Below are 57,671 nucleotides of genomic sequence, written 5' to 3' on the forward strand. Positions count from 1 at the left end.
AAATCCAAGCTCGTATCGCAGTTTCATCGCGCCCTGCCCCCAATGTCGAAAATTCGGCCGTATCAGCCCCGCAGGCCACGACGACCCTGCATTTGCGGCCGAATTAGACCGACGGCAAACGAAAAGCACAAATACATGGTTACAGAAAGCAGCATACGCTATTTCAAGGACAGCAAACATTCCTGGGGAGCAAGCTGGATGGCGTCACGCTACCACGAGGTCTATGATGGCTGGAAACGCGACCCGGAAAAATTCTGGGCCGATGCCGCCGGCGCAATCGACTGGTTCTCGCCCTTCGAGACCGTGTTCGATGCCAATGCCGGCGTCTATGGCCGGTGGTTCAATGGTGCCTCGTGCAACACCTGCTTCAATGCCGTCGATCGTCATGTGGCGGACGGCCGCGCCGACCAAATAGCGCTTATTCATGACAGCGCGATTTCGGGCACAATCAAGAAATTCACCTATGCCGAGTTGAAGCGCGAGGTGGTTGCACTGACCTCGGTACTCAAGAATCGCGGCATCCACAAAGGCGATCGCGTCATCATCTACATGCCGATGGTGCCGGAAGCAGCCTTCGCCATGCTTGCCTGCGCGCGGATCGGCGCCGTGCATTCAGTGGTCTTCGGCGGTTTTGCCTCACATGAGCTCGCCACGCGCATCGACGATGCCAAGCCGAAGCTGATCATCTCGGCGTCCTGCGGCCTGGAGCCCGCGCGTGTCGTTGCCTATAAGCCGCTGCTCGACAAGGCGATCGAGATGTCGCGGCACAAGCCCGAAGCCTGCCTCATCCTGCAGCGCGACCAATTGCGCTGCGAGCTCAGGGAAAACTACGACATCGACTATGCCGACGCTGTGGCGCGGGAGCGGGCCGCGGGTGCCAATGTCGACTGCGTTCCGGTGCTTGCCACCGATCCGCTCTACATCATCTACACGTCCGGCACGACCGGCCAGCCAAAGGGCATCGTGCGCGACAATGGCGGCCACATGGTCGCGTTGAAATGGTCGATGGAAAACGAGTTCGGTGTGAAACCCGGCGAAGTGTTCTGGGCGGCTTCGGACGTCGGCTGGGTGGTCGGCCATTCCTACATCGTCTACGGCCCGCTGCTGCATGGCTGCACGACGGTGCTGTTCGAAGGCAAGCCGGTCGGCACGCCCGATGCCGGCACCTATTGGCGTGTGATCGCCGAGCATGGCGTGGTCGCACTTTTCACCGCGCCAACCGCCTTCCGCGCCATCAAGGGACAGGACCCGAGGGGCGAGTTCGTCCCGAAACACGATCTGTCCCGGTTCCGCACGCTGTTCCTTGCCGGCGAGCGCGCCGATGCGGAAACCATCAAATGGGCCGAGCAGAAATTGAACGTGCCGGTGATCGACCACTGGTGGCAGACCGAGACCGGTTCGCCGATGACCATCAATCCCGCCGGACTGGGCCTGCTGCCTGTCAAATACGGCTCGCCCGGCATGCCGATGCCCGGCTACGACATTCGCGTGCTCGACGATGCCGGGCATGCGGTCAAGCGCGGCACACTGGGCAACGTTGTGGTCAAACTGCCATTACCGCCCGGCTGTCTGCCGACGCTGTGGAATGCCGACGAGCGGTTTCGCCAAGCCTATCTCGAGGAGTTCCCCGGCTTCTACAAAACGGCGGATGCCGGCATGATGGACGAGGACGGCTATCTCTATGTCATGGCCCGCACCGACGACATCATCAACGTCGCCGGCCACCGGCTGTCGACCGGCGCCATGGAGGAGGTGTTGGCCGCGCATCCCGACGTTGCCGAATGCGCCGTCGTCGGCATCGCCGATGCGATGAAAGGCCAGGTTCCGCTCGGCTTCGTCGTGCTGAATGCCGGCGTCGACCGCGACGCGGGCATCATCGAAAACGAGGTGGTCGCGCTGGTGCGCGAACGGATCGGCCCGGTCGCCGCCTTCAAGACGGTGGTGACGATCAAGCGCCTGCCGAAGACGCGCTCCGGCAAGATCCTGCGCGGCACCATGCAGAAGATCGCCGACAAGGAGAAATGGAGCATGCCGGCGACGATCGACGACCCCGCCATCCTCGACGAGATCACCGCCGCGCTGAACGGCCGTGGCATCGGCCTGTAGGACGCCGAAGCCGAGTTGCGTCCGAAGCTCCGGTATGGAACGACCGGTGCCAGACATGGTATCCACGCGCTGCGTCGCCATGTTGTTTCGAGATCGAGGCGCATTCATAGCCATACGAGACGCCATTCGTGACCTTGTTCCAGCGATCGAGAAAGCCCCGGACCGTGGCGCGCCAGCGGCTCGAGATGGATCTGCAGGACACGGTCGTCTATGCGATCGGCGACGTGCATGGCTGCTATAAGGAGCTTCGCTCCCTGGAGCAGAACATCCTGGTCGATTCTGCGTCTTTCGAAAGGCGCAAGCTCATCATCATGCTCGGCGACTACGTCGATCGTGGCCCCCAGTCGGCGCGCGTGCTCGATCATCTGCTGGCGCCGCCACTCCAAGGCTTCCAGCGCGTCTGCCTTGCCGGCAACCACGAAGTCGTGATGCTGAACTACCTCGACGGGATCATTTCGAGAGAATCGTGGCTGGCGATAGGTGGCCTGCAAACGCTGTTTTCCTACGGCGTTGATCCGTCGCGCATGGCCGATCTCTACGGTTCAAGCGAGGAGGTCGACCGGCGCATCCGGGAGATCATTCCAGCCGGCCATGTCAGCTTCATGCGTGCGCTGCCGGTCATGGTCTATTCGGCCAAATTCGTGTTCGTACACGCCGGCATCAGGCCCGGCATCGAGCTGGCCGCGCAAGACGAGGACGACCTGCTCAACATCCGCTCGGAGTTCTTCGAAGCCGCGCATCTTCTCGAACGTTATGTCGTGCACGGGCATACGCCGGTCGACATTCCGAAGCTTGAGGGACGCCGGCTTGGCATAGACACCGGCGCCTTCCAAACCGGCCAGCTGGCCGCCCTCAGGATCGTCGACAACCGCGCGAGGCTGATATTTTCCTAGAGCGGGAAGGTCTCAAGCCGCCTGCTCATGAGTGGGTGTAAAGCGCTGGGTTGTCTTGCTCGCTCGGACGCCAGCAGCGTCGCATATCCCAACCGTGATGGCTTAAAACACTGCGAGGTACTTCAGCAGCGAAATGATGCCAATAATGATCACGACAATCTGGGCAATCTGACGAGTGCGACCATCAAGCGGCAGCCGATTGACCAGATACAGCACCAGAATGATGACAAGGAAAGTGATCAGAATGCTGATCAACGGAGTGCCGGCCATTGTCCCTCACTGTATGAAACGTAGAAAAAAGCCAGCACACCGCGTCGAGTGAAGATTGCCCATGCTTGTTCGAGCCGTAGCACCTGACAAGTGATTCGAACAGCCTGGCTGGCGGTGTCGAAGGCTGTCTGGCACGCCACAGAACCTTAACCTCTTTAAATCGTTTTAAATCCGAGAAGGGATATCAACCATTCCTTCAAAGGAGATTTATGAACAAGATATGTGGCGACGGTCGACTACAAGCCGTGGATGAAGCGGAAATCCAACCGCAATCGCAATTTTTCGCGCAACGATGGCGTAAACTGGATCGGTCATCGCGGCTATCGTGAATACCATCGCGGTTATCGCCGTCATGGTGACTACTGGTTTCCTCTGGCGGCCTTCGCTGCCGGCGCGGTGATCAGCGGCGTGATCATTAACAACAACCAGAACCCGGTCGATCGCGGCGATTCGCATGTACAGTGGTGCTACGACCGAGACCGGAGCTATCGAGCTTCAGACGATACATTCCAGCCTAGCTATGGCCCTCGGCAGCAGTGTAATTCGCCGTACTGAAACGTAAGGTTTTTGACCGCATCAACAACCTCGCATCGCGCGGGGTTTTCGTAGCGGCGCCAAGGCGGCGATGGAAAAGCGAAAGTAGCGTGGATCTCGGCTTGAGTGTCTATTCCAGACGGAATTCGACAGCGTGCGCTTCAGCCTCGGCAATGAGGCCGCCGTCGACGGCGGCTTCGAACGCTTTGGCAAAATACTGATCATCGGAAGTCTGGTGATCCTGGCCCGAAAGATCGATCGGATACGCGCCGATCACCCGGCCCGTAATTTTCTCGATTACTGTCACCGTCCGCTGCATTGGTTTCTTCTTCAATTAAACGGAACCTATAGCACAGAGAATAGGAACATCAGCGGCAGCCGCTCGCGAGCGGCTTCGCAACGTTCGAGCTACACCACCTGAGGGGACACGACCTTCAAGGCGATATTCGGAACAGCCGCTTGAAACGCATGCCAAGCACCAAACTATGCTGCTTTCGGCATCCGCGACGTGAACGTCGCTCTGGTAATGGCAATCGTCGTGCCAGTATTGCCCGTGACCGTGTCAATGCGTGCTTCAAGCTGTTTAACAAGCGCCTCCACGATCGCTGTCCCCAGTCCCGCACCTGGAATGTCGCGAACGGGTTTGCCCCACCCGTTGTCCAATACGGTCAACTTCCAATCCTCAGCATCGGTCTCATAGGTCACCAAGATCAGCGCATCGACCTTTTCTGTCGAGAATGCATACTTGATGGCGTTGAGAACGAGCTCGGTCACGATCAGGCCAAGGCTGACCGCCTTCTGGGAGTCTATCCTTCCATTTTCCGCCATAACGTTTACAGCAATAGCCTGTGCTTCCCCGATCATCGAAGCGGCCAAACTACTGCAAAGCTTCGACAGATAAGAACCAACCTCGATTTCGTCGGCACCGGTTGAGGCATGGAGATGCCGCTGCACTTCTGCTACCGACAGCACGCGTTGATGGGCATCCTTCAGGTGCTGCCGCGTTTCATCTGAGGTGACGGACCGGGCCTTCAGCAGCAAAATGCTGGCGATGATCTGCAAGCTGTTGGCGACCCGGTGCTCCATTTCGCGCAGCAGCACATCTCTGCCGCAGCAGGTCTTCGGTGCGGCCGAGAAGTTCTTCCTTTTCCCTTTCTATGGCGCGGCGCGCCGTGATGTCATTGAAGGCGAGCAGGATGGTCGCGGCTGAACTGTGGTCGTAAAGGACCTTCCGCGCGTTGAGCAGCATCGTGCGCCGGCCGATATCGGGGAAATCATGCTCGACCTCGAAGCCGTCCATGGCGGTCTTCTCGGGAATGATCGTCTCCAAGAGCAGGTGAAGCGCTGGAATGTCCCACTGGCCGTCGCCCAGCGCGTAGAGCAGCGAGCCGTGCGTCTGCTCGGGGTCGACCCTGAAGGTCTGATAGAAGGAGTGGTTGGCCGCCAGCACGCGAAAGTTCTCATCGAGACGATGGCCTGTGCCAGCGTCTGCGCGTCTTCGATATTCGCAATGGGATGGAACATAGGCTTCGAGGCCAATCCAGGGGCTGTTTCCCCTTGATTTTCTTTCTACCGGGTCGCCAGGCACCTGTCGCGAATTGAATCGGCCTGACACGAGTGAGCGGCCGGTCCGTGCGCACAATTGTTTTAGGAATGGCCTTAGGACACCCGAGGCACTAACACCGGCTCGATGATTCCAGCACTCGACCTCCCGGAAAATACTCTCGAGCTCGACGATGATGCGCTGTTGGATGTCGTGCAGCGGCAGACGGTGCGCTATTTCTGGGAAGGCGCGCATCCCGTCAGCGGTCTTGCCCGCGACCGGCAAAAGACCACAGGTGATCCTGCCAACGATCTGGTGACGATCGGGGGGGCCGGTTTTGGCATTGCAGCCATCATCGTTGCGGTCGAGCGGGGATGGATCGACCGCACCGTGGCTTTGCTGCGATTGCACGGCATGCTCGATTTCTTGGAGAACTCCCCGCGCTACCACGGCGTTTTTCCGCATTTTATCAACGGGCGAACTGGTGCGACGATCCCGTTTCGTCGCAAGGACGACGGCGCTGATCTCGTCGAAACCACCTTCCTGTTTCAGGGTCTGATTTGCGCCCGTGAGTATTTCGCCGGGATGACAACTGGCGAAGTGCGCCTGCGCCAGCGCGTGGACGCGCTGTTGCTACAGGCCGAATGGAACTGGTTTACACGCGGCGCTCGGCAACTCATGTGGCATTGGAGCCCTAATTTTGGCTGGGCGATGGACAGCCCGATCAGGGGTTGGAACGAATGCCTGCTCACTTTCGTGCTGGCGGCGGGATCGGCGCGCCACCCTATTGATCCGGGAATCTATCACGAGGGTTTTGCTGTAGGACCTGGCTTTCGAAACGGGCGCGACCATGACGGGATCGTGCTGCCGTTGGGAATGAATTCTGGTGGCCCGCTCTTCTTTTCGCACTATTCTTTCTGCGGGCTCGATCCCCGGGGCCTAAGTGACCGCTACGCCGATTACTGGCAACAGAACGTCAGTCATACGCAGATCAATTATCGGCATTGCGTTCGCAATCCCCATAGCCATTTGGGATATGGACCGGACTGCTGGGGTCTGACCGCGAGCCATGGGCCGCGAGGATACGTCGCGCATGCACCCGACAGGGACTTTGGCGTGATCACTCCGTCTGCTGCCCTGTCGAGCTTTCCCTATGCCCCGGCGGAGGCGATGCGCGCACTGCGTGGCTTCCTGGGCAAGCCTCGAAAACGCATATGGGGCCGCTTCGGCTTTGTTGACGCGTTTTGCGAAAGCCGCAACTGGTACTCCCGAACCTATCTGGCGATCAATCAGGGGCCGATCATCGCGATGATCGAGAACCATCGTACAGGGCTGTTGTGGCGGCTTTTCATGAGGGCGCCGGAAGTGCGCAGAGGCTTGGAGAGGCTTAGCTTCATCAGCAAGCATCTCAGAATGTCAACACCCTAATAGATCTTTGCGACGCCGGGTGATTCCGCTTCGGTGCAAAAATGCTCGAAACGCGCGGACCGCACTCAGGCAGCCGCCTTTGTGCGCGCTTCCGATTTTTCCAGATAATAGCTCGAATATTTGTCGAAGAATTTTTCCGAGCCGCCGATCGCGCCATACTTGGCGAGTTTCTTCAGCTCGACCTTGTTCAGGACCGCGCCAATGATCTTCTTCGCGATATAGGGTTCCGAGCTGAGCATCGATTGCACCATCGCACGCGGCGTGCGTCCCCACTCGGTGACCAGCACGAAGCCGTCGACAAGCGGAGCGAAGGCCTTGGCGTCGACGACGGGCCCGAGCGGCGGCAGATCGACGATGATGTACTCGAAGGTTTCCTTCGCGTTGTCGATGAAGCGCCGCATGCCGGCCGAAGACAGAAGCTCGCTGGTATGCGAAAACTGGCCACGCAGGACGGCCGGGATGATCGCCAGTTTGGTCTGCCGGTCGATCTTGCCGACCGACTGCCAGGTCTGCCCGCTCACCACCGCTTCCATCAAGCCCTGCTCGGCCTCCATGCCGAGGCTGCGGCTGAGGCCGGGATTGCGCAAGTCGCCGTCGATCAGCAGCGTTTTCGATCCGTTGGCGGCAAGCAGCCCGGCAAGATTGGCCGCCACCGTCGACTTGCCTTCGCCCGGAAGCACCGAGACCACGCCGATGACCCGGCTGCCCTGGCCTTCTATCACGACGTCGAAGGCGATCTTTGCGTTGCGCAGCGTCTCGGAGAACATCGATGCCGGTGCATCGACGGTTACCCGCATGCGCGCACGTTTTTCGGCTGCCGACAATGTTTTGGAGGGCTGGGATTTGGAGGACTTGACGGTCTTGGATTCAACGACTTTGACGTCAGGCTGACCGCCATTGCGCTGGTCATCCTTGCCAGCCTTGCCGATGACCGGGAGATAGCCGAGGAATTTGAGGCCGACACGGTCGCGCACATCCTCGCCGGTCCTGAAGAAGCGTTCCCTGAATTCATTCAGACCACCAACCCCTGCCCCCATCATTATGCCAAGCGCCAGCGAAAGCCCCAGCACGATGGCCGTTCGCGGGGTTGCGGCCGACTGTGGCATCGTCGCGTCCGAGATGACCCGGATCTTGCCGACTGGGAAGGATTGCTGTTGGGCGGCCTCCTCATAGCGGTTCAGGAATGTCTGGTAGAGTGTCGAGAGCGCCGTCGCCTTCTGGTCCAGTTCACGCAGCTTGACCTGCGACTGGTTGTCGATGGAGCTCTTGCCTGCCGCCAGGGCGACATTTGCGCGGAGCGCGGTTTCGCGCGCCAGAGCGACCTCGTATTCGTTGCGGTAGCTTTCGGTCAGTTGCTTCAGCTCGCCGAAAATCTGCGCCGATATGTCGGCCTTCTCCTTGGCGAGCGCGACGGCCTGCGGATGTTGCGGGCCGAAATTGGCTTCGACGTCCTGCTGCCGCTTGGCGACTGTGAGATAGCGGTTCTTCAGCGTCGTGATGACGGAGCTGCTCGGCTGGTCGTTCGATATCGCGGCGTCCTTGAACGCATTGTCCGACCCGCTTTCGACGATCGACTTGTACTGCTGATAGCGGGCGCCGGCACGTGCGGTATCGGCCTGTGCGACGATCAGCTGAGTGTTGAGATCGGACAGTTGCTTGTCGCTGATCAGCTGGCCGTCATTGACGGCCAATCCATGTTCGGCCCTGAACTTTTCGACCGCCAGTGCGGCCGCCTGGGAGCTCTCACGAAGCTCGGTCAGCCGGCCCTGCAGCCAGACAGCCGCCCGCTCGGTCGCGTCGAAGCTGGCATCAAGCTGATCGGCGAGATAGGCGTCGGCATAGGCCTTGGTGATGGCGGTCGCAAGCGCCGGATCCGTCGCCTGAAAGGAGATGCTGATGACAAAGCTTCGGCCGATCCGCTCGGCATCGAGTTGGTTCTGCAGTTTGAAGATTGCGTAGTCGCGGGACGACGACGATGCGGTGATCGCGTCACGCGTCGCGGCATCAAGCTGAGTGACATCGGTTGTGCTCGCGGCGCGCTTGGGGCGGACAGACTGGATGATACCGCGTACAAAGCTTGCGACCTTAGACAGGGCCGATGTCGGAGGGTTCATGAAAGCGTCGTTCTGATCGAGCTTCAGCTTGTCGACGACCACCCCCGCCAGCCTGGCCGACTGTAGAATTTCGATCTGGCTCAGAACGGCGGAGTCGGTCTGCATGCTGACCGACGCCGCCGAAATATCGTCGACGACCTTGTTCAATCCTTCGTCGATCAGCACGCTGCTCGTCGCCACATAGGTAGGAGGCGTGGTCTGCAAATAGAGCACGCCGAGAAAGAGACCGATGATGGCGCAGGCGGCAACCACTTTCGCCTGCCGCGCGGCCATGCCAAGCAGACGCTCGATGTCGATGAAGTCTTCGGCGTTTGCCGCACTCGAAGTCGGCAATGGCGTCCTCTTGTCGACAGGAAAATTGGCATAGTTCATCTTCGGTCCAATTCTAGTTTGCAGGCGCTACCGCCTCGAAGATCGGCACATAGGGTGCAAACCTTGCGCCGGACAGTGCGCGTTACGCGCGGCGCAACGGCCTGTCCTGCGTCATCAGCCGCACCCACAATGCCTCGAAAAAATGGACATTATGCGGCTTCTTCCCGACGCTGATGCGACCGGACGAATTCCTGCAGCATCTCGAAGATCGGACCCTTCATGTCCTCACGCGCCAGCGCGAAAGCGACATTGGCCTGGATGAAGCCCTCCTTCGAACCGCAGTCGAACATGCGGCCGTTGAAAGGCTGGGCGAAGAAGGCCTGCGTCTGTGCGAGACGCACCATTGCGTCGGTCAGTTGGATCTCGTTGCCGGCGCCGCGTTGCTGGCTGCCCAGCAGCGAGAATATCTCGGGCTGCAGGATGTAGCGGCCGTTGATGTAGAAGTTCGACGGCGCGTTGGCCGGTGCCGGCTTTTCGACCATGGCCGTCACCTCGAAGCCGGTGCCGACATCCGCGCCGCGCCCGACAATGCCGTATTTGTTGGTCTCGGTCGGATCGCAACGCTCGACGGCGATAACGTTTGCGCCAGTCTGCGCATAAAGATCGGCGACTTCGGCAAGACACCCTCGCCCGCCAAAGGACACCATATCCGGCAACAGCAACGCGAAAGGTTCGTCGCCGATGACCTCTCGCGCGCACCAGACGGCGTGGCCGAGGCCTTGCGGCGACTGCTGACGGATGAAGCTCGTCGCGCCGGCGACGGGAAGCAGGCTCTCGAGTGATTCGAGCTGCGCCTTCTTGCCGCTCTGCTCCAGGGTTCCGATCAGTTCAGGATGCAGATCGAAATAGTCCTCGATCACCGCCTTGTTGCGGCCGGTGACGAAGACGATGTGCTCGATGCCGGCCTCGAATGCCTCGTCCACCGCATATTGCACCACAGGCTTGTCGACCACCGGCAGCATTTCCTTCGGCATGGATTTGGTCGCCGGCAGGAACCGCGTTCCAAGCCCCGCCACCGGTATGACTGCCTTCCTGACTTTTTTCATTGCATGTTCCTTCTGAGGAGATCGATTTCAACCCTGTCGCAGGCGGCGAAATTTGTCTTCATTCGCCTGCAGCCCTTTACCTCCCCGCCACCACGGCAAACTGTGCCGCTACCCTTCGCAGCCGGACGGCGATCGGCATGCTCATATGCCGAACCGCCGCCGGATCGCTGAGCGCCGTCCATATCGCCTTGAGCGGGGACCGCGCCTTGATGTGCTGAACCAGCGACAGGAATGATGCCGCCCGCCGCAGGCTGCGAGCGCGCCTGGCGAACGCCGCCGCGGCCGCAGCATCCATGGAATGGGTCGCGGCGAAGGTGGCATCGGCCCGGCGCATCGCCTCGACGTGATGAAGTTCGAGCACCCGGGAGATGGAACCGGTGCGAATGTGGTAAATATAGCCCGTCGTCGGCTCGACCACGCATTTGCCGCCTTTGGCCAGAGCACTGGCCAGGAGGATGTAGTCTTCGCCAATGATCAGGCTTTCATCGTAACGAAGCCCGTTCTCGTTCAGGAACCGGCGCTGGAAGATCGGCTTGAGATAGCCGAGATTGAACCTCGATTCGAAGAGGACATTGCCGCCGATGTAATCCGCCAGCGAGATTTCACTGAGCCCTTCCAGATAGTCGGCCGGGAACATCGTCTCTTCCGCAACGCCGTCCTCCCGAACGACCTGCAGATTATCGACCGCGATCTCGGCGCCGGCTTTTTCCGCGCGTTCGATCATGGTGCAGATTCGCCCGGGATAGACCGCGTCGTCGGAATCGAGAACCGCTACCCACCTGCCGCGGGCAAGCTCAAGGCCGGCATTCCTGGCGCCGCCAGGCCCACGGTTTTGCTCAAGCGCGACAACGCGTACGATGTCTTCGGGGTAGGATCTCGCCAGGTCGAGCGTCCGGTCGCGCGACTTGTCGTCGACGACGATGACCTCGAGGCTGACATTGCGCTGGGCGACGGCGCTGGCAATCGCCCGATCGATGGTCGCCTCGGCATTGTAGGCGGCAATCACGAAGCTCACGTCAGGCTGCACGCTTGCCCCCTTGCTGCGGCGAAGACAGGCCGTATTGGCGGATTTCACGAACCCCGACGAGGCCGCTGACGACGCCGACATGCATAATGCCGCGAAGGACGCTGCGGTTCCGTCGGACGGGGTCGATGGCGACCGGAATTGCCGACAGGAAACTATAGCCGGCCTTTGCCGCGGCAATGCCGACCTGCTTGAGCCGGGCAAGGCCGCGCGCGTTGCGCCCCAGGAGGTGGCCATGCGTCTGTCCGACGCGGAACCGGCGGCGGCCGAGCCAGTCGAATGCCGCCCTGGCAGGCGGCACGACTTCATCGACCCAAGCCTCTGGCGAAAAGGCGATACTGCCGCCGGCCTTGACCATCTGGTCGAAGAATTCCGTATCTTCGCCGCCGGTCTGGCCACGTGCCAGGCTGAAGCGCCGGCCGCGCAGGCTCTCAGCGCCAATTCTGAGCAGGACGTTGCAGGTGTAGCCGGTGCGGATCTCGCCGCGCACCCAGACCGGCGAGGTCGAGTGGAAATCGCCTTTGCGCATCCAGTCGGGCGCATCCGGCAGGTAACGGGCTTGCACCGGCCCGAGCACGGCCGCAGCACCAGTTGCTTCCACCGCCGCCACCAGTTCGGCAAGCCAGCCAGCGGTGGCCGTCTCGTCGTCGTCGATAAAGGCGACGAAATCCGCCGCACTGGCATCGAGGCAAGCGTTGCGCGCGATCGAAATGTTGCGGGCCGGGGCGTGCCGGTAGGTCACCGGCAGCTTCAACTCCCCCGCTAGCTTGGCGACCAGCGTTTCGGCCGTCGGCGTATCGTCGTTGTCCGCGATGATGACACCGACATCGAATCCCGCGGGCATATCCATGGCTGCTACGGAGCGGAGCGTGTCGACAAGCTCCGGCCGGCGAAATGTGCAGACGCAAATATCGATGCTTCGATTTTTCTTGACCGGGTCCATCACGCTACCCCGCGCTGCGGTCGCGGTGCTAGCAGCTGCAGCCAGAAGCCGACCGACCAGCCGAAATGCATGACCATTGCCGAGACCCCGGCAAGCGCAATGTCGGGTTTGCGCTGACTGACCGCGGTCCAGAAGCCGTAGCCAAGGCAGACCGAGACCCATAGCAAAAGCGGCACGGCCGCCAGCCAGTGGACGAAGGAAAAGGCGGCGAGAAGAACCACGGGAAACACCAGAAGCGGCACCATCTGCCGGATCTTCGGGATCATGCGGTGCTTGAGAACGTTCTTCGCCCGGCCGCGGCCATAGCCGAGATACTGAAAATAGAGGCCCTTCAGCGAGGAGCGCGGGTAGTAGACCATTTGTGTCTTACCGGTCATCCAGATCCGGTAACCGGCCTGACGGAGCCGATAGTCGAGTTCGGCATCCTCATTGTGGCTGAACGTCTCGTCATAGCCGCCGACCGCGGTGAAGGCCGATATCCGGATCAGCGCATGGTGGCCATGATCGACCCATTCCCCCGCCGAAAGGTGCCGATGCTTGGAGCCGCCGGTGCCGAGCCTGGAATTCTGGGCCGCGGCCGCCGCCTTCTGCACCATGCCGCTGCCACTGGTCAGCATCGAGACGACGACCGAATCCGCCCCGGTGGCCTGCGCTTCTTCGACCAGCCGGTCGCAATAGTCGGCGGGATAGCCGCCATGCGCGTCGATGCGAATGAGATAGTCGACGCCCTCCCCGAACCTGGCAACGGCGAGATTGATCGCCGCGCTCTGCAAACGCTTTTCATTGTGGAGCAGGACCACCCGCTGATCTTTTGCGGCGATATCCGCGACGATCGTCCTGGTGCCGTCCGTACTGCCGCCATCGGCAACGATGATCACGGCGCCCAGCCTCTTGGCCGCAGGGCGGAGCTCTCGAAGCAACGCGCCGATATGGGGCGCTTCGTTCAGGCACGGAACCACGATCATGCAGGATGGGAGCGTTTCGGTTTGCGTCATCGGCCGTCCTTCTATGCCAATGCTTCGGCAGCATATGGACCGGGCGCCGCGGCAAGGCCGCGGAGTTTTTCGACGAGCGCCCGGCAATCGGCGCGGTCGTAGCTCCAGGTGCGCGGATTGCGGGCGAGAACACGTGCCCTCAATGTCTCGAACCGATGCTGCTCCATGGTGCCGAGGGCAGCTTCGAGCGCCTCGGGCGTGGCTTCTGGCAAAAGAACGCCGATGCCTTGCCGATCGAGGAACCGGCCGGTCTCGGTGTTGCCCATCGAGATCGGCACGGCTCCGAAGCGGCAGCCCTCATAGAGACGGTTGGGCAGCAGCCATTCGGAATTCAGGCCCTGCTCAAAAAAGTCGATGGCCCAGGAAAAGTGAACCTCGCGGTAGATCGCCGCCATATCCTCCGGATTGCGATAGGGTCCGCCAAACGAGAGCCAGGGTTCCGATTCAACAAAACCGTGGAAATCGGGAAATTCGGACAACGCCGGGCGGCCTCTGAGGACGATTTCGAAGCGGCCGTCGAGGCGGCGCGAAAATTCGGCCAGAAGCTCCAGGGAGCGGCGGCAGCGGAGCGCCCCGAACCAGCCGATTCGCCAAGGCGGCGCAACAGGATTCTCCTCCGTCATGCGGTCATCCAGGGAAGCCGCGGCTGGCTCGAAATACTTGTTTTCGAGCAGTTCGACCGGCGCGGCAATCTGTCCGAACGGCTTGAAATAGTTGGCGATGAAGGCCGGAGAGCTGGTCACCAGAAGCTTCACATCCCTGGCCAGGAAGCGTTCCGCACCGCGCATCGCCCAGCCCAGCGGATCGTCGCGAAGCAGCAGACGATGGATGTCGAGGCACTCGTAGACGATCGGCACCGTTGCCTGGAAAGCCGACCTGGCGCGCCGGGCAAGCGCCAGCATTTCCAAATTGCGCGCGATAATGAGGTCGGGCCGTTGCATTGAACCCAGCTTGGAGCCGGTCGAGACCACCGCCTTCATGATCGCCGCCAGACGCTGGGCGAATCGGCCATCACGCGTCGGGCCGAGATCGATCGGCTGCAAGCCCTCGACATCAGCAACCGCGCTTGCCGTTCGACGAAAGCCCGCCAGCGTAACCTGGGCGCCGCCTGCCTTGAGCATTATGATCCGCCGGCGCACTGCCGGGTCGGAGACGTCGTGTACCAAGTACAAGACATGCAGCATGAAAACTCGACCGCTGTTGGCCCGCCCGCGACAATGCTAGTACAGCTCTTGCTGCATCGCAACATTTTTGGTTGCAGCGTAGCAAAGATCCACATTTTTTGTTGCACTGCAAAATCGATGGGTTAATCTCGCTCTGCTTGGGCCGCATGGACCGCGCGTTGGCCCTGCCATTGGGCTGCGCGCCAATAATCACGACGCGAGGACCATCCTTGGCGTGCAGCATTTTCGGCCAACCCGCACCTCGGCATCCGTCGACCGAACCGCGGGACTACTCACGAAATGAGGTCATTCAATGAAGATCGCGGTTGAAAACACCGTCTGCCTGAATACCGGAGACGCAGCGATTCTCCTGGCGATTCGCCATGTTTTCAAGACGATCGTGCAGGACGATATCCAGTTCTACGTCTTCGACAGCCAGCCGGAGGTGGCGGCGAGGCTCTACACGAAGAAGGAGTATCCAGATCTCGAATTCCACAAGCTGCTGTCGGAATCGCTGTTCCGCTACAAATACGGCAGTGGGCTGAAGAACCTGTTCAAGCCGATCTACAATCGGCTCGTACTCAATGCCCTGCGGCGGTTCGGCATCCGCGGCGTTCTCGGGCGTTTGTTCAGCTCAAGCAATCGCCGTGGTCTCAAGATCTACAAAGACGCCGACCTCGTGGTCACGACAGGCGGAACCTATCTCGTCGAGACCTACAATCTGGAACGGCGCCTCAATCAATTCCGGATCGACGCGATTCTGGGCAAGGACCCGGTCTTCTTCACGCAATCGCTCGGCCCGTTCAACAAAAGTTACAATCGCCAGGAGTTGAGCCCGATCTTCGACCGGAGCCCGCTCATCCTGCTGCGCGATGAACGTTCGAGAGGCCACATTGTGGACATGGTGAAAGACCCCGGCAAATGCCACGTCGTGGCCGACGCCGTCTTTGCGCTGGCCGATACCGACAGGATCGGAAGTTTTCTGGCCTCCGGCCAGTCGGCGACTGTCACCGGCCGCGTCGCCATTTCCGTCCGTCACTGGAACTATGTCAGCGACGGCGAGGGCGGCATGCGCCGCTACATCGACTCGATCCGCGAGATTGCGACCATCCTGGTCAGGGACCACGCCAAGCAGGTGACCTTCGTCTCTACCTGCCAGGGCGTGCCGGAATACGCCCATGACGATTCCAAGACGGCGCGGGCGATCGTTGCCGAACTCGATCCGGAGATCGCCAAGCATGTGAGCGTGGACGCTTCGTTCCACACGCCGGAGCAACTGATGGCCCTGGTGAAAGGCTTCGACTTCGTCGTCGCGACGCGCATGCACATGATGATCATGTCGCTCTGCGTCGGCACGCCGGTGCTGCCGATCGCCTATGAATTCAAGACCAAGGAACTCGCCAAGCGGATCGGCGTCGCCGACCTGCTGCTCGACATCGACACGGTAACGCCCGAGGAAGCGAGCGAGAAGCTCGGCAGACTTACCGCCAATCTCGACCTCTATCGCAGGACGAGCCTTCAGGCAGTGCTTGAGGAGCATGCGTCGGCGATGTCGGCAGGTGAGCTTTTGAGGCCGGTTATTGCCTGCCTAGCGGGCGTTGCGCATGGCGCTGGAAAGCGTGGTGAACAACGCACTGCGCGACTGGCGAAGGGCAAGCATGAGGATCAGGCCGATCGAATAATTGAGGGCAACCGCCAGGACCACCGCGAGCAGGTCTGACTGGCCGGTCAGCGATACGGGCAACTCCCGGTAGACGGACCAGGCAAGCAGCGACGACATGATGAAAAGCCCCTGCATGATCAGGAAGTCGGCTGCGGTCACCGGGCCGACCCGGTGGACAAGAACGGCAAGCACCGGGACGCGCAGCATATAGCCGCTGATCGCGTAGGCCGCGGCGACACCGACGGCGCCCCAGTGCAGGCCGATGATGAAGGCGGCGACCGTCGTCAGCGACGAGTAGATGCCCCAGTGGAACATGGTCTTGGTCTTGCCCTGGCAGATGAAGATCCATCCGGTGGTGCTTGAGACGGACTGGATCAGGCTGGCGATGCCCAGCCAGGCGAAGATCGGCGCCACCGCTGTCCAGCGCTCGCCGAAGAGAAGCCCGACGACCTGGTCGGACGTCAGCGTCAGCGCCGCGATGCCGGGCATGGTGATGGCCGCCAGCATCCAATTGGTCCGCACATAGATGTCGCGAAACCGCGCCTTGTCCTCATGGATGCGGCTCAGCAGCGGCACCATCACGCGTGTCAGCGGCTGGTTGATGTTCTGAAGCGGAAACAGCAGGAGCTTATAGGCGCGGTCATAGTAGCCGAGTTCGATCGCGCCCGAATATTTTCCGATCAGGATGTTGTCGAGATTGCGCGAGAAGAAGTTGGCCAGATTGAAGCCGGTCAGATTGGCGCCGAAGGACAATATGTCGGTATCGACCTTCAGGTCCGGCCGCGACGGCGTCCAGCGCGCCACCTGCCATGCCGCGGCCAGCGCGACAACAGCCGAAACCGCCGGGCCGATGACCAGCGACCAGTAGCCCAGTCCCGCATAGGCGGCGATTGCGGTAGTCGCAAGTCCGGCAGCGGCGGTTATCACATCGTTCAGCGCGAGCTGGCCAAAGCGCAAATGACGGTTCATCAGCGCCAGCGGCACCGCGGCGAGGCTGCCAAGAAGCAGCGGCAAGGCAGAGCCGATGGTGATCCCGACCATGCGTTGATCGCCGTAGAAGGCGGCGATGGCGGGCGCCAGGCATGCCACCACCACGGCACTGCCCAGCCCAACCAGCGCACTGATCCAGAATACCTGGTTGAGCTGTTCGGTGCTGATGTCCTTGCGCTGGACCACAGCCTGCTGCAGGCCTAGGTTTTGAAGCAATCCGACAAAGGCCACGATCGGCCCGACGGAAGCCACGAGACCAAAATCCTCGGGGACCAGCAGACGCGCAAGCACGATGACCGAGAGAAACTGGATCGCCATCTTGAAGCCTTGCGCGCCGATCGTCACCACGCCGCCGCGCAGAGCGACGCGACCGAACTGGGGGGGCGGGTTGGCGTTCATGCCGGGCGCCTGGCTTCGGCCAGTTGAGCAACGATCTGCGCAAAACGTTCGTTGAGCAGGTCCGCGTTGAAATCCTGCTCGATCTTGCGGCGCGCCGCACGTGCGATGCGCTCGCATTTGTCCGGGTTCTCGGCCACCCAGACAAGCTTGCGGGCCAACGCCGCAACGTCTCGCTCCGGTGCGAGGAAGCCTGTCTCCTGATCCTCGATCAACTCGGGGATGCCCGAGTGATAGGTGCTGACAACAATCAGCCCGGCGGCCATAGCTTCCATCAGCGCCACCGGAATACCCTCGAGATCGCCGTCCTGTGCAGCAACGCTGGGCAGCAGGAATACGTGGGCGTCGCGCAGGCGCTGCTTGACCTCGGCGTGCGGACGCGGCCCGAGGAAAGTCACCCGGTCGGCAATGCCGAGATTTACGGCGAGCTTCTTCAACTCTTCCAGCAATTCGCCGCCGCCAATCACCGCATAGACCCAGTCACGCTGCGGCAGGCTGGCGAGCGCCCGAAGGGCGAATTCGATGCCCTTCTTTTCGGTCAGCCGGCAGACCGAGATGAAGGACAGCGTGTCCCGGTCCCAGGAACGCCAATGGTAGCCGATCTCACCGGGCCGCACGCCCATATGGTGAACCATGACTTGCGCGGGGGGTGCGCCGACGCCGATCAGGGCGTCGCGGAAAAACGCGTTCACCGGGAGCTGGAGAACGCCCTTGTCGAAGACAACCTTGTAGCGCGTGAGCGTGTCGTCATGCAGCGGTTCGCCGACATCGCGGCCGTGGAATATGGTCACCAGCGGAGCGGAAATCCGGCCTCGTTTCATGGCGCGGGCAACGCGCATGCCGTTATTGCCGAAATGCGCGACGATCACATCGGCGTTCTGCAATTTGCGCGCAAAGGCGATGTCGATAGCGGTCGAGAGCTTATCCCAGAACCTGCCCGACCATCTCCTGAGCATCGGGCGAAAGCGCCCCAGTCCGCCCCACCAGCAGACGACCTTGCCAGGCAGCGCCTGCCAGCGGCGATCGTCGATGTTGCTGTCCTTGCCGAACGACGTCTCGTTGCAGACGACGCCGACTTGCATGCCGCGCTCGAGGCACCCTTCTATCTGGTCGAGGACGAAGGTCTCCGATAAAGAGGGGAACTTATCAACTACGAAGCAAATCTTCATCGAATGGACGATCTTTCGAGGCCGGTCGGCGATCTGCTCGCGCGGATGAGGGCTGAAGCCCGTCGCCGCCGTGCGAGGCGCCCCAAGCGTCTGGTGTTGTGCGTGCCGTTGTCCCAAAGCAGCTCCCACCCCGGTCAGGCGCGAGAGCCGGCTTTTGGGGAACGTGCATGGTTTTGGACGAAATGCATCAGGCGGCATGCTCCAGCGCGCCTTGCCTGGCGTTGTCGAGAACGCCGAGGAAGGTCGCGAACTGAATGTCTGGATTCATTTGCGGCCGCTCCGAAAACAGCTGCGCCGCCGCCGACAGCCGGTCGTACTCGGCCTTGTCGCTCCATAGCCGCCTGACTGCGGCGACCCAGTCGTCGAGCGGTGCGTCATAGTCAAGTACAACGCCGCCGGCGCCGATCGCTTCCGGCAGGCCGCCGCGGCGGGACCCGACGACCGGAATGCCGCTGCAATGGGCCTCGGATGCCACGCGCCCCCAGGCCTCTTCCCATTTGCTGGGCGCCAGCAGGATCTTGGTGCGGCCATAGACCGTCTTCATGTCGCTGGTACGGCTTTCCAGCCTGACGTTGCGCAGCGGCGCGATGGTCCGTTCGATCTGCGCCCGGTGGTCGTCGTCGAGCTTCCAGCTTTCGACGAACAGAAACGGGATTTCGGGGCATTGGCCGGCGATGCGCACGGCGAGTTCGAACCCTTTTTCATTGTAAGGGTTGATCAGCGTGACGAATTCGCCGGTCGTCGGGGTGCTGTAGAGCCCGGGATTGATGGTCGGCGGAATCACGGTCGAGTCGATGCCGAACCTTTCCTTATAGGTGCGCGCGGTGAATTCGGAGTTGGCGATATAAAGCGCCGAATGCAATTCGCGCAGGTCGCCGGCCAGCTCGTGGAATTCGACGTTCCGCAGATAGACCACCAGCGGCACGCCGAGCGCCTGCAGCGCCTTTCCGATCGGCACCGATTTGTGGCACTGCACGACGGCGACATCGGGATCGAGCCGTTCGACCGCGAAGCGCGCCGCCTCCCAGGGAAACCACGCCCGCACGACCGGATAGCCGGGATAGCTGTCGATGACCGCACGCTGGCGAAGCAGTTTCATCTTGGCGCGCGCCTTGAAGCCGAACATGCCATCACCGAACAGTGCCGCCAGGACCGAGGCGTCATGACCGTGCTCGCGCAGCTGCTCGACCAGATGGTGCGTGCTCGACTGAACGCCACCGCTGAACTGCGGCGTGTAGCCGTTGCCGCCTGCAAACAGAACTTTCATGGACCTGGCTCCTTGCTGGACCGCCCTATCGTCACGCCGCCATTCTGCCGATGCTGTGGTATTCGATGCCGTGGCGGGCGATGACCTTGGGGTCGTAGAGGTTGCGTCCGTCGAAGATGACGGGCGTGGTCAGCGCGTCCTTCAATGCATCGAAGGACGGCGCACTGAAGCTCTTCCACTCGGTCACGATCAAGAGCGCGTCGGCACCTCGCACAGCGGCCTCTTTGGTGCCGCACAGCTGCAGGTCGTCGCGCAACCCGTAGATCGCCTGGCATTCCTGCATCGCCTCGGGATCGTAGGCCTGCACATTGGCACCGGCGGCCCAGAGCGCCTCCATCAGCGTGCGGGCCGGGGCTTCGCGCATGTCGTCGGTATTGGGCTTGAAGGCCAGGCCCCACAGCGCAAAGGTCTTGCCCTTGAGATTGCCCTTGAAATAGCGGTCCACCTTCTCGAACAGGACCGACTTCTGCTGGTTGTTGCGCTCCTCGACGGCACGCAGCAGCTTGGCGTCGAACTTGATGGCTTCGGCGGTCTTGATCAGGGCGCGCACATCCTTCGGGAAGCACGAGCCGCCATAGCCGAGGCCCGGATAGATGAAGTGGTAGCCGATCCGCGGGTCGCTGCCGATGCCCTTGCGGACCTCCTCGATGTCGGCGCCCAGTTGCTCGGCCAAATTGGCCATTTCGTTCATGAAGCTGATCTTGGTCGCCAGCATGCAATTGGCCGCGTATTTGGTAAACTCGGCACTGCGCACGTCCATCACGATCATCTTTTCGTGGTTGCGGTTGAACGGCGCGTAGAGCTCGCGCATCACCGCCTCGGTGTCCTCGTTGCTGGTGCCGACGATGATGCGGTCGGGCTTCATGCAGTCGCTCACAGCGGACCCTTCCTTGAGGAATTCCGGATTGGAGGCGACGTCGAAAGCCAGATCCTCGCGCCCGCGCGCCCTCAGCGTCTCGGCAATCCTGGCCTTTATCCTTTCGCAGGTACCGACCGGCACGGTCGACTTGCCGACGACGATCTTGGGCGCGTCCATCTCACGACCGATGGCCTCGGCGACGGCCAGCACATATTTCAGGTCTGCCGAACCATCCTCGCCCGGAGGCGTGCCGACCGCGATCATCTGGATCTGGCCATGCTTGATCGCCGCGGCGGCGTCGGTGGTGAACTTGATGCGGCCGGCGGCATGGTTCTCCTTGACCATGTTTTCGAGCCCAGGCTCGAAGATCGGGACATGACCCTGGTTGAGCCGCTCGACCTTTTTTGCATCGATGTCGACGCAGACCACCTGATGGCCGACTTCGGCAAGCACCGCCGCCTGTACAAGACCGACATAGCCGATTCCAAAGACAGTCAAATTCATTCGGTTTCATTCCTGTTCAAGGCTTCGGGGCCTGTTCGAGCTTCGGGCTCGGACCACCTTCGGCCCGGCGGGTTCAGATGCGCTTCTAGTTCGTTTTGCATGCCAGCGATTCCGGGAATTGGCAGGGCTGGCCGAGTGCGGTGAATGCAACGCGGTCCACTTGCATGGCGAGCTTGCGGCCCGGATCCGAGAACGGCCCCATCCAGCCCTTCATCGTATCGCTGCCCCACAGGCTGAAATAGATTCTTTGCGAATGGGTGGGCAGCTTCGCCGGATCGGTGATCTCGTGGACAAGCTTGCCGTTGACGTACCAGCGCAGCCGGTCCTTTTCCCAGACGAAGGCGTAGTCGTTGAAGGCCTTGTCGGTGCCCCCGGCGACGTCGACCAGCTTCTCGTTCTTGCCCTTGCCGGCTATGTAGGCGTTGACCTGGACCTTGGACGTGTCCTTGGTCAGCACCTCGAAGTCGATTTCATCATGCGGCTGCTTGTCGGCATCGCCGACGAAGCTGAAGAATGCCGCGTTGACGCCGGAGCCCGTGTCGGTCTTCATCCGCGCCTCGTAGGTGCCGTAGCCGAAGCGCTGCTTGGTCTGGATCTCGGCGCAGGCGAATTCGCGATCCTTCAGCTTGCGCTTCTCGAAACCGAGCGTCAGCATGCCGTCGGAAAGGCCGATCAGGCTTTTGGACCAGGTGCAGTTCTGATGCTTGCCGTTCGTCCAGCCGTCGGAAATGTACCAGCGCGCGCGACTGAGGCTGGTGAAATCATCGACAAAGGACGGCGCGGTTGGGAGATCCTGGGCGCGGACGGGCACCAGGCCCGCAACCAGGCTGCCGAGAACGATCAGCAGAAACGCGCCGTCTGAACGGAGCCGCCGCAGCTTGCCTGGGATCGGGCGCGTGAACGGGGTGCCGCCGGTTGCCGGGGTGGACGTGCTTTTAGGATCTGCGTTCATATCAAACTCACCTTTGTGCTGTGCGCCCCCAAAGCGATCGTTCGAACCGTGACGAAACAAGCTAATCTTGACCTCTGTCGCTCCTAGGCTCCGTGTAGCGTGCCCAAAACCATTGCGCCGACTCCGGGATATTCGCTCAACCTGTGCCGGGACCGGCGGGTTTCACAAAATCGGTCCTTATGTCTGGGCCGTTCTGCCGATCCTCCTCGAAGATTTCATCCAGCGAATGACGGAGATCCTTCATCATCTGCTTCTGGCGCGAGAGCGCAGCGATGCGCCGCTCGCAATTCAGGATCGACCTGGTCAGTTCGCCAACTTCGGAAGACCTGCGGGAGGAGACCGCCCCGTTTTCCATGGCCTCGACCAGGAAGGCGGCATTGGTGGCCGTTGTCCTGTAGCGGTTCTCAAGTCCGTTCTTCTCCGCCTCGACCTCGGCCGCGATCTGGTCCAGCAGCTTCGCCAAGCGATCGAGTCGCGCGGTGTCGGTCTGCGTGTCGCGCGCCGGATCTCTCGATCGGAAGCGAAAGATCGAGGCCATGCAGTCAGCGCCCCATCATCGTCGAGATGATGACCGGCCTTGGCGCCCGTCCACGTTCAAAAGACATTTCTCGCATCGTCCAGCTCCTCTGACAGGGGATGTCTCGGGCCAGTTCGGTTGGCCGTCCAAAATTGCTGCACCGCAACATAGATTGCCATTCCCCGCGCGCATAGGCAACCACCTAGATCGTAAACTCATAAATCGCGTCGAAATGGTGCGAGCCGACCGAGGTAAGGCGATCGCCACGTTGACGAGCCTAGCTTTCGCCGGCTGTGCTGGTTCCGGCCATGAGGAAGCGCAGCGGCGGCACATGCTGACGCTTAGCGGCGAAGCCAGCGCGGCGAAACAGCGCATCCAGCTTGTCGGAGGCAACGCCGCGGACGACGGCCGTGAGGTTGGACGAGCCGGCCAAGGCATAGGCCACAGCCGGCGCCAGCCCGCGCTCAGTCTTCACGTCTAAGAACTTCCGCAACCGGTATTTGTCGCGAATGTGCCGCTCGTGCCTTCTCAGCGCAGCCTTCGATGCCTCCGGCAAACTGTCGATCGCAAGCAGTGCCAGGTCGGCATCGGCCAGATGCTTCAGATCCTGGGTGTTGTGCCGTCCGCTCAGCGAATCGGCGCGCACGATCGCGCCGTAGCCACAGGATTTGATGACCTTGAAGCGCGCGCCATGCGCAACCGCGCGCGCATAGAGTTCATAGTCTTCGCCAAGGCGCAGCTTCTCGTCGTAGCGCAGCTCATGCCGATCGAGGAAGGCGCGGCTGATCACGGGTTTGAGGAAGCCCAGTTCCCCTCGTTGCACACGGCGCCTGGAGATGTTGGCGTCGATGAAACCCTCGAAATCGAGGAATTCCGGCTCGGGCGAAAACGGTGGAGCGACGATTTTCGAGACGTCGGTTGCCGCGTCATCCCTGACAAGCATGATGTTGTCTGCCGCGAAATCCCAATCGGTGCTGGCGAACAGTCTGTGAAACCTGCCTTCGAAAAAGAAATCATCAGCGTCCAGGATGCTGATGAACGGCGACCTGGAACCGGCTATCGCGGCGTTGCGGGCAAAGGAGGGGCCGCGATTGACGTCGAAGCGGATGACGGAAAGGCGGCCCGTGCCGTCGTCGGCTGCATGGGCGACTTTCGCGGTATCGTCGGTGGACGCGTCGTCGACGACGACGACTTCCGCAACCTCCGGCTCGCGCAATGCCGATGCAATGGCAGCCGGGATTGTCCGCGCCGCGTTACGGGCAGCGATGATCACGCAGACTTGGGATGATGTCATGGACATGCCTCTCGATTGCAGAAATCGTTGCGGATTTCCTCGCCCTCCCCGCTCAATGCCTCACCGCCCGTCTGACATGCATCGGCCCAAATGCCTATGCTGCAAGTGCGAAGCAAGCATCGCCAAAATCATCGGCGCCGTCCAGTTTTTCATTTGGCTGGGTGTCATGACGCGGCTGGGCAGGCGGCGAGCCGCAATCGGGATAGCTCCCGAAAGGCGCCGCTTGGCAGAGCCGCTCCTGCACGGCCCGGATCAAGCCACTGGCGCGCTCAGTTGGCCAACCAGTCACTGCCGAGTAGGTCGTGGCGATGGAGAGCGGCCGCTTGGTGGAGGCCGGGAGCATCGAGGAATTGAAGAAACGGGATGCCGACTTGCGGCGTGTTGCTGGAGGCCAACGCCCGAAATCAGTGAAGGCCTCTCCTGGCGCTTAATTTCTCGCCTTCGGCCGCTTCGTTCGAACTCAGCTTTCGTTCTGCGTCGCGAATTTTGTCGGCCGAGGTCGGGGCATTTCTTGCGACCATGGCAAAGACCAGCAGAAAATAACCGAGTTGGATGACTATGGCGCAGCCGATGACGCGAAAAAGCGTCGTGCCGAGCGAGGCGCCGCCCAAATAGGACCAGACGACCACGATCGCCAGCGCAAAACACATTCCGATAATGAACTTTGGCAGTGACATACCCGATAGCCCATCAACCGGCTCGGGAAAAAATGTCGACAAGCCCACCCCGAGCACCTCCCTTAAACTCTGCGAGCTTGTTTAGGTTGCCCGCTTCTGGCCGGTTGCTTCCGGCCTTGCCCAATCTGTCCATACTCCGACAGAAACAATTTGCAACTCTATTGAGGCGAGCAATAGGCGGCAAGGGCAGCTACGGAATAATTTTAAGCGAATCCTCAGGATCGCCTCTGCCATGGTGCAATGCACACGTCGGCATCACCACTGATTGACGGATATCGACTCGCTCCAGTAAGATTTATAATATTGACCAGTATCTTATCATAACATCAGTCGATATTTTGAACTTCTAAGTGACGGCAAAGCTCCACAACCGGGTATAAAGAGCGATTCGCCCAAAATCAGCCCCAAAATTGGACTAGATTTTCCAAAATTGCCCATAATCTGTCGCCTTTGCGACATAAAGGCAAAATTTTGTGCAGGACGAGTTCATTATTTAGTCAGTTCATGACGCGACTATTACAGCCGGCTGGGAAATTGTGTGTTGCGCTGCAGCATTTTTTTGGTATCGTGCGCTAAACCATCCGTTCAACGTATGGAGTTTACGCATGAGGGACGTAGCCAAGCCGGCCGACGCGGATTTTTCGCAGGCCGGCGTCGATTTTCCGCCGCCGATCGGCGGCCTGCTCAAACGCAGCTTCGATATTGCCGGTTCGCTGATCGGCCTGATCGCTCTCAGCCCGCTGTTCGTGATGATAGCGCTGCTTGTCAGGTTTTCCGATGGCGGGCCGATTTTCTATGGTCATAGCCGGATCGGCCGCGGAGGACGGATTTTTCCGTGCCTCAAGTTCCGCACTATGGTTCCAGACGGCGAGCGGGTGCTTGCTGCCTATCTCGCCGCGAATCCGGAGGCCAACGCCGAATGGATAGCGACCCGCAAGTTGAAGAACGACCCGCGGATCACGCGCGTCGGAGCGGTGCTGAGGAAGCTCAGCCTCGATGAGTTGCCGCAGATCATCAACATCCTGCAGGGGGATATGAGCCTGGTTGGGCCTCGTCCCGTGGTACGCGATGAGTTGGAGATCTATGGCAATTCGGCCGTCTATTACCTGAAATCGCGCCCCGGCCTGACCGGGCTCTGGCAGGTTAGCGGACGCAACGATGTTTCCTACGACAGCCGCGTCGCGTTCGATCGACACTATGTCGAGAACTGGTCGATGTTCGAAGACATTCGCATCATCATCAAGACCGTACCTGCGGTCTGGATGTCGCGAGGCTGCTACTGACGGCCGCTTGCTGGCCGTGCATCGAGGAGCGACTGTCCAGAATTCGAGCCCGGAACTCAGGCCCCGGGACTCAGGCATCGGGCGGGGCAAACCAGATCGGAAACGCTCAGTTGAAAGCAGATATAATCGATATCTTTTGCACCGGCATTCTCTCCAGACGCATGCGGCGAGTACGACTTTTGACGACTTGCCTCACGCTGGCGACCGGCCTGTCGCTGGCCCTGCCGCAGTTTGCCTTCGCCGATGACTATCGGCTTGGAGCACAAGACAAGCTAACCATCCGCGTAGCGGAATGGCAGACCGTCGAAGGCACGTTCCGTGACTGGTCGGCCATCAATGGAGAATACACGGTCGGGCCGGCAGGAACCTTGTCGGTGCCGTTCGTCGGCGAGATGCCCGCATCCGGCAAGACGACCTCGGAGATCGCGGCATCGCTCGGCGAGGCGCTACAGCGTAAGCTCGCCCTGGCTGACAAGCCCGAGGCCTCCGTCGAAATGGCGCAGTACCGGCCGTTCTATATTTCTGGCGAGGTGCAATCGCCCGGACAGTATCCTTGCGTGCCTGGGCTGACGGTGCTGAAAGCGATGAGCATTGCCGGCGGAACGCGGCGGAACTCGGAGAGCGGGCAGCGCTACGACCGCGACCTGATCAATGCCAAGGGCAATTTCGACGTACTTCAAGACCAACAGGTCAGGCTGATCGTCAAGCGCGCCCGCATCGAAGCGGAACTGGCGAACAAACCGTCATTCGAAGTGCCGAAAGAAGTGGCCGACGATCCGAAGCTGCCCAGCATCGTTGCCGATGAGACGGCGATCCTGGCGGCCGACCAGAAGAAACTCAACCTACGCTTGCAGGCGCTCGACGACTTGAAGGCGCTGCTGCAGAGCGAGATCGATTCGCTGCAGAAAAAGATCGTCAACCAGCAGAAGCAGGTCGATCTGGCGAAGGAGCAGCTCAACGGTATCGGCTCGCTGGCGCAAAAAGGCCTGGTCGTCAACACCCGGGTTTTGAATTCCCAGCAAACCATCGCCGACCTCGAAGGCCAGATACTGGATTACGAAACGGCGATTCTCACGGCCAAGCAGTCGATCAGCAAGGCCACTCAGGACGCTATCGATCTGGAGAACACCCAGAACTCCACCCTCGCGACCGACCGGCAACAGACGGAAGCCGACCTCAACGAAGCGACGCTGAAGCTGAATATGGAAAAAGGCTTGATGACCGAAGCCCTGTCGGGCAACCCCATGCCGCAATTCTATGGCAACAACGAACCAGCCGCCATGTCGTTTTCCCTGGTGCGGGTGGTCGACGGCAAGACCAGCGAAATCACCGCCGACGAAGACACGCCGGTACTGCCCGGGGACGTGATCAAGGTCAAACCGGCGCCCCTGGCCATCCAGTAGCTTCTTTCCACCGGAGCGAAGCACCCACCTCGCAGGCGGCGGCCTGCGGGGTTTTGGGCTTCGTATTTTATGGATCAGAAAACAAGGCGGCCTTTGGGCGACGAACAGCCCGGATCGGCCCGCTCTAGCCTCGCACGGCGTCCGGTTCCTCGAGATGGTTCGCGGCGCTCCACCGGGAACGGGCGACGGACGGCACCTTCACCAGCTTGAAGTAGCTGTAATACAGCAGGAACGATCCCATGATGTAGGGATTGAGGGTCTCGACCTCGACGAAGGAGCGGATGAACAAAAGCACCATGACGCCGGCGAGAATCACAGACTCGGCTTGCCATGTCCTGAATATCAGCGCCGAGACGTGCCCCCAGAGCGTGCGCAGGATGATCAGCGACAGCAGTGTCGCTCCGACGAAGCCGAGTTCCACCAAGGTCTCGATGTAGGTGTTGTGGAAGTGGAAGCCGCTTCGGGCGGCGATGTAGAATTCATTCCACAGCCGCTCGGCCTCGGAGAAGCCCTGCACCCAATACGCCGCGTAGCCGACGCCGAGGATGGGCGATTGCTGCGCGGCATTCCAGCCCTGCTGCCAGAGGTAGGTCCGTCCGGTGAGCGTCGAATCCTTGCCAAAGAGGCCAAGGACAAAGTCCATTAACCCGAGATTCAGCGCAACCACGGTGCAGGCGACCAGCCCGCCTGCACCGATCACGAAAATCACCCGGCGATGGCGGAGCGAAAGCAGCTTGCCCATGGAAAGCAGCGCGACCAGGGCGAGAACCGCCGGGGTCGATGCCATCGACGTGGCCGAATGCGACACGACCAGCAGATAGCCCGACAGCAGGACGATCGGTACAATCAACAAAAAACCTATGCGGCCGCGCCTGAGAAAGGCCAGGTAGACAACGCAGAAATAGATGCCAAGCGATGCGACAAAGCCGATCTGGTTCTTGGAGCTGAAGGCGCCGACGAAATTATATGTCCCGTCGAGAACGTCGTAGGAATAACTCGCGACCTTGAGCGAGTAGAGCAGGACGACGAAAATCCCTATTAGGGCGCCTATGGTCAAGGTCCGGACGCTGACCGTGCGCGCGGCAATGTAGGCGCATGCGATATGGGAACAATATTGCACGGCCGTCCTTGCCGTGGTGCCGGGAGCTGCCGACCAGAACACCGAGAAGCAGACATAGGCTGCAAACGCCAGCGGAAGCCAGGCGCTGGAAGCGTGCCTTAATATTTTCCGGTAGTCGACCAGGATGAGCGGCAGCCAGACTGCATAATAGGCCAGGATCATGGCCTGGCCGAAAATGGTCGAGTAGGAGAACGCCCAGATCGAGACTGCAACGGCAAAGCTGCCATAGACCGTGTTCTTGTCCGGATCGATCAACAGAGATTTTGGAATCTTCATCTCGGTATCGGTTTTCCGCCCTTGCAGCTCAATGCCGATTTCATGGGCCGCTCATGGGTCGATTCATTGGATCGATGGGAGCCTCGCCTGCAGGCGCTCGCATTGTGCAGTGCAATATAGCGCATCCGGCGCTGCATGTCACCCGGATGACAAACTGGGCGAAGTCGTTCCTGCAGTTCTCCCATGCCGGACGAGACGATTTGGCCAGGAGGCAGTGCCGTTCAATTGCCTGGTGCTGGCCCATCACGAAGCTGTTCGGAGGCTGCAAGTCCGCGCTTGAACTTGTCCGCCGTTGACTTCACATTCGCCGCCGATTGGGAGGAAGACCACATGCCGATGAGTTTCGCGGGACGATTTGCCGGACGATCTGCTGTTATCACCGGCGGCGCCTCAGGCATCGGCCTTGCCGTCGCGCAAAGGATCACTAAGGAAGGCGGGCGTGTTTCGGTCTGGGATCGCGATGCCGCCCAGATCGAGCAGGCCAAGGCCATTGTTCCAGGCCTGCACAGCGTCACCTTAGACGTCGCCGACCCCATAGCGGTCGAAGCCGCCGCCCGAGAGACGATCGAAGCGATTGGCGCAGTCGATGTCCTTGTCACCAGCGCTGCCATCACCGGACCGAACATGACGACCTGGGAGTATTCCGTAGAGGATTGGCGCCGGGTCATCGACATCAACATCAACGGCGTCTTCTTCTGCAACAAAGCGCTGGTCCCGCATATGCTCGAACGCAATTACGGCAGGATCGTCAACATCGCCTCGATTGCCGGCAAGGAAGGTAACCCGAACGCCTCGGCCTACAGCACCTCCAAGGCCGCGGTGATCGGCATGACCAAATCGCTTGGCAAGGAACTGGCCAAGACCAGGGTAACGGTGAACTGCGTCACGCCGGCGGCCGTGCGCACCGCGATCTTCCAGCAGATGAGCCAGCAGCACATCGACTTCATGCTGTCCAAAATACCAATGGCGCGGTTCGGCGAGGTCGAGGAGGTGGCGGCGCTGATTTGCTGGATCGCGTCCGAGGAATGCTCGTTCACGACGGCGGCCGTCTTCGACGTCTCCGGCGGCCGGGCGACCTACTGAGGCCGGCCGGACGCAAACCGCCCGACCGGATCGCGGCGCCTCAGTCGTGGAGCTGCCGCGAGATCGGCGGGCCGATCGAAAAGTCGCTGAATGTGACCTCGAAGCCCTCGCGCTGCGGCGAACAGCACATCATGCCGACATCGACCGTTTTCGAGGGTGGGAAATAGGCAAGCCGCACCGGCTTCCAATGCTTGTCGGACGCGTCCAGATACTGGACACGGATCGTCTCGGCATGACGCGTCAAGCGGATCCTGACGCCGTCCGGGTCGGCCGGAATATTGGCCAGCGACCAGTCGGAGGCATCGTTGGTGACGACGACGGAAAAATACATCAGCCCGTCGGTGTATTCGATGCCGGCCTTGATCCAATGGGTCTCGCTCAGGCGGACCATAAGCCCGGCTTGGTCGTAAAGCACCTCATAGTGCCCCTTGACCGTGACTTCGGCGCTGAAATCGCCCTCGACCTCACGATAGAGGAAATGGCCATTGTCACGCCAGAAGCCGTAGAACGTCTCTCGCCAGAAGTCGGTCTCCTTGCCGGTCCGCACATGCACCGTATTGTCGCCGAACTCGTGGTGCGGCGGCGGATTGAGCCAGGTCAGGTCCGTATTTTCAGATGCCATCGATTTGCTCGCCTGCCTGGCTGGTCCCGGATGAGTGCCGCCGTGATCAGCCAGCGAATGTATAGGCGGTCTTCACGGTGGTGTAGAATTCCGCGGCGTAGCGGCCCTGCTCGCGTGGGCCATAGCTCGACCCCTTGCGCCCGCCGAAAGGCACGTGGAAGTCGACGCCCGCCGTCGGCAGGTTGACCATGACCATGCCGGCTTCCGAATTGCGCTTGAAATGCGTGGCATGCTTGAGGCTCGAGGTGCAGATGCCGGACGTCAGCCCGAACGGCGTGTCGTTGGCCACCGCCAGCGCCTCGTCGTAGTCCTTGACGCGGATGACGTTGGCGACAGGTCCGAAAATCTCCTCACGGGAAATGCGCATGGCGTTGGTGGTTTCGGTGAACAGCGCCGGTTGCAAATAGAAGCCGCGGGTTTCGCGATCGAGCCGCCCACCGCCGAAAGCGAGATCGGCACCTTCCTGACGTCCGATGGCGATATAGTCCTCGTCCTGTTTGAGCTGGCTCTGGTCGACCACCGGCCCGATCTGGGTCTTGGCATCGAGAGCGTCGCCGATGACCAGCTTGCCCAGGCGATCTTTCATCGCCTCGACGAAGCGGTCATGGATGCCGTCCGTCACCACCAGGCGGGACGACGCCGTGCAGCGCTGGCCGGTCGAGAAGTAGGCACCGTTGATGGCGCAATCGACGGCGACGGCAAGGTCGGCATCATCGAGCACGACAAGCGGGTTCTTGCCGCCCATTTCGAGCTGGAACTTGCGCATGTGCTCGACGCTGGCAGCGGCGACGCGCTTGCCGGTGCCGACCGAGCCGGTGAAGGTGATGGCGTTGAGGTCAGGGCTGTCGAGCATGGCCTGGCCGACCACCGAACCTTTGCCCATGACCAGGTTGAGCACGCCCTTCGGCAGGCCGGCGCGATGCAGGATGTCGACAATGGTCCAGGCGCTCTCCGGAACGAGTTCCGCCGGCTTGAAGACGATGGTGTTGCCGTAGGCCAGCGCCGGAGCGATTTTCCACGCCGGAATGGCGATCGGGAAATTCCAAGGCGTGATGATGCCGACCACGCCGACCGCCTCCCGGGTGATCTCGACACCGACGCCGGGCCGCACGCTGGGCACCAGCTCGCCCGACAGGCGCAGCGTCTCGCCGGCGAAGAAGTCGAATATCTGGGCGGCGCGGACAGTCTCGCCGGTGCCCTCGACCAGCGTCTTGCCTTCCTCGCGCGCCAACGCCCGGCCGATTTCATCTTTCCGCGCGGTGATCTCGTCCGACGCCTTCCTCAGCACCGCATGGCGTGCCAGCAGGCCCGATCGGGACCATGCCGGAAATGCCGCCTTCGCCGCCGCGATGGCCTGCCGGGCGTGCTCGGCGCCTCCCGATGCATATTCGCCGACCACGTCGTCGAGATTGGACGGGTTGATATTGCGGGAGCCGGCATCGCCCACCCACTCGCCATCGATGAGGTTCTTTCGAAACGGGATCATGTCGCTGTCTTCCTTGTCGTCCTTCGATCGCCGTCTATCTGGACCACCGACCGCCACACCGCAAGGCCGAAAGGCGGGCAAACTTCTCCTCCTCGACAGGCATGTGATAGGGGTCGGGCTGGAAAGATGATTCCAGTATGGTGCGTCGTGGATCGCACGGGAGGAAAAGTATCATGTCCGACAACGCGTTGCCGCTGGTGATCAGCGCACCCCATCCACGCACGCTCGACCTGATCTTCACGCCGGCTGCGCTGACGAAATTTCGGTCGAAATACCGCATCGTCGAAACATCGCCCGAAGGTGTCGCGGCGCTGCCGGCCGATACCCTTGGCGAGGCGCGCTACATTGTCGGCCAGCCGCCGATCGCGCCAGAGACACTGGAAAAAATGAAGGCGCTGCGCTGCATCTTCAATGTCGAGAGCAACCTCATCAACAACATGCCATATGAGACGCTGTTTTCGCGCGGCATCCATGTCGTCACCACTGGGCTGGTCTTTGCCGAACCGGTGGCCGAGCTCGGCCTTGCCATGGCGCTCAACCTTGCCCGCGACATCGTCGATGCCGACCTCGCTTTTCGTCAAGGCAAGGAATTGTGGGGCGGCGACGGCAACCGGACGGCGCGGCTTCTTTCCGGCGCGGATGTCGGCATCATCGGCTTCGGCGATCTCGGCCGCGCGCTCAACCGGCTTTTGACGGGTTTTCGCACGCGGACAAAAGTCTTCGACCCGTGGCTGCCGCCGTCGATCCTGATCGAGAACGGCGTTGAGCCGGCCTCGCTCGATGAAGTCCTGTCGAGCAGCGATTTCGTCTTCGTCGTCACTTCGGTGACCAGCGAAAACCAGGGTTTCCTCGGCGCCGAAGCCTTTGCCAGGATGCGCGAGGGATCCGCTTTCATCCTACTCAGCCGGGCTGGCGTGGTCGATTTTCCGGCACTGATGGATGCTGTCCGCAGCGGCCACATCGTCGCCGCCAGTGATGTTTTTCCTGAGGAGCCGCTGGCCCAAGATCACCCGGTCCGCACATTGCCGGGGTTCCTGCGCTCCGCCCACCGGGCCGGCGCACTCGACATCGCTTTCAAGCGGATGGGCGACATGGTGCTGGAAGACATGGACCTGGTCGACCGCGGCCTGCCGCCGATGCGTTCGAAGCGGGCCGAGCGTGAGACCGTTTCGCGAATGCGCTCAAAGCCGGTCGACAAGAATTAAGCCGTCTGTCCCCACGGTCGCACATGCTCAGATCGTGAAGGACCAAAACAGGCAGGCCAGTGTCGCAGCGGCGAAGACGACGAAGAACAGGCTTCTCAACAGGATGTTGCGCCGCAGTTCGTTGATGAAGAGATGGCATCCGACGATGGCTGCGACAAACAGGAACCGCCAGTTCAGCAGTGCCGAGAGCACATCGTGCTGACCGAAAGCAAATCTGGCGGCGAGACATCCAACGATGACCGCGAACAACACGATGACCGTCCAGAAGATTGCATCGGCGGCATGCGTCAGGACGATGCCGGCGAGCCTGATCGGCAGAACCATCATCAGCAGTGCGCTGAGGAAGTAGACCGCCGCGAGCGGAATGAATGCCCCTGCATCGGCGACGTCACTCAAGCGCTTGGCGCCGATCGCGCCATAGGGATAGCCATGCCTGGCCACCGCCAGGCTGAGCGCCATCAGCAAAGCCGTCAGCACGGCCGCAAGCGCGAATGAGGTCAGGGCTTTACTCATGGGGCTCCCGTTCCGAACGAATCGAAGTCAGAACGGTGGTAGCCTATGGTTTGTAAATTGCTAGTAAGCATCATGCAGCGGCGCGGCAGAGTTCCTCGGCGCATTCACTCTGCAGCTTGCAGACGCCGCCCGTCGATAATGGTCTTGATCTCGGCGCGGCAGGAGCCGCAATTGGTGCCGGCGTGAAGGGCGGCGCCGATTGCCGCGACGCTGGTGCAGCCGTCGCGCACCGCTTCCGCGATCTGGTTGGCACCGACCCCGAAACAGGCGCAGACGATGGCGCCGCGGTCGACGCTCTTGCCGCCAGGCCTGCCGGCGACGATCGCCAGCCGCGCCTGCCGATCGGCATGGTCGGCACCCAGTTGTTCGGCCGCCCAGCCGCGCGACACCGCTACCGGGGTAGGCGCAAGATAGAGCGCGCCGACCAGCCGACCGCCCGCGAAACGGGCGAAGCGATGGTGCCCGCCGGCCATGTCGTGATAGGCGAGCGCCTCGCCTTCCGGGCCGAACAGCGCGGCGGCAAACCCGGTCCAGTCGCGGCTGTCCTGCAGCGCAATTTCAAGGCGCCAGCCGGCGGGGCAGCGGGCGAGGCTCCAATAATCGGCGTCGATGGATGCGGGCCGTTCCGCAAGCACCGCGAAGCCGAAGGCCGTGGCGGCGAACCGCTCGATTCGGGCGGCAACGTTCTTTGAAGCCGGCTGGCCTGAAATCGCATCAGTCGTCGGCGCGACCAGGGCATCGACGCGCGCGCGCGCGGAAAACTGATCGGTCCAGTGCATCGGCACGAACACAGAGCCTTGGCGTTGGCGCCCTGTCACCAGCGCGCGGACCACGACCTCGCCATAAGCTGTCGAGACGCGCACAATATCGGCATCGCCGATGCCGTAGTGCTGCGCATCAGCCGGGTGAATTTCGACGAAAGGCTCGGCCATGTGCTGCGACAGGCGCGGGCTCTTGCCGGTTCGCGTCATGGTGTGCCAGTGGTCGCGCACGCGCCCGGTGTTGAGCACCAACGGGTAGTCCAGGCTGGTGCGGGTTTGGGCGGTTGGGCGGATGGCAATAAAGCGTGCCTTGCCGTCGGGTGTGTAGAAATTGCCGTTGGCAAAGAAGCGGGTGCTTTTGTCCTCCGGCTGGCGCCACGCACCCCCCTCTGGCCTGCCGGCCATCTCCCCCTCAGGGGGGGAGATTGGCAGTTTTGCCGGCACCGCCTTTTCAGCAATGGTAACGATTGGCGAAACCGGTGGCGACATCCAATCTCCCCCCTTGAGGGGGAGATGGCCGGCAGGCCAGAGGGGGGTGCCTTGGCTCGGCGCTGGCCATTGGAATGGCGCCAATTTCTCAAAGGTCCCTGAATCAATCGCGCCATACGCGCCTATATCAAAATCGCGCGCGCCGTCATTCTCGAAACCCGACAACGCCGCATGCTCGGCGAAGATGTCGGCCGCCGACACATGCGAAAAAGCTTCGGCAAACCCCATCCGCCTGGCGACTTCAGCGATGATCCACCAATCTGGCCTTGCCTCGCCGGGCGTGGCCAAAAAAGCCCGCTGGCGCGAGATGCGGCGCTCCGAATTGGTGACGGTGCCGTCCTTCTCGCCCCATGCCGCCGCCGGCAGCCGGACCTGAGCATGGCGGACCGTGTCGGTCTCGCCCAGCACGTCCGAGACAACGACAAACGGGCAAGCCTTGATCGCCGCCTCGATGGTATCGGCGTCCGGCATCGAATCGACCGGATTGGTCGCCATGATCCACAGCGCCTTGATGCGTCCGTCGGCCACCGCTTGGAACATCTCGACCGCTTTCAGGCCGGGCTTTTCGACGACGGTCGGCGCGTTCCAGAAGCGCTGCACGCGGTTGCGGTGCTCGGGGTTTTCGATCTCCATGTGGGCGGCCAGCATGTTGGCCATGCCGCCGACCTCGCGGCCGCCCATAGCATTGGGCTGGCCGGTCACCGAAAACGGCCCGGCGCCGGGCTTGCCGATGCGGCCGGTGGCGAGATGGCAGTTGATGATGGCGTTGACCTTGTCGGTGCCCGAAGACGACTGGTTTACGCCCTGGCTGTAGACGGTCACCGTCTTCGCCGTCGCGGCAAACAGGCTGTAGAAGCGGGACAGTTCGTCCTCACTGAGACCCGTGGCAGCCGCGATGCCGGCAAGGTCGAGCGCCGAGGCAGCGAAAAGCGCTTGCCCGAATCCGGTCGTGTGCGCCGTGATATAGGTACGGTCCAGCGCGTTATGCTGGCCGAGATAGGCGAGCAGCCCTGTGAACAAAGCGACGTCGCCATCGGGCGCGATCCCCAGATGCATGTCAGCGATATCCGATGTCATGGTGCGGCGTGGGTCGATCAGCACCACCTTCATCTCGGGCCGCTTTTCCCGGGCAGCGGCAATGCGCTGATAGAGCACCGGATGGCACCAGGCGAGATTGGAGCCGACGAGCACGATCAGGTCGGCAAGTTCCAGATCCTCGTAATTTCCCGGAACCGTGTCCGAGCCAAAGGCGCGGCGGTGGCCGGCGACCGACGAGGCCATGCACAGGCGCGAATTGGTGTCGATATTGGCCGAGCCGACAAACCCCTTCATCAGCTTGTTGGCGACGTAGTAGTCCTCGGTCAGCAACTGGCCGGAAACATAAAAGGCGACCGAATCGGGGCCGTGTTCGGCAATGGTTTGCGAGAAGGTCGAAGCGACTAGATTGAGCGCTTGGTCCCAGCCGGTACGGCGGCCGTGGATTTCCGGATGAAGCAGCCTGCCGTCGAGATCGATGGTCTCGGCCAGTGCGGAGCCTTTGGAGCAGAGGCGGCCGAAATTCGCCGGGTGGTCCGGGTCGCCACGAACGGTTATTTCACCGTCCGCGGCGACCTTCGCCAGCACGCCGCAACCCACCCCGCAGTAGGGGCAGGTGGTCCTCACCTCGCGCGCTTCATCAATCTGCATGGTTCACGCCGCGCGGCTGGCCAGCGCTTCCAGCGCAATGAACAGCCGCTCGCCGTCGATCCGCACCGGAATGGTGCGCACCACGCCCTCGTCGGCGCCGAGCGCCTTGCCTGTCTCGAGCGAGATCACCCAATTGTGCAAAGGACAGGTCACCGCCGTGCCATGGACGATGCCCTGGCTGAGTGGCCCACCCTTGTGCGGGCAATGGTCGTCGATGGCGAAGACTTGATCGTCGGCCGTGCGGAAGACGGCGATCTTTCCTTCGGGTGTGGCGACGCAGCGCGCACCGCGACGCGGAATGTCCGAGAGCGTGCCGATGGATACCCAATTCATGTGGCTATTCCTCTTTTGCGCGTGTTCTTGTCCGAAAACCGCATTCCACTTTTCGGGAACACGCGCCTACTCCGCCGCCTGCGCAAAGCCGACCGAAGCCATCGGCCGGAATTCATGCTTGTCCTTGCCGGAAGCACGTTCCGACCACGGGTCGACCTGGGCGAATTTCTGCGAGAAGACGAAGCGCGCGAAATAGGCCTTGCGCTTCTCGCCATCGTTCATGATCTGGCGCTTGATCTCGGCGATGCCGACGCGCTTGGCCCATTTGTAGATACGCTCGAGATAACGGCCCTGCTCGCGATACATCTGCGTCAACGCCACGATATGCTCCAGCGCCTCGTCCTCGGTCTTGACCAGGCCGAGCACTTCGGTGCCCTTGATGTCGAGCCCGGCGGCGCCGGCGAAATGGATCTCGTAGCCGCTATCGACGCAGATCACGCCGACATCCTTGCAGGTCGCCTCGGCACAGTTTCGCGGACAGCCCGATACCGCCATCTTGACCTTGGCAGGGGTCCACGAGCCCCACATGAATTTTTCGATACGGATGCCCAAACCGGTCGAATCCTGCGTGCCGAAGCGGCACCAGTCGGAACCGACGCAGGTCTTTACGGTGCGCAGCCCCTTGGCATAGGCGTGGCCGGAGACGAAGCCAGCCTGGCCGAGATCGGCCCACACCGCCGGCAGGTCTTCCTTGCGGATGCCGAGCATGTCGATGCGCTGGCCGCCGGTGACCTTGACCATCGGGATCTCGAACTTGTCGACGACGTCGGCGATGGCGCGCAATTCGGCGGCGTTGGTGACGCCGCCCCACATGCGCGGCACCACCGAATAGGTGCCGTCCTTCTGGATGTTGGCGTGAACGCGCTCGTTGATGAAGCGCGACTGGTAGTCGTCGGCGTATTCGTCGGGCCAGTCGCAGACGAGATAATAGTTTAGCGCCGGCCGACATTTGGCGCAGCCGCAGGAGGTCTTCCATTCCAACTCCTGCATGACGGCGGGAATGGTCTTCAGGCCCTTGGCCTTGATCAGCCGGCGGACCTCGTCATGACCAAGCGCGGTGCAACTGCACATCGGCTGGACCGCCGCGGGGTTGTATTTGTCGCCGATGGTCAGCACCATCAACTTCTCGACCAGTCCGGTGCACGAGCCGCAGGAGGCAGACGCCTTGGTGTGCGCGCGCACGTCGTCGAGCGAGGTCAGGCCCTTGGCCGTGATCGCGCCGGTGATCTTTCCCTTGCATACGCCGTTGCAACCGCAGATTTCCGCATCATCCGGCAAGGCTGCAACGGCCGCCATAGGGTCCAGGGGGGCGCCTCCCTGGTAGGACTGGCCGAAGATGAGCGTATCGCGCATCTCGGATATATCGGTCTGCTTCTTCTTGAGGTCGTTGAACCAGGCGCCGTCGGCCGTCTCGCCGTAGAGCACTGTGCCGATGATGCGGTCGTCCTTGAGCACCAGGCGCTTGTAGACGCCGGCCGCCGCATCGCGCAGCACGATCTCCTGGCGGTCATCGCCCTCGGCGAAGTCGCCGAGCGAGAACAGCTCGATGCCGGTGACCTTGAGCTTGGTCGGCGTGTCCATATGGACGAAAGCCGCCGCCTCGTTGCCGGCCAGATGGCTGGCGGCGACGCGCGCCATCTCGTAGAGCGGCGCGACCAGTCCGTAGACCTGGCCGTTGACCTCGGCGCATTCGCCGATTGCGTAGATATCGGGATCATTGCTGCGCATGCCGGCGTCAACGACGATGCCGCGATTGACCGCAATGCCGGCTTCTTTTGCCAGGACCGCGTTCGGCCTGATGCCCACCGCCATGACGACGAGCGTTGCGGGAATGACAGTGCCGTCGGCAAGTTCCACCCGCTCGACCTTGCCGTTGCCGGTGATCGCCTGGGTGTTGGCCTTGGTGATGACCTTGATGCCGCGCTGCTCGACGGCGCGCTGCAGGAGATATCCGGCGGCCGGATCGAGCTGACGCTCCATCAGCGTCGGCATGACATGCAGCACGGTGACGTCCATGCCTTGCGCATTCAAGCCCGCTGCTGCCTCGAGCCCGAGCAGGCCGCCGCCAATGACCACAGCCTTGGCCCGCGACTGGGCGGCAAGCATCATGGCCCGGACGTCGTCCAGATCGCGATACGTGAGCACGCCCGGCAGGTCATGGCCCGGCACCGGAATGATAAACGGCACCGAGCCGGTGGCGATGACGAGTTTGTCATAGGGCTCGGTCACGCCATGATCGGAGGTGACGGTCTTTGCCTGCCGGTCGATGGCGACGATCTTGTGGCCCTTGTAGAGGGTGATGCCGTGCTTGATGTACCAGCCGTCGCCATGGATGATGATCTCTTCATAGGCCTTTTCGCCCGACAGAACCGGCGACAGCATGATGCGGTCGTAGTTCACGCGCGGCTCGGCGTTGAAGATGGTGACCTGGTAGCGCCCAGGCGCCTTTTCCAGGAGGTGCTCCAGCATGCGCCCGGGGGCCATGCCGTTGCCAATGATAACGAGTTTCTCGGTCATGTCCTGATCCACTCCGGTCTCACTCAGCCGCGTAGGAAAGGCCTGAAGCTTCGTCAGACGCCGTGCGCTCCATCCGCCGGATGGAAAAATGCATCCAGGCAAAGCAGGTGGCGACGATGACGAAGAGCAGCATGAAGCAGCTCGACCAGACGCCGGTGAGGTCGTTGAGCGCGCCGAAGACGATTGGCAGGATAAAGCCGCCGAGCCCGCCAATCATGCCGACAACGCCGCCGACCGCGCCGACACTCTGCGGATAGTAAGCCGGGATGTGCTTGTAGACGGCAGCCTTGCCAAGGCTCATGAAGAAGCCGAGCACACAGGCAACGGCTATGAAGGCGAGCGGGCCGACCTCGAAATGGAAGGCGATCGGCCCGCTGACACCGCGCACGACGTAGTCTGCCGAGGGGAGAGACAGAACGAGAGTCGCGGCGGCACTGACAGCGAAGGTCCAGTAGAGCACGGTGCGGGCGCCGATCCGGTCGGAAAGCACGCCGCCATAGGCGCGGAAAATACTTGCCGGAATTGAATAGGCCGCGCCGATCATACCGGCGGTCGCAAGCCCGAAGCCGTAGACGCCGATCAGGTAGCGGGGCAGCCATAGCGAGAGCGCCACGAATGCACCGAAGGCGAAGAAATAATAGAAGGCGAAGCGCCAGACCTGCAGGTTCTTGAGCGGCGCGAATTCCTGCCAGAAGCTTCTCGAGGGCGCGGCCTTGCCGGCGCGGCGCTCGCGGATGACCGGATCGTCGCCGGTCGTGAACCAGAAGACGGCGGCCATGACGACGAGTGCTGCCGCCCAGATCAGCGCGACCGACTGCCAGCCCCAGGAGAGAAGCACGAACGGTGCCAGGAACTTGGTGACCGCGGCGCCGACATTGCCGACACCGAAAATGCCAAGCGCCGTGCCCTGCTTGCCGGCCGGGAAGAAGCGCGAGACATAGGCGACACCGACGGCGAAGGAACCGCCAGCGAGCCCGACGCCCAGCGCAGCGACCAGCATCTGCCCGTAGGTGTGCGCAAAAGCGAGCAGAAAGGTCGCGACCGCCGCCGCAAGCATGGTCGCGGTGTATACCAGCCGTCCGCCAAAACGGTCGGTCCAGACACCGAGCACCATACGCACGAGCGAGCCGGTGAGGATCGGCGTGCCGACGAGCAGGCCGAACTCCGTCTCGTTCAGCCCCAGCTCCTGCTTTATGCGCACGCCGATGATTGAAAAGATCGTCCACACCGCGAAGCAGACGGTGAAGGCGATGGTGGACATGACAAGCGCCTGCCGGGGAGCACTGTCCTGGCTGGGCGCGGCTGGGAGATTTGCGGTCATTTTCTGGCTCCGGTTAGCGGCGTGGGAAGCACCGCCCTTGTGCTGTTCGTTCGCGACTGTCAGCGGCGCGGCATCGCCCGCAGCGCGCTGACGGCGAGAAAATCGCGGCGCGTGAAGTCCGCGAGGGACGCGCCAGTTCCGATCCGTTTCGTCATCGTCGTCTCCGGTTGGGCGCCGCTTGGGACCAGCGCCGTCGATTGCGTCAAAACAAAAAAGCCGCCGGCCAGGTCTTCGCGTCCGGAGTTCCGGGAGCGCGTGTGGACCTGAGCGGCAGCTTTGCCTGTAGCGCCCGCCATTGGACGCCGTGTCACTTGGCCCTTGCGGACCTACATTTTGAAAAGCAGGAAGCGTGCCAAGTCGACAGCGCTCTGAATTATCGAATGAAATCAATGTGAACTGCAGCCGCGCGACTCTTGACCAAGCTCGGCAGCGGATCAAAGATTAGTCAGAATGCCTTGCACAGCAGCATAATATTTGTGCAATGCGGCAGATTGCCCATTGCCGATGCAGATTGCCAATGATGATGACGAGTTTTCCGGTTATTGCCTTACTCCGCGGCTTCGACGAAGCGGTGGCGTTCGTAGAGGAATTTCAGCACCGCCTCGCGGCAGCGCAGGAAGGTGCGGTCAGAGGAAAGCTCGATCCGCCGACGCGGCCGGGCCAGCGGCACGGGAAGCACCTCGCCGATGGTGGCCGCCGGGCCGTTGGTCATCATGACGATGCGGTCGGACAACAGCACCGCCTCGTCGACATCGTGGGTGATCATGATCGTCGTCGAGCCGAGCCTCGAATGGATATCCATCACCGCGTCCTGAAGATGGGCGCGCGTCAGCGCGTCGAGCGCGCCGAAGGGCTCGTCGAGCAGCAGGATCTTCGGCTCCATGGCCAGCGCCCGGGCGATGCCGACGCGCTGCTTCATGCCGCCCGATATCTCGGCCGGACGTTTATCCTTGGCATGCGCCATCTGCACGAGATCGAGATTGCGCATGATCCAGTCATGCCGTTCGGCCCGGCTCCTGCTCCGGCCAAAGACCTTTGATACTGCCAAATTGATGTTTTCGTAGACGGTCAGCCATGGCAGCAGGCTGTGGTTCTGGAACACCACGGCGCGTTCCGGGCCGGGACTATCGACCTCCTTGTCCTCGAGCAGAACGGCGCCGGCCGAGACCTTGGTCAGGCCGGCGATCAGGTTGAGCAAGGTCGACTTGCCGCAGCCTGAATGGCCGATGATCGAGACGAATTCACCTTTGTCGATGGTCAGCCGGATGTCCTTCAGCACGTCGCTGACCTGGCTGCCGCGGGCGAAGGATTTGTCGATGTGGTCGAGTTTCAGATAGGCCGTCATCGTCCCTCTCCTCACTTTGCCGTTGTGCCGCGGGTGACGAAGACGCCGACCGCCGCGACCAGGCGGTCGAGGCAGAAGCCGGTGACGCCGATATAGGCGAGCGCGACGATGATGTCGGGCAGCCGCGATGAGTTCCACGCGTCCCAGATGAAGAAGCCGATGCCGACGCCGCCGGTCAGCATTTCGGCGGCGACGATGGCGAGCCAGGACAGACCGATGCCGATGCGCAGGCCGGTGAAAATGTAAGGTGCAGCTGCCGGCACCATGATCTTCACGAAGAATTCGAACTGGTTGAGCCTGAGGATGCGGGAGACGTTGCGGTAGTCCTCAGGGATGTTGCGGACGCCGACCGCGGTGTTGATGATGATGGGCCAGATCGAGGTGATGAAGATGACGAAGATCGCCGACGGGCTGGAATCGCGGAACGCCGCCAGCGACAGCGGCAGCCAGGCGAGCGGCGGCACCGTGCGCAGGATCTGGAACACCGGATCGAGGCCGCGCATCGCCCAGATCGACTGACCGACAAGCGCGCCGAGCGCAACGCCGACGATCGCCGCAAGGCCGAAGCCGACGGCGACGCGCTGCAGCGAGATCAGCACCCGCCAGGCGAGCCCGATATCCTGCGGGCCGTTGTCGAAGAACGGATGGGCGATCAGGTCATAGGCCTCGTTCCACACCTGGCTTGGCGGTGGCAGGCTGGCTGTGGGCGACGAACAGGCGACCTGCCAGACGACGAGCATGATGGTGATGACAATGACCGGCGGCACCAGCGTGCTGGCCAGCTTGCCGGCGATCGCGGCCGGGTCGAAGCGGCGCCGCGCCCTGGCGGTGAAAGCGATGACCTCGGCGGGCTTGGCCGGCGCGGGGAACGGCTTCACCTTGCTGTCCTCGATGGCTTGGATAGACATTTCTCGAAAACTCCTTGGCAGCACATGCACAACGGGCGGCGTTGCCAACGCACTGTCGCGCATCTATGTCGGGCTCAGGCCGACGCCTTGATCTTCAGGCTGTCGAGATAGGCCGACGGTTTCTCCGGATCGAAGATCTTGCCGTCGAAGAAGGTTTCGGTGCCGCGCGACGAAGACGCCGGAATATCGGCCGCGGCGACACCAAGATCCTTGGCCGCCTCGCGCCACAGATCCTCACGGTTGACCTGGCCGACCAGTGCTTTGATGTCGGTGGTCGGCGCGAACTTGCCCCAGCGGATGTTCTCGGCGAGGAACCAGCTGTCGTGGCTCTTGAAGGGATAGGACACGCCGCCCTGCCAGAACTTCATGTAGAGATCGGTGCCGTTGGCGACGCGGCCATTGCCGTAGTTGATGTCGCCCTTGAGGCGGCCGATGATGTCGGCGGTCGGCACGTTCATCCACTGCCGCTTGCCGATGATGGCGGCCGTCTCGTCCTTGTTTTCTTTTGCCTCGCACCATTGCTGGGCCTCCATGACGGCCATCAGGATCGCCTTGGTGGCGTTCGGATATTTGTCGATGAAGGCGGCGCGCAGGCCGAGCGCCTTTTCCGGATGGCCCTTCCACAGTTCGCCGGTGGTGGCGGCGGTGAAGCCGACGCCCTGATGGACGAGCTGCTCGTTCCATGGCTCGCCGACGCAGAACACGTCCATGTTGCCGACCTTCATGTTGGCGACCATCTGCGGCGGCGGCACGACGATGGTCGAGACATCCTTGTCGGGATCGATGCCGCCGGCAGCCAGCCAGTAGCGCAGCCAGAGGTCGTGCGTTCCGCCCGGGAAGGTCATGGCGGCCTTGACCTCCTTGCCCGCGGCCTTCTTGGCGGCGAAGGCTTCCTTCAGCTTTGAGGCATCGAGGCCGACGCCGGTGGCGGCATATTCCTGGGCGACGGAAATGCCCTGGCAGTCGTAGTTGAGCCGGGCCACGATCGCCATCGGCAGCGGCTGTTTGTTCTGCGTCACCTTGCCGGTGTGCATCAAATAGGGCATCGGCGTCAGGATATGGGCACCGTCAATGCCGTTGGCTTCGCCGCCGAGCACCAGATTGTCGCGCGTTGCGCCCCACGAGGCCTGCTTGAGCACCTCGACATCGGGCATGCCGAATTTCTCGAACAGGCCTTTTTCCTTGGCAATCATCAGCGGTGCCGCATCGGTCAGCGCAATGAAGCCGAGCTTGGCGCCGGTGACTTCCGGCGCGGCGGGTGCCGCATAGGCGCCGGAGGGCAGCAGCGCACGCGCCGCCGCCAGCGTTGCCGCGGTGGTCGCGCTGATCCTCAGGAAATCGCGGCGGCTGATCGCCGGTTGGGCGGAATGGCTATTGGTGCGTTTCGTCATCGTCATCTCCGGTTGGGCGCGGCTTGGGATCGGCGCCGTCGATTGCGTGTTCGACCAAAACAAAAAGCCGCCAGCCAGGCCGCGCGCGTCCGTCATCCGGGATCGCGTGTTGACCTGAGCGGCAGCTTTGCCTGTAGCGCCCGCCATTGGACGCGTATTCCGTGACCCCGAGAAGAGTCTGCCTATTGCAATGCAGGAACCGTGCCAGTTTCGGAATGGATGGTAAACATCAATGAGATCAATGACATACAACAATCGTCGGCGCGCCGGCCCGCTGGGCGCGCAAGCTAAGGATTGTTCATTAGCGCAGTTGCACGCACATTTTTTGTGCAGTGCACAAGAATGGCGCGGAAATGATCAGGCTTCGGCGCGCGCCAATTTCTGGCCGGCAATGTAGGCGTCGATCTCGTCGGGATCGAATATCTGGCCATCGAAGAACCCGTCGGGACCGAGCACCAGGCTTGCCCCCGCCGAACCAACTGGAGTCGCGGCCTTCAGCGCGCCCTCGACCTTGGCATTAGCACCGGGAAGCGCCACGCCAAGCGGCTTCAACGCCGAGCGGTAGAGATCGGGGCGGTAGCAGTCGCGGGCAACAGCGAGGTTTTCCGGCGTGTGCGCGACATGCCCCCAGCGCACCATCTGCGTGTAGAACCACAGCGCATGGCTCTTCCACGGGAAGTTTGCCGCCTTGTCGAAGGGCAGAAAGAAGTCGCCGACGCTCAGTTCGGCGCCGCCGCCGAGCGCAAGATGACCGCTGAGGATTGGCATCTGCAGCGCTGGCGCCAGGCCGAGGAGGGCCGGCTGCGCCATCAGGGCCGTGAGTTCGCCGCGGTTTGCCGGATCCTGGCACCAGCGCGCCGCATGATGCAGCGCGCGCAGCAGGGCCGAAAGCGCGTCCGGCTGTTTTTCCGCCCATGCCTTGCGCACGCCGATGACTTTCTCCGGGCTGGTCTTCCAGATGGCCGCCTTGACCGTGGCGATATGGCCGGTGCCGGCGACGACAGAGGCGCTGTTCCAGGGTTCGCCGACGCAGTAGCCGTCGATCCTGCCGGCGGCGAGCGCGTCCGCCATGAAGGGGGGCGGCACGATGACGATTTCGATCTCATGCGACGGGTCGATGCCGCAGGCGGCGAGCCAGTAGCGCAGTTCGTAATTGTGCCCGGAGTGCGGATGGACGACGGCGAAGCGAAGCGGATCGCCGCCGGCATTCGCCCGTTTGCGGATCAGCGCCCCCAACGCCCTGCCGGCCCGCGCCGGATCGAGGTCGGGTCGGGCGCCGTGCGCGGCCATGCCCGCCCAGACCGCGTTCGAAACCGTGACGCAATTCCCGCCAAGGCCGAGCGAGAACGGCACGACCGTGTCGGAGGCGAGCGGCGTCAGCCCCAGATTGCAGGCGATCGGCATCGGCCCCAGCATATGCGCGAGATCGAAATGGCCGATGGCGATGCGGTCACGGATGTTGGCCCAGGATGTTTCCCGGTTGAGCGTCAGATCGATGCCTTCGCGCAGCGCGAAGCCGATTTCCTTTGCCGCAACGAGGACAGCGCTGTCGAAGAGCGGCATGAAGCCAGCATTGATCCGGTGCTCGGCCGCCATCGTCAACTCTCCTCGGGATCCAGAAGGCCTGCCGCCGTCACCAGGCTCTGGGCGATTTCGCCGATCTTGCGGTTCTGGTTCATGGCGGTCTTGCGCAGCAGCGTATAGGCCGCGTCCTCCGACAAGCCGCGCGACTTCATCAATATGCCCTTGGCGCGATCGATCACCTTGCGGCTTTCCAATTCGCTGCGGGCCTCTTCCAGTTCGCGCGCCATGCGCGAAAACGCGTTAAAGCGGCTGATCGCCATGTCGAGGATCGGCTTGACCCGCTCCTGACGCAGGCCGTCGACGACATAGGCTGAGACCCCCGCCTCCACCGCTGCCTCGATCGAAGCCTGATCCGAGCGATCGACGAACATGGCGATCGGCCGCTTCACCACGCGCGACAGCTGGAACATGTTTTCGAGCATGTCGCGGTTGGGATTTTCGAGGTCGATGACGATCACGTCGGGTTCGATCTCGGCGATCCGCCGCGCTATGCCGGCGACGTCATGGATGACCGTGACCTGCTGATGCCCGGCCTCCCGCAGTCCTGCCTCGATTATCGAAGCGCGGATGTGGTTTTCATCGATCACCAGGACAGTGAGGGATTTGCGGATCATGCCGCATTTTGCGCAGGCGAGGCGATTGTGCAATGCGGCATGGCGAGATTCACGCAAACAAAGCCAGCGTTCAGGCGCCGCCTGAGGCATTGGACGCGACGGCCGTGGCGACGAACTTGACGTCGCGGGCTCGGCACCGGCCTTCACCTTGAGCCGGACCGGCCTTGCCCTTCTGCTCGATGCCGTCGGCGACAACGAACGGGCAACGCGCCTGTCCGGCGTCCGCTATTGGCAGGCGATCACCGCTCTACGTCATCTCGGGCCTGCTCGCCGGCACTGCTCTACATCGGCCCGGTCAAGGCGCCGTCGCTTGCCGAACCGCTGGTGCTGCCTTCGGTGGCCGCCGCCGTGATCGGCGGAACCTCGATCTTCGGCGGCCGCGGCGGCTACATCGGCACAATCATCGGCGCGCTGATCCTCACCGTACTGACGACGCTGCTGACCTGCAGATGCCCCGGAAGGCACGCGGCGGATTTTGTTGGGCTGATCGTGCTGTTTGTGGCGGCGGCTTGTTTGCGGCTTGTGGAGAAGAGATAGGGGGCGCGACACCACCAGCTGCTTTTGACCCTAAGCCGACCGTCGCAGACCAAATCCTGAATGGCTGCTTTTCACGCAAGCGGACTGGCCGCTTTTAGGTCCTTGGACCATCGATCCGGCCTCAGTTCGGATCTGCCGACGTTGCTTTCGACCGGTCCTGTGACCACCGCGGCTTCTACCGGATCGCCAGGGAAGCGAGGCAAGGCAGCGTCAAGTTCGAGCCAGAGATTAAGAAGAACGGAGCCATCGCCGCACAGGCGTCTGCCTCCGTGGGTATGGACGGATTCACTCATGCGCAATATGGATGGGGAGGCCTGCCGTGGCGCTCACATTTTCGCCGCGTCGCTGAGGCAGGTGACGTTCGTTCAATGACGCTGCGCAGGGCGGGTTGCCGCCTGCAGAAGTGTCGATATCAGGGGATCTGGTCGATGACCGACAACAAGCCAGACGTTACCAAGGATTGGCAAGCGACGCAGGGCCAGAAGTCCTCCGCCACGCGTCTTCGCCTTTTCGCCGCACTCTCGTGGATCGTCGCCATTGGCGGCGAGATCTACGGGATTATTCTGCTTCGCCAGAACAAGTTCGACCAGGGACACCTGCCGCTGATCATCGGCCTTCTGGTCGGCATCGCGATTTTCGCAATCGCCGGCAACTTGCTGTGGAAGGCGGCCAACAGGCACGATCCGGCCCGTGCATCCGACGCGGCCAGGTTCTTCTTCCAAAACCAGCTCGGCGCAATCATCACGCTGATTGCCTTCCTCCCGCTGGTTTTCCTGATCCTCACCGACAAAAACATGGATCCGCAGACCAAGAAGGTTGCCGGCGGCATCGGCGCTGCGCTGGCCGTGCTCGCGACGGTCATGGGGATCAGTTTCAAACCCCCATCGGTCGAACAGTACACCCAGGATATGAACGCATGCGCAGCTCAAATCAAGTCGGGGCAGCCCACCACCGCCTGTTCGCCCGACGTCGCCGCTCAGGCGCAGGCGATCGCGACGGACACCGCTGCGGTGGCGGCGGCGACGCGGGACGCGAGCCACCCCGCCGGTCAGGATGTCGTCTACTGGATCGCGCCCGAAAACGGAGCCGCGAAGTCCACCGAGCCGCATGTTTTCCACCTCTGCGCAGGCGTGAGTCCGCTGAAGGACAAGACCGTGAATAGTGGCTCCGTAACGGAGGCCTACGCACAGAACGCCGTCCGCATCACGAAGCAGATCGATATGGAACAGAAGCAGTGCGGGTTCACCGCCACAACCAGCACCAACTGAACCCGCCTGCGCTCGATCGCATCCAGCCGTTGGTCTTGTCGAGAGGAATGACGCGTAAGCGCAGGCTCAGTATTGACTCGCCGAAGCAACGCTAAATACCGGGGATCGCCCCGGCTGGCCATTATTGTCCAGCTGCAAACTTATCCGCGGCGGGCAATGACTGGGCGTCTTACGCACGGCAGCTTCCGGCCTGAGCGCTTCGAATGGAGAATGACGTTAATGCGGCGCAAAGCAGACTTCACCCCGGCCTGATCCAGCGGCGCTTTCTCAGTGCGCCTGCCCCGCCGCTTCACACCACCGCACTCCCCTGCTCCGCCTCCGCCGCATTCGGATCGCCCGGCGCGGTCGCCCAGGCGAGCTCCACCAGCGTCACCGTCCGCCGTCCAACCCCGTCGAGCTGACACACGATCAGCCCCTGCTCCTCGATGTAGGTCAGCAGGCGCGGCGTAGCGAGTGCGAGCCGTAGGCGCGGGCGATCGCGGCGTCGCTCGGGCAGGGCCAGCCCTCCTTAGCGGCGCGGGCGATCATCATGAAGACGCCTTGCATATCCTCGGGCAGCAGCGAGGCGCGCGCCGAGACATCCTGCCAGGCGTGGTCGCCTGCCATATCGGAGCCGAGCCCGGCGCGGGCGCGCGTCAGCATGCGGCGGAACTCCGGCAGGTCCGGCACGACCGCGGCGAGGCCCTCGATGCGGCAGCGGACGACGAACTCCTGATAGAGCACGCCGATGACACGGAAGCCGGCATCAGGCTGCGCCAAGAGGCGGCTGATGGTGTCGGGACTGCGAGCAGCGCGGCATTCGCGGTCGGCTACGAAAGCGGGATGCCGAAGAGGCGAGAGGCAGAACCTTGGCCGCAGCATGAGCAGGCCGTGAGCAGCGATGAAGCCGGCAAAGGTCATCCTCAGGAGGCTAAGCGGTCGGCCGGAAATAGCCGATGTCGCGCTTGCCTTGCCGGGAAATATGCCGTCCGTCAGGCCCCTCCATAGCGCCAATCATCACGCACGTCCTCCCGATCAGCGCGAAAATCAGCGTGGAGCGATCTCTGCGACGAGATCGTTCGTCGTCTTGACCCCAGCCATGAAGCCGGCGGCATTGAATTCGTTCATGACGAAGAAAGCGCCGACGCCGCGTGTCGGTGCAATCGCAACATAGAGAAACATCCCTTGCAGGCCGCCGCTCTTCTGGAGGATGAGCGGGCGATGCTCGTTAGGGAGCATGATGACCCATCCGAGACCCATGGCGTCCATCGGCCCACCGTCATCCAGCCCCATCACCGACGCGAGCCCGTCCCGGTACAAAAAAGCCGCGTGGTTCAAAAGGCGCAACTCGGCGTCGGCCGCGGAAGGCTTGTTGTCGACATGCCAGTTCATCCAGCGCAGCAGGTCGTCCGCGGTCGAGTACAATCCACCGGCGCACTCCATGGCTGTGCTCGTCGGCACGATTGGCATGGGGCTGCCGTCGAAGTTATGGCCCTGCATCAGGCGCGGCTCGTCCTCCGGTCTTGGGTTGAAAACCGTGTCTTTCATGCCGAGGGGATCGAGGACACGCTCTCGAAGGACCTCGGCATAAGGCTTTCCAGACATTCGCGAGCGCCGCTCCGAGGAGGTCGTATCCGAAGTTCGAATAGAGAACGGCGGTGCCCGGCGCGAACAGCAGCGGATTGTCCTTGAGGGCGGCAATCTGCGCCTCTTTGGTGTTCGTAGAGAAAGGGTCTGAGGGGGGCGCCTCGGCCACTGGCACCTCCCGCGGAAGGCCGGAAGCTTGCGCGACGAGATCGATCAGGCGGAGGGCGCGGCCGTCCTTCTCCGGGAGCGTGACGTCCCAGCCAAGGCGATCCTGCAGCCGGTCGGTGAGTTGTACCTTGCCGTCGATCGCCAGCGAGGAAAGCACACCGCCGCAGAACACTTTGCTCACGGACGCGATGCGGAACATTGTGTCGCCGTCGGGCACTTTTTCACTCCCGTCGGCAATCTTGCCGAAACCGGCCAAGGCCGTCTCGCCGTTGCGGACGGCGCCGAAGATCAGGCCAGGCACCTTGGTGGAGAGATACAGGATCGTACCGTTGAACTGCACCGCTTCCGTCAGCAGCTTGTCCTCGGCATGTCCATAAGAGGGAAGGGTGACGGCTGCGATTGCCGTCAAAGCGATGGCCATAAGTCGGCGCGATCGAGACAAACGCATTGCCAAAATCCTTTGATAAAGCTGCAGAATAAAATCTTCGGAAAAAGGGCCGCCGCGTAGTATCTTACCATCTCTCCAGAAGCAGGAGATGTCAACAGAATGAACCGAAGGGGTAATCGGCGGAGGTAGCGTAGGTTCGGCGGATATTTGCGCTACAGTCCTGCCGTATTTCTTGTCTTCGTCAGTTGATCGCGGCTGATCTCTTCATTGACAAACCGACCCGCTGGTAATTTAGAAGATATGTAAAGCGCCGTCGGCAAGAGGGAGTGCTGTAGCGTCGAACAACTTACAATAGCGGATCTGCGTCGCGCCAATCGTCGTCGTATGATGAAGACCGCGCTCGGCCGCCGCCTCACCCCACCGCACTCCGCTGCTCCGCCTCCACCGCATTCGGATCGCCCGGCGCCGTCGCCCAGGCCAGCTCCACGAGCGTCACCGTCCGCCGTCCGCCCCCGTCAAGCTGACACACGATCAGCCTCTGCTCCTCGATATAGGTCAGCAGGCGCCGTGCGCGGCGTAGCGAGTGCGAGCCGTAGGCGCGGGCGATCGCGGCGTCGCTCGGGCAGGGCCAGCCTTCCTTCGCCGCGCGGGCGATCATCATGAAGACGCCTTGCATGTCCTCGGGCAGCAGCGAGGCGCGCGCCGAGACGTCCTGCCAGGCATCGTCGCCTATCATGTCGGAGCCGAGCCCGGCGCGGGCGCGCGTCAGCATGCGGCGGAACTCCGGCAGGTCCGGCACGACCGAGGCGAGGCCTTCTATGCGGCAGCGGACGACGAACTCCTGATAGAGCACGCCGATGACGCGGAAGCCGGCATCGGGCTGCGCCAGCACGGCGCGCAGCACCCGGTCGACGCGCTCGCGCCGCTCCGCCAGATCCTCGGCGCTGATCGGCGGCTCCACCGGTTCGGGGCGGATTTCCAGCGCCGCCGATTTCGCCGCCATCAGCTGATCGAGCAGGTCCGGCGAGGAGCGGCGCTGCGGCCGGACGGTTTCCGGCGGCGGGGCCGCCAGGATGATCGCGCGGGCATCCTCCAGCGCCGATTCCGGCAGCGGCATCAGGCGCGGGGTCGCGTTGCGCGGACTCGTATCGGTCGGGCCGATGCGCAGACCGAGCGGACGGCGCGACAGCGCCGGGCCGAGCGCCATGAACTGCCCGCGCTCGAGGTCGCGAAAAGCCTCCGCCTGGCGCCGCTCCATGCCGAGAAGATCGGCGGCTCGCGCCATGTCGATGTCCAGAAAAGTCCGGCCCATGAGGAAATTGGAAGCCTCGGCGGCGACGTTCTTGGCGAGCTTGGCCAGCCGCTGGGTGGCGATGATGCCGGCCAGCCCGCGCTTGCGGCCACGGCACATCAAATTGGTCATGGCGCCGAGCGAGAGTTTGCGCGCCTCGTCGGAAACCTCGCCGGCAACCGCCGGCGCGAACAGCTGCGCCTCGTCTACCACCACCAGCATCGGATACCAGTGGTCGCGGGCGACCTCGAACAGCCCGCCGAGAAAGGCGGCGGCGCGCCGCATCTGGTTCTCGGCGTCGAGCCCTTCGAGATTGAGCACCGTGGAGACGCGGTGGATGCGCGCCCGCTCGCCGGCGCTCTGCAGGCCGCGCTCGGTATGCTCCTCGGCATCGATCACCAGATGGCCGAAACGGTCGCCAAGCGTGACGAAGTCGCCTTCGGGATCGATGATGGTCTGCTGTACCCAGGGCGCACTCTGCTCCAAGAGCCGGCGCAGCAGATGGGATTTGCCGGAACCCGAATTGCCCTGCACCAGAAGCCGCGTCGCCAGCAGTTCCTCAAGATCCAGCGCCGCCGGGGCGCCCGCGCTCGTCTGGCCCATCTCGATCGCAACGGTCATGTCCGACTCTCCTTGGGGAGAGGGCTTATCAACCGCATCACAGCCCGTCGAGCGCGCCATGGCCGGCGCTCCGTGTTGCGCACAGGCTGGATGCTGCTAGGGTCAAAGATACGAACGTACCGTTTCGATTCGAGACTGCCGCTAAGGGGTGGATTCCTGTCCTTGGCATCGGCAACCGGATCAAACCGATCGCCCAAAGCCTTCATTGACGCGATGGAGATCGAGCGGCCGAAGCCGGTTTTTTGCGGACATTTGCCCGCTCCTCCAGGTCTCGCCAGAAGCCAAGCACTGTCGCCACGATCGCTTCCGGCGCGTCCTCCTGCATAAGATGCTTCGCGTTCGGCACGACATGGAAGGAAGCACTCGAAATGCGGCGCGCGAGCTCGCGACCGTCATCGATGGGAATCCACTGGTCGTCCTCGCCCCACAGGATGGCAACGGGGCAACGAATCTCGCCGTAGCGCCACTCGACCTCTTGCGAGTATTTGTCATCCATCTGAGCGACCTGGCGCCAGAAAGCTTTTTGACCTTCGGCTCCCAGCCACGGCGCGAGGTAGAGCGCCATCTCTTCCTCGCGCAGCGCATTCGCTACGGCGGCGCCGATATAGGCGCGCAGGATTGCTTCATGAATGTAGTGCGGAAGGCCGGAAAAGACCGCCTCGTGTTTCTTGGCGGCCTGAACAAGTGGTGAGCCTTGCGGGCTGATTGCGACCGGATCGATCAGCACCAGCGACCGATAGTCGAGCCCATTGAGCAAATGACCGCGTAACGCTGTTGAGCCGCCGAAATCATGCGCGACGACATCGGGGGCACGCAGGCCCCAATGATCGTAAAGGGCCGCGAAAAGCTCGTTCTGAATGCCACGAGACACGTCGCTATCGGGTTTATCAGATCGACCATAGCCGAGCATGTCAAAGCAATAGATTCGCCTCTGTTGGCCGAGCAAAGGCGCAATTCTACGCCATGCCGACGATGAGAAAGGCGTGCCATGCAGCAATACCGCGGGTGAGCCCTCGCCCATCGCGCCCCAGGCGATCGAGTTCCCTTGAAAGGTGAAGCGTTCAGGAAGAGGCCAGTCCGCTGTCGCCATCAGTCTCTCCTCCGATCCTAGCGCAGCCAGAGACCTACCCAACGGCAACCCATGGATCAGGTTCCAATGGTCCGCCTTTCACCGGCTGGCCTGCTTGGCCCTCGGCGATCCGGCGCGCGCAGCCGCTGCAAGAATGCTCTCCATCAGGTCCTTTTCGCGCAGCGGTTTGCCGAGCAGCGGCACGTCGGGGGGCCGGTCGGCGATCGCGTCGGCGTCGGCATATCCGGTTATCATCACCGCCGGCCAATCGGACCGCAGATTGCGGGCGAACCGGATGACCTCGAGCCCCGAGACGAGCGGCATGGCAAAATCGGTGACGATGACATCGAAATCGTACGGCGCCCGCTCGATCATCGCCAGCGCTTCCGCACCGCCCCCGGCGCAGGTAACCGCAAAGCCATGTTGGCGAAGCGATTGCGCCGTCAGTTCCCGCAGTACATTGCTGTCGTCAATCAGCAGGACCGACGGATAGTCCTCGCCGGCATTCACGACGGTGTTGTCGGCATCGGACTTGTCGGCGATTTCCACCGGGCGCTCGATTGAACGCGGCAGCCAGAGCTGGACGGATGTTCCACTGCCGACGGTGCTCTCAATGCGGAGCGTGCCGCCCGATTGCTTGACGAAGCCATGCACCGTGCTCAGACCGAGGCCAGTGCCCTTGCCGACCGGTTTTGTGGTGAAGAACGGTTCGACGACCTTGGCGAGAATGTCGGCCGGTATGCCCGACCCCGTATCCTTGACGGTGACCACGACATAGTCGCCCGCCGAAATATCCTCGGCTGCACTGCCTAGCGTTCGATTTTGCGCCTCCACGATTATCGTGCCGCCGGACGGCATGGCATCGCGCGCGTTGAAAACCAGGTTCATCAGCGCCAGCTCCAGCTGGCCGGCATCGACATGCGCCGGCCACACCGTGTCGTCGACAAGCCAATCGAAACGGATCAGGCCGCCCAGAACCGGGGCCACCAACCCGTTCATGGTGCCGCCAAGCGCAGCGAGGCGCACGGCCTGCGGCCTCAGTGTCTGGCGGCGCGAGAACGCAAGCATGCGGTTGACGAGCTCGGCGCCTTGTTTTGCCGACCGGCGCGTCAGTTCCAGAACTTGCCTGGCCTGTCCATCGAACTCGGCGTGGCGCTCGAGCAATCCCAATCCGCTGAGAATTGCGGCAAGCAGATTGTTGAAATCATGCGCCAGGCCGCCGGTAAGCTTGCCAATCGCGTCGAGGCGCTGCGATTGCAGCAGCTGGTTCTCAAGCTCGCGCCGCTCGGTAACGTCCAGCAATGTGCCGAGGATCTCGGGCCTCTGGCCATCGGAACCGTTCGACAGGACGCCCTGGTCGAGGAAAATCCGGTAATTTCCGTCGGCGCATTGCCAGCGGAATTCGCAGGTGTAGGAGCCGATGGCCTTGGCTGCGAGCAGGGCTTGCCTCACTCTCGGCAGATCGTCGGGATGAACCCGGCTTAGGCCGAAGCCTGGATCGGAGGTCAGCCGTTCGGCAGGAAAGCCGGTCAAGCGTTCGACCCCTTCAGTCACAAAGCTGGCGCCGAACGGCGGCTCCGCCGCCCTTGCGTGGAAGCAGACCGGAAGAGAGCTCAAAATGGCATGCTGCCGCTCCTGGGCGCTACGCAGCGCCCGCTCGGCCTCGAGTTTTTCCTGCTGCGCCTGCAGTGCCTGGGCCAGCAGCCGTTGCTCGGCAGCCGCCTTTTGCTGGATTTCGAGCGTCTTCTCATGAAGTTCGACGAACACGGCTACCTTGGAACGCAGCATGGCCGGGTCGAAGGGCTTGAACACGTAATCCACCGCGCCGGCGTCATAGCCGCGCAGCATGTGGGCGTCTTCCTTGTTGATGGCGGTGAGAAAGATTATCGGCGTTCGCCTGGATTGCTCGCGCTGGCGAATCAATCCAGCGGTCTCGTAGCCGTCCAGCCGAGGCATCAGCACATCCAGCAGGATGACTGCGAAATCCTCTTTCAGCAGAGCGCGCAGCGCCTCTTCGCCCGACTGCACGCAGACGACTTCGCCGACAGGGGCCAGAACCTCGCCGATCGCCAGCAGATTGCGCTCGTCGTCATCCACGGCCAGGATGCGCGCCTTTGCCGGCCCTGTCGCCGGGGCCATAACCTCCAGCTTCCTCGCTCCGTTTCTCGACAGTTTCTGCATCGAGCGGCCGTCAGTTCACTGCCATGAGCGTCTTTTCCGGACGATGGACACGGGATCGCGAGCGGCCGATCCAGACACGCAGCAAGGCCAGCAGCAGGTCGAGGTCGACCGGCTTGGCGATATAGTCAGAGGCGCCGGCGTCGAGGCACTTCTGCCGGTCGCCCTTCATTGCCTTGGCGGTAACCGAGATCAACGGGATATGGGCGATTGCCGGCATGCCGCGGATCTGCCGCATCGTCTCGTAGCCGTCCATCTCCGGCATCATGATATCGATCAATGCGGCGTCGATATCCGGGCTCTGCTCCAGAAGCGCAATACCTTCCCTACCGCGCTCCGCGTGCAGCACCTGGATGTCATAGGTCTCAAGAACGCTGGTGAGCGAATAGATGTTGCGGATGTCGTCGTCGACGATGAGGACCTTTGCGCCGGCGAGGTCGAATTTATCCGGCTGTTCGGCTGCCGAACTGTCGTGGCCTCGCCCCGGGAGCGTTGCGGATATCAGGAGAGCCAGCTGCGCGAAATTCTCCGCCCGCGGAACGTCCGCCAATGCCGGATGCAAGGCGAGCGACTGTTGCAGCGCTTCCGGATGCGGCGCGAAGAACAACAGTCGCGACACGGACTGCCCGAACAGGACGGCAATCTCATCCAGCATCTGGGCGTTGTCCTTGGCCGAGCGGCCAAGGCCGAGCACAACGGCATCATAGCCGGCTATGCCGATGTCGTCGGCATTCGCCGCGACGCGGCCGATCGCGGTGACCGAGGTGACGCCGTCGCGGATCGCCTCGATCAACGAGAGACGGCGCTCGGGATCGGTATCGGCAATCAGAACGCGGCGCTGGACGCGGAGCTTTCTGGAGTGAATGTCCTGGAAGACCTTCATCAGTTCGTCCGCCGACACGGGCTTGGTTGAAATGGTGGATGCGCCCTTGCGGGCAAGCACCTCGATATCTTCGGCACCCGAGATGACATGGACGGGAATGTCCTTGGTTTTCGGGTCATGGCGAAGCAGATCGAACAACACCCAGCCGTCGATATCCGATAGTCCGAGATCCAGCGTGATCGCATCGGGAACCAGCTTGCGGGCCAAAGCCAGCGTGCCAGAGCCCGCGGTCGACAGGACGCCCTTCAGCCGGGCCGAACGCGCCAGGCCGAGCAGCAAACCGCCAAAGGTCGGGTCGTCCTCGACGATCAGCACGACCCTATCTTCCGGTGAGATCGTATCGCGGTCATCAAGCAATTCGGAGGATGGCGGGCTCGGCTGCGCCGTCGTCGCGACCACCTCCATCGCCGGCAGCAAGGCCGCTTGCGGGGCCAAGGCCATCCGAGGTCCGTCGAACGGGATGACCAGCGTGAACGTCGAACCCTTGCCCGGCGTGCTCTCGACCCGCAATTCGCCGCCGATCAGCCGGGCGATCTCCCGGCTGATCGAGAGCCCAAGCCCGGTGCCGCCATATTTGCGACTGGTGGTGCCGTCGGCCTGCTGGAAGGCCTCGAAAATCAGCTTCTGCTTGTCCTGCGGAATACCGATGCCCGTATCGGTGACCGCGATAGCGAGCGCTTCCATCGGTTGCACCGAGCCGTTGTGACGGCCAGTCTTTTCGGCCCGGAAATTCAAGCTGACTTCGCCCTCGGAGGTGAACTTGAACGCGTTCGACAAGAGGTTGAGCACAATCTGCTGCAAGCGCTTCTCGTCGGTGCGGACGGTCTCCGGAAGCTCGGGATCGACGTTGATGGCGAAGCCAAGCCCCTTGTCGGTCGCCAGCTGCCGGAAGGTTCGCTCCATATGCTGGCGAAGATGCACCACCGGCATGTCGTTGATATCGATCGAGACGGTACCCGATTCGATCTTCGACAGATCGAGGATATCGTTGATGAGGCTCAAAAGGTCGGTGCCGGCCGAGTTGATGGTGCGCGCGAACTCGA

At 62.2% G+C, this 57,671-nt stretch carries 42 protein-coding genes and 6 pseudogenes (2 of these 48 only partly in view); 11 read left to right on the forward strand and 37 right to left on the reverse strand.

Annotation, left to right across the window (positions count from 1 at the left end; all coding sequences use genetic code 11):
* Positions 1-27: the 5' end (the start) of a DUF2259 domain-containing protein gene (locus tag NKH05_RS25385; RefSeq protein ID WP_352790630.1), read on the reverse strand. Its footprint begins 771 nt before the window's first position; only the first 27 of its 798 coding nucleotides appear in the window; its start codon is at positions 25-27; its stop codon lies off the left edge, out of view.
* A gap of 171 nt (positions 28-198) precedes the next feature.
* Between NKH05_RS25385 and NKH05_RS25390 the strand changes: the two genes are divergently transcribed.
* Both NKH05_RS25390 and NKH05_RS25395 read left to right on the forward strand, forming a co-directional pair.
* Positions 199-2,106 carry a propionyl-CoA synthetase gene (locus tag NKH05_RS25390; RefSeq protein WP_353026332.1) on the forward strand — a complete coding sequence of 636 codons (1,908 nt, stop codon included), beginning with the start codon at positions 199-201 and terminating at the stop codon, positions 2,104-2,106.
* Between the two features lie 128 nt (positions 2,107-2,234).
* Positions 2,235-2,999, forward strand: a complete 765-nt coding sequence (locus NKH05_RS25395; RefSeq protein WP_023717973.1) for a metallophosphoesterase family protein — start codon at positions 2,235-2,237, stop codon at positions 2,997-2,999.
* 102 nt (positions 3,000-3,101) lie between these two features.
* Here the strand turns inward: NKH05_RS25395 and NKH05_RS25400 are convergent, their stop codons facing one another.
* Positions 3,102-3,269: a Thivi_2564 family membrane protein gene (locus NKH05_RS25400; protein WP_023717974.1), complete on the reverse strand. Its 168-nt coding sequence runs from the start codon at positions 3,267-3,269 to the stop codon at positions 3,102-3,104.
* A gap of 222 nt (positions 3,270-3,491) precedes the next feature.
* Here NKH05_RS25400 and NKH05_RS25405 point away from each other — a divergent pair.
* Positions 3,492-3,824, forward strand: a pseudogene (locus NKH05_RS25405) (BA14K family protein); the annotation flags it as partial.
* 109 nt (positions 3,825-3,933) lie between these two features.
* Here NKH05_RS25405 and NKH05_RS25410 read toward each other — a convergent pair.
* Entirely contained in the window at positions 3,934-4,122 is a 189-nt protein-coding gene (locus tag NKH05_RS25410; RefSeq protein WP_352495744.1) for a hypothetical protein, read from the reverse strand.
* A 164-nt stretch (positions 4,123-4,286) separates the two neighbouring features.
* Positions 4,287-5,327 (reverse strand): annotated as a pseudogene (locus NKH05_RS25415) (sensor histidine kinase).
* Positions 5,328-5,493: 166 nt separating this feature from the next.
* Here NKH05_RS25415 and NKH05_RS25420 point away from each other — a divergent pair.
* Positions 5,494-6,774 (forward strand): glucoamylase family protein, encoded by a 1,281-nt coding sequence (locus NKH05_RS25420; RefSeq protein ID WP_023717977.1) that lies wholly within the window; start codon positions 5,494-5,496, stop codon positions 6,772-6,774.
* Between the two features lie 65 nt (positions 6,775-6,839).
* On the opposite strand, the gene NKH05_RS25425 is transcribed toward NKH05_RS25420, so the two are convergent.
* The 6 genes from NKH05_RS25425 to NKH05_RS25450 form a co-directional block, all read right to left on the reverse strand.
* Positions 6,840-9,260 carry a polysaccharide biosynthesis tyrosine autokinase gene (locus tag NKH05_RS25425; RefSeq protein WP_352548918.1) on the reverse strand — a complete coding sequence of 807 codons (2,421 nt, stop codon included), beginning with the start codon at positions 9,258-9,260 and terminating at the stop codon, positions 6,840-6,842.
* Positions 9,261-9,409: 149 nt separating this feature from the next.
* Positions 9,410-10,306, reverse strand: a complete 897-nt coding sequence (gene galU / locus NKH05_RS25430) for a UTP--glucose-1-phosphate uridylyltransferase GalU (protein WP_352483974.1) — start codon at positions 10,304-10,306, stop codon at positions 9,410-9,412.
* A 76-nt stretch (positions 10,307-10,382) separates the two neighbouring features.
* Positions 10,383-11,333: a glycosyltransferase family 2 protein gene (locus tag NKH05_RS25435; protein WP_023717979.1), complete on the reverse strand. Its 951-nt coding sequence runs from the start codon at positions 11,331-11,333 to the stop codon at positions 10,383-10,385.
* A complete protein-coding gene (locus NKH05_RS25440; RefSeq protein WP_023717980.1) occupies positions 11,323-12,273 on the reverse strand; it encodes a glycosyltransferase family 2 protein in 951 nt (316 codons plus the stop codon). The genes NKH05_RS25435 and NKH05_RS25440 overlap by 11 nt, the downstream gene beginning before the upstream one ends.
* Positions 12,273-13,268, reverse strand: coding sequence for a glycosyltransferase family 2 protein (locus NKH05_RS25445; protein ID WP_352483973.1), 996 nt, complete (start codon positions 13,266-13,268; stop codon positions 12,273-12,275). Before NKH05_RS25445 ends, NKH05_RS25440 begins: the two co-directional genes overlap by 1 nt.
* 11 nt (positions 13,269-13,279) lie before the next feature.
* Complete coding sequence (locus NKH05_RS25450) at positions 13,280-14,452, reverse strand: glycosyltransferase family protein (protein ID WP_023717982.1); 1,173 nt, start codon at positions 14,450-14,452, stop codon at positions 13,280-13,282.
* Positions 14,453-14,744: 292 nt separating this feature from the next.
* On the opposite strand from NKH05_RS25450, the pseudogene NKH05_RS25455 reads away from it, so the two are divergent.
* A pseudogene (locus tag NKH05_RS25455) lies at positions 14,745-15,797 on the forward strand (polysaccharide pyruvyl transferase family protein); the annotation flags it as partial.
* 222 nt (positions 15,798-16,019) lie between these two features.
* Here the strand turns inward: NKH05_RS25455 and NKH05_RS25460 are convergent.
* From NKH05_RS25460 to NKH05_RS25495, 8 genes are all read right to left on the reverse strand, one after another.
* The gene (locus NKH05_RS25460) at positions 16,020-17,483 is read right to left on the reverse strand and encodes a lipopolysaccharide biosynthesis protein (protein ID WP_023717984.1); all 1,464 of its coding nucleotides are present in this window, start codon (positions 17,481-17,483) and stop codon (positions 16,020-16,022) included.
* On the reverse strand, positions 17,480-18,649 hold the full coding sequence (locus NKH05_RS25465) for a glycosyltransferase (RefSeq protein WP_352548919.1): 1,170 nt from the start codon (positions 18,647-18,649) through the stop codon (positions 17,480-17,482). Before NKH05_RS25465 ends, NKH05_RS25460 begins: the two co-directional genes overlap by 4 nt.
* A gap of 187 nt (positions 18,650-18,836) precedes the next feature.
* On the reverse strand, positions 18,837-19,916 hold the full coding sequence (locus NKH05_RS25470; RefSeq protein ID WP_023717986.1) for a glycosyltransferase: 1,080 nt from the start codon (positions 19,914-19,916) through the stop codon (positions 18,837-18,839).
* Between the two features lie 31 nt (positions 19,917-19,947).
* Positions 19,948-21,279 carry a UDP-glucose dehydrogenase family protein gene (locus NKH05_RS25475; protein ID WP_023717987.1) on the reverse strand — a complete coding sequence of 444 codons (1,332 nt, stop codon included), beginning with the start codon at positions 21,277-21,279 and terminating at the stop codon, positions 19,948-19,950.
* Positions 21,280-21,364: 85 nt separating this feature from the next.
* Positions 21,365-22,231, reverse strand: a complete 867-nt coding sequence (gene exoK / locus NKH05_RS25480) for an endo-1,3-1,4-beta-glycanase ExoK (RefSeq protein ID WP_352483971.1) — start codon at positions 22,229-22,231, stop codon at positions 21,365-21,367.
* A 136-nt stretch (positions 22,232-22,367) separates the two neighbouring features.
* Positions 22,368-22,769, reverse strand: a complete 402-nt coding sequence (locus tag NKH05_RS25485) for a hypothetical protein (protein ID WP_023717989.1) — start codon at positions 22,767-22,769, stop codon at positions 22,368-22,370.
* A gap of 256 nt (positions 22,770-23,025) precedes the next feature.
* Positions 23,026-24,048 (reverse strand): glycosyltransferase family 2 protein, encoded by a 1,023-nt coding sequence (locus tag NKH05_RS25490; RefSeq protein ID WP_352483969.1) that lies wholly within the window; start codon positions 24,046-24,048, stop codon positions 23,026-23,028.
* A 398-nt stretch (positions 24,049-24,446) separates the two neighbouring features.
* Positions 24,447-24,767 carry an exopolysaccharide production repressor protein gene (locus NKH05_RS25495; RefSeq protein WP_352790654.1) on the reverse strand — a complete coding sequence of 107 codons (321 nt, stop codon included), beginning with the start codon at positions 24,765-24,767 and terminating at the stop codon, positions 24,447-24,449.
* A 557-nt stretch (positions 24,768-25,324) separates the two neighbouring features.
* Here NKH05_RS25495 and NKH05_RS25500 point away from each other — a divergent pair.
* A complete protein-coding gene (locus NKH05_RS25500) occupies positions 25,325-26,002 on the forward strand; it encodes a sugar transferase (protein ID WP_292659405.1) in 678 nt (225 codons plus the stop codon).
* A gap of 179 nt (positions 26,003-26,181) precedes the next feature.
* Positions 26,182-27,405: a polysaccharide biosynthesis/export family protein gene (locus tag NKH05_RS25505; protein ID WP_084642532.1), complete on the forward strand. Its 1,224-nt coding sequence runs from the start codon at positions 26,182-26,184 to the stop codon at positions 27,403-27,405.
* Positions 27,406-27,529: 124 nt separating this feature from the next.
* Here the strand turns inward: NKH05_RS25505 and NKH05_RS25510 are convergent, their stop codons facing one another.
* Positions 27,530-28,801: an O-antigen ligase family protein gene (locus NKH05_RS25510; protein WP_352483968.1), complete on the reverse strand. Its 1,272-nt coding sequence runs from the start codon at positions 28,799-28,801 to the stop codon at positions 27,530-27,532.
* Between the two features lie 330 nt (positions 28,802-29,131).
* On the opposite strand from NKH05_RS25510, the gene NKH05_RS25515 reads away from it, so the two are divergent.
* Positions 29,132-29,884, forward strand: coding sequence for an SDR family NAD(P)-dependent oxidoreductase (locus NKH05_RS25515; protein ID WP_352483967.1), 753 nt, complete (start codon positions 29,132-29,134; stop codon positions 29,882-29,884).
* A 40-nt stretch (positions 29,885-29,924) separates the two neighbouring features.
* On the opposite strand, the gene NKH05_RS25520 is transcribed toward NKH05_RS25515, so the two are convergent.
* Complete coding sequence (locus tag NKH05_RS25520) at positions 29,925-30,506, reverse strand: DUF1349 domain-containing protein (protein WP_352495740.1); 582 nt, start codon at positions 30,504-30,506, stop codon at positions 29,925-29,927.
* 46 nt (positions 30,507-30,552) lie between these two features.
* Positions 30,553-31,989, reverse strand: coding sequence for an aldehyde dehydrogenase family protein (locus tag NKH05_RS25525; RefSeq protein ID WP_352964614.1), 1,437 nt, complete (start codon positions 31,987-31,989; stop codon positions 30,553-30,555).
* A gap of 176 nt (positions 31,990-32,165) precedes the next feature.
* On the opposite strand from NKH05_RS25525, the gene NKH05_RS25530 reads away from it, so the two are divergent.
* The gene (locus tag NKH05_RS25530; protein WP_353026338.1) at positions 32,166-33,197 is read left to right on the forward strand and encodes a hydroxyacid dehydrogenase; all 1,032 of its coding nucleotides are present in this window, start codon (positions 32,166-32,168) and stop codon (positions 33,195-33,197) included.
* 27 nt (positions 33,198-33,224) lie between these two features.
* On the opposite strand, the gene NKH05_RS25535 is transcribed toward NKH05_RS25530, so the two are convergent.
* The 10 genes from NKH05_RS25535 to NKH05_RS25580 all read right to left on the reverse strand — a co-directional run bounded on the left by NKH05_RS25535 (position 33,225) and on the right by NKH05_RS25580 (position 46,659).
* Complete coding sequence (locus NKH05_RS25535; RefSeq protein ID WP_023717999.1) at positions 33,225-33,710, reverse strand: hypothetical protein; 486 nt, start codon at positions 33,708-33,710, stop codon at positions 33,225-33,227.
* 104 nt (positions 33,711-33,814) lie between these two features.
* Positions 33,815-36,646: a nitrate reductase gene (locus NKH05_RS25540; protein ID WP_353026341.1), complete on the reverse strand. Its 2,832-nt coding sequence runs from the start codon at positions 36,644-36,646 to the stop codon at positions 33,815-33,817.
* 3 nt (positions 36,647-36,649) lie between these two features.
* A complete protein-coding gene (gene nirD, locus NKH05_RS25545) occupies positions 36,650-36,979 on the reverse strand; it encodes a nitrite reductase small subunit NirD (protein ID WP_352483963.1) in 330 nt (109 codons plus the stop codon).
* A gap of 66 nt (positions 36,980-37,045) precedes the next feature.
* Positions 37,046-39,496, reverse strand: coding sequence for a nitrite reductase large subunit NirB (nirB, locus tag NKH05_RS25550; protein WP_352483962.1), 2,451 nt, complete (start codon positions 39,494-39,496; stop codon positions 37,046-37,048).
* A 19-nt stretch (positions 39,497-39,515) separates the two neighbouring features.
* Positions 39,516-40,817, reverse strand: a complete 1,302-nt coding sequence (locus NKH05_RS25555; protein WP_352483961.1) for an MFS transporter — start codon at positions 40,815-40,817, stop codon at positions 39,516-39,518.
* Between the two features lie 547 nt (positions 40,818-41,364).
* Complete coding sequence (locus NKH05_RS25560) at positions 41,365-42,162, reverse strand: ABC transporter ATP-binding protein (protein WP_352483960.1); 798 nt, start codon at positions 42,160-42,162, stop codon at positions 41,365-41,367.
* An 11-nt stretch (positions 42,163-42,173) separates the two neighbouring features.
* A complete protein-coding gene (gene ntrB / locus NKH05_RS25565; RefSeq protein WP_352483959.1) occupies positions 42,174-43,070 on the reverse strand; it encodes a nitrate ABC transporter permease in 897 nt (298 codons plus the stop codon).
* A 74-nt stretch (positions 43,071-43,144) separates the two neighbouring features.
* On the reverse strand, positions 43,145-44,461 hold the full coding sequence (locus tag NKH05_RS25570) for a CmpA/NrtA family ABC transporter substrate-binding protein (protein ID WP_353026344.1): 1,317 nt from the start codon (positions 44,459-44,461) through the stop codon (positions 43,145-43,147).
* 357 nt (positions 44,462-44,818) lie between these two features.
* Positions 44,819-46,057: a CmpA/NrtA family ABC transporter substrate-binding protein gene (locus NKH05_RS25575; protein ID WP_352483957.1), complete on the reverse strand. Its 1,239-nt coding sequence runs from the start codon at positions 46,055-46,057 to the stop codon at positions 44,819-44,821.
* A gap of 2 nt (positions 46,058-46,059) precedes the next feature.
* Positions 46,060-46,659 carry an ANTAR domain-containing response regulator gene (locus tag NKH05_RS25580; RefSeq protein WP_352483956.1) on the reverse strand — a complete coding sequence of 200 codons (600 nt, stop codon included), beginning with the start codon at positions 46,657-46,659 and terminating at the stop codon, positions 46,060-46,062.
* A gap of 142 nt (positions 46,660-46,801) precedes the next feature.
* Between NKH05_RS25580 and NKH05_RS25585 the strand changes: the two are divergent.
* Positions 46,802-47,196: pseudogene (locus NKH05_RS25585) on the forward strand (ABC transporter permease subunit); the annotation flags it as partial.
* A 428-nt stretch (positions 47,197-47,624) separates the two neighbouring features.
* Positions 47,625-48,464: a hypothetical protein gene (locus tag NKH05_RS25590; RefSeq protein ID WP_352495733.1), complete on the forward strand. Its 840-nt coding sequence runs from the start codon at positions 47,625-47,627 to the stop codon at positions 48,462-48,464.
* Positions 48,465-48,753: 289 nt separating this feature from the next.
* Here the strand turns inward: NKH05_RS25590 and NKH05_RS25595 are convergent.
* The 6 genes and pseudogenes from NKH05_RS25595 to NKH05_RS25620 all read right to left on the reverse strand — a co-directional run.
* A pseudogene (locus NKH05_RS25595) lies at positions 48,754-49,223 on the reverse strand (ATP-binding protein); the annotation flags it as partial.
* Between the two features lie 267 nt (positions 49,224-49,490).
* Positions 49,491-50,646 (reverse strand): annotated as a pseudogene (gene ampH, locus NKH05_RS25600) (D-alanyl-D-alanine-carboxypeptidase/endopeptidase AmpH).
* A gap of 352 nt (positions 50,647-50,998) precedes the next feature.
* Entirely contained in the window at positions 50,999-52,498 is a 1,500-nt protein-coding gene (locus NKH05_RS25605) for a helicase HerA domain-containing protein (protein WP_352495732.1), read from the reverse strand.
* A 202-nt stretch (positions 52,499-52,700) separates the two neighbouring features.
* Positions 52,701-53,588 carry an alpha/beta fold hydrolase gene (locus tag NKH05_RS25610; protein ID WP_352640724.1) on the reverse strand — a complete coding sequence of 296 codons (888 nt, stop codon included), beginning with the start codon at positions 53,586-53,588 and terminating at the stop codon, positions 52,701-52,703.
* A gap of 78 nt (positions 53,589-53,666) precedes the next feature.
* On the reverse strand, positions 53,667-55,706 hold the full coding sequence (locus NKH05_RS25615; RefSeq protein ID WP_245278536.1) for a PAS domain-containing hybrid sensor histidine kinase/response regulator: 2,040 nt from the start codon (positions 55,704-55,706) through the stop codon (positions 53,667-53,669).
* Between the two features lie 52 nt (positions 55,707-55,758).
* Positions 55,759-57,671, reverse strand: partial view of a HAMP domain-containing protein gene (locus NKH05_RS25620; protein WP_352483997.1) — the 3' end only. Its footprint extends 3,793 nt past the window's final position; 1,913 of the gene's 5,706 nt are visible here — the last part of the coding sequence; its start codon lies beyond the right edge, outside the window — the gene reads right to left on this strand; the stop codon is at positions 55,759-55,761.

It is taken from the genome of Mesorhizobium sp. M1399 (assembly GCF_040317735.1).
Lineage (GTDB): Bacteria > Pseudomonadota > Alphaproteobacteria > Rhizobiales > Rhizobiaceae > Mesorhizobium.

What these genes read in the sequence shown, in the direction of transcription:
- NKH05_RS25510 (WP_352483968.1), bottom strand. Translation starts at nt 28,801, where the DNA reads ATGAAGATTCCAAAATCTCTGTTGATCGATCCGGACAAGAACACGGTC.
- NKH05_RS25410 (WP_352495744.1), bottom strand. Translation starts at nt 4,122, where the DNA reads ATGCAGCGGACGGTGACAGTAATCGAGAAAATTACGGGCCGGGTGATC.
- NKH05_RS25400 (WP_023717974.1), bottom strand. Translation starts at nt 3,269, where the DNA reads ATGGCCGGCACTCCGTTGATCAGCATTCTGATCACTTTCCTTGTCATC.
- NKH05_RS25500 (WP_292659405.1), top strand. Translation starts at nt 25,325, where the DNA reads ATGAGGGACGTAGCCAAGCCGGCCGACGCGGATTTTTCGCAGGCCGGC.
- NKH05_RS25450 (WP_023717982.1), bottom strand. Translation starts at nt 14,452, where the DNA reads ATGCTGCATGTCTTGTACTTGGTACACGACGTCTCCGACCCGGCAGTG.
- NKH05_RS25560 (WP_352483960.1), bottom strand. Translation starts at nt 42,162, where the DNA reads ATGACGGCCTATCTGAAACTCGACCACATCGACAAATCCTTCGCCCGC.
- NKH05_RS25440 (WP_023717980.1), bottom strand. Translation starts at nt 12,273, where the DNA reads ATGGACCCGGTCAAGAAAAATCGAAGCATCGATATTTGCGTCTGCACA.
- NKH05_RS25610 (WP_352640724.1), bottom strand. Translation starts at nt 53,588, where the DNA reads ATGGCGACAGCGGACTGGCCTCTTCCTGAACGCTTCACCTTTCAAGGG.
- ntrB (WP_352483959.1), bottom strand. Translation starts at nt 43,070, where the DNA reads ATGTCTATCCAAGCCATCGAGGACAGCAAGGTGAAGCCGTTCCCCGCG.
- NKH05_RS25465 (WP_352548919.1), bottom strand. Translation starts at nt 18,649, where the DNA reads ATGAAGATTTGCTTCGTAGTTGATAAGTTCCCCTCTTTATCGGAGACC.
- NKH05_RS25590 (WP_352495733.1), top strand. Translation starts at nt 47,625, where the DNA reads ATGACCGACAACAAGCCAGACGTTACCAAGGATTGGCAAGCGACGCAG.
- NKH05_RS25470 (WP_023717986.1), bottom strand. Translation starts at nt 19,916, where the DNA reads ATGAAAGTTCTGTTTGCAGGCGGCAACGGCTACACGCCGCAGTTCAGC.
- NKH05_RS25555 (WP_352483961.1), bottom strand. Translation starts at nt 40,817, where the DNA reads ATGACCGCAAATCTCCCAGCCGCGCCCAGCCAGGACAGTGCTCCCCGG.
- exoK (WP_352483971.1), bottom strand. Translation starts at nt 22,231, where the DNA reads ATGAACGCAGATCCTAAAAGCACGTCCACCCCGGCAACCGGCGGCACC.
- NKH05_RS25605 (WP_352495732.1), bottom strand. Translation starts at nt 52,498, where the DNA reads ATGACCGTTGCGATCGAGATGGGCCAGACGAGCGCGGGCGCCCCGGCG.
- NKH05_RS25445 (WP_352483973.1), bottom strand. Translation starts at nt 13,268, where the DNA reads ATGACGCAAACCGAAACGCTCCCATCCTGCATGATCGTGGTTCCGTGC.
- NKH05_RS25575 (WP_352483957.1), bottom strand. Translation starts at nt 46,057, where the DNA reads ATGGCGGCCGAGCACCGGATCAATGCTGGCTTCATGCCGCTCTTCGAC.
- galU (WP_352483974.1), bottom strand. Translation starts at nt 10,306, where the DNA reads ATGAAAAAAGTCAGGAAGGCAGTCATACCGGTGGCGGGGCTTGGAACG.
- NKH05_RS25390 (WP_353026332.1), top strand. Translation starts at nt 199, where the DNA reads ATGGCGTCACGCTACCACGAGGTCTATGATGGCTGGAAACGCGACCCG.
- nirD (WP_352483963.1), bottom strand. Translation starts at nt 36,979, where the DNA reads ATGAATTGGGTATCCATCGGCACGCTCTCGGACATTCCGCGTCGCGGT.
- NKH05_RS25520 (WP_352495740.1), bottom strand. Translation starts at nt 30,506, where the DNA reads ATGGCATCTGAAAATACGGACCTGACCTGGCTCAATCCGCCGCCGCAC.
- NKH05_RS25460 (WP_023717984.1), bottom strand. Translation starts at nt 17,483, where the DNA reads ATGAACGCCAACCCGCCCCCCCAGTTCGGTCGCGTCGCTCTGCGCGGC.
- NKH05_RS25490 (WP_352483969.1), bottom strand. Translation starts at nt 24,048, where the DNA reads ATGTCCATGACATCATCCCAAGTCTGCGTGATCATCGCTGCCCGTAAC.
- NKH05_RS25580 (WP_352483956.1), bottom strand. Translation starts at nt 46,659, where the DNA reads ATGATCCGCAAATCCCTCACTGTCCTGGTGATCGATGAAAACCACATC.
- NKH05_RS25535 (WP_023717999.1), bottom strand. Translation starts at nt 33,710, where the DNA reads ATGAGTAAAGCCCTGACCTCATTCGCGCTTGCGGCCGTGCTGACGGCT.
- NKH05_RS25485 (WP_023717989.1), bottom strand. Translation starts at nt 22,769, where the DNA reads ATGGCCTCGATCTTTCGCTTCCGATCGAGAGATCCGGCGCGCGACACG.
- NKH05_RS25570 (WP_353026344.1), bottom strand. Translation starts at nt 44,461, where the DNA reads ATGACGAAACGCACCAATAGCCATTCCGCCCAACCGGCGATCAGCCGC.
- NKH05_RS25615 (WP_245278536.1), bottom strand. Translation starts at nt 55,706, where the DNA reads ATGGCCCCGGCGACAGGGCCGGCAAAGGCGCGCATCCTGGCCGTGGAT.
- NKH05_RS25420 (WP_023717977.1), top strand. Translation starts at nt 5,494, where the DNA reads ATGATTCCAGCACTCGACCTCCCGGAAAATACTCTCGAGCTCGACGAT.
- nirB (WP_352483962.1), bottom strand. Translation starts at nt 39,496, where the DNA reads ATGACCGAGAAACTCGTTATCATTGGCAACGGCATGGCCCCCGGGCGC.
- NKH05_RS25515 (WP_352483967.1), top strand. Translation starts at nt 29,132, where the DNA reads ATGCCGATGAGTTTCGCGGGACGATTTGCCGGACGATCTGCTGTTATC.
- NKH05_RS25540 (WP_353026341.1), bottom strand. Translation starts at nt 36,646, where the DNA reads ATGCAGATTGATGAAGCGCGCGAGGTGAGGACCACCTGCCCCTACTGC.
- NKH05_RS25475 (WP_023717987.1), bottom strand. Translation starts at nt 21,279, where the DNA reads ATGAATTTGACTGTCTTTGGAATCGGCTATGTCGGTCTTGTACAGGCG.
- NKH05_RS25530 (WP_353026338.1), top strand. Translation starts at nt 32,166, where the DNA reads ATGTCCGACAACGCGTTGCCGCTGGTGATCAGCGCACCCCATCCACGC.
- NKH05_RS25425 (WP_352548918.1), bottom strand. Translation starts at nt 9,260, where the DNA reads ATGAACTATGCCAATTTTCCTGTCGACAAGAGGACGCCATTGCCGACT.